This is a genomic window from Stenotrophomonas sp. NPDC078853, from assembly GCF_044901215.1.
GTDB classification, from domain to species: Bacteria; Pseudomonadota; Gammaproteobacteria; order Xanthomonadales; family Xanthomonadaceae; genus Stenotrophomonas; species Stenotrophomonas lacuserhaii.
Map to the genome: position 1 here is coordinate 1 of NZ_JBJDOQ010000003.1, position 56,840 is coordinate 56,840.

The 56,840-nt window shown below is 66.6% G+C and carries 50 protein-coding genes (1 of these 50 running past the window's edge); 28 read left to right on the forward strand and 22 right to left on the reverse strand.

Annotated features, from left to right (window positions below):
- Window positions 1–159: 159 nt before the first annotated feature.
- Together ACI2JH_RS03920 and ACI2JH_RS03925 are read right to left on the reverse strand one after the other, a co-directional pair.
- Window positions 160–1,935, reverse strand: coding sequence for an EAL domain-containing protein (locus tag ACI2JH_RS03920; RefSeq protein WP_101100442.1), 1,776 nt, complete (start codon window positions 1,933–1,935; stop codon window positions 160–162).
- A complete protein-coding gene (locus tag ACI2JH_RS03925) occupies window positions 1,935–4,016 on the reverse strand; it encodes a PAS domain S-box protein (RefSeq protein ID WP_101100443.1) in 2,082 nt (693 codons plus the stop codon). Before ACI2JH_RS03925 ends, ACI2JH_RS03920 begins: the two co-directional genes overlap by 1 nt.
- A 187-nt stretch (window positions 4,017–4,203) precedes the next feature.
- On the opposite strand from ACI2JH_RS03925, the gene ACI2JH_RS03930 reads away from it, so the two are divergent.
- A complete protein-coding gene (locus tag ACI2JH_RS03930) occupies window positions 4,204–6,975 on the forward strand; it encodes an EAL domain-containing protein (RefSeq protein WP_101100444.1) in 2,772 nt (923 codons plus the stop codon).
- A 96-nt stretch (window positions 6,976–7,071) separates the two neighbouring features.
- Here ACI2JH_RS03930 and ACI2JH_RS03935 read toward each other — a convergent pair whose 3' ends face one another.
- The 6 genes from ACI2JH_RS03935 to ACI2JH_RS03960 form a co-directional block, all read right to left on the reverse strand.
- Entirely contained in the window at window positions 7,072–7,374 is a 303-nt protein-coding gene (locus tag ACI2JH_RS03935) for a hypothetical protein (RefSeq protein WP_404735499.1), read from the reverse strand.
- Window positions 7,375–7,383: 9 nt separating this feature from the next.
- Entirely contained in the window at window positions 7,384–8,574 is a 1,191-nt protein-coding gene (locus ACI2JH_RS03940; RefSeq protein WP_101100446.1) for a methyl-accepting chemotaxis protein, read from the reverse strand.
- 311 nt (window positions 8,575–8,885) lie between these two features.
- Window positions 8,886–9,500 carry a high frequency lysogenization protein HflD gene (gene hflD / locus ACI2JH_RS03945; RefSeq protein ID WP_182655972.1) on the reverse strand — a complete coding sequence of 205 codons (615 nt, stop codon included), beginning with the start codon at window positions 9,498–9,500 and terminating at the stop codon, window positions 8,886–8,888.
- On the reverse strand, window positions 9,497–10,636 hold the full coding sequence (gene mnmA, locus ACI2JH_RS03950; RefSeq protein WP_404735500.1) for a tRNA 2-thiouridine(34) synthase MnmA: 1,140 nt from the start codon (window positions 10,634–10,636) through the stop codon (window positions 9,497–9,499). Before mnmA ends, hflD begins: the two co-directional genes overlap by 4 nt.
- A complete protein-coding gene (locus tag ACI2JH_RS03955) occupies window positions 10,633–11,094 on the reverse strand; it encodes an NUDIX hydrolase (RefSeq protein WP_101100449.1) in 462 nt (153 codons plus the stop codon). The genes mnmA and ACI2JH_RS03955 overlap by 4 nt, the downstream gene beginning before the upstream one ends.
- Before the next feature lies 1 nt (window position 11,095).
- Window positions 11,096–11,569: a hypothetical protein gene (locus ACI2JH_RS03960; RefSeq protein WP_404735501.1), complete on the reverse strand. Its 474-nt coding sequence runs from the start codon at window positions 11,567–11,569 to the stop codon at window positions 11,096–11,098.
- 95 nt (window positions 11,570–11,664) lie between these two features.
- Between ACI2JH_RS03960 and clpS the strand changes: the two genes are divergently transcribed.
- Window positions 11,665–11,991 (forward strand): ATP-dependent Clp protease adapter ClpS, encoded by a 327-nt coding sequence (clpS, locus tag ACI2JH_RS03965; protein WP_101100451.1) that lies wholly within the window; start codon window positions 11,665–11,667, stop codon window positions 11,989–11,991.
- Between the two features lie 322 nt (window positions 11,992–12,313).
- On the forward strand, window positions 12,314–14,596 hold the full coding sequence (gene clpA, locus ACI2JH_RS03970) for an ATP-dependent Clp protease ATP-binding subunit ClpA (protein WP_101100452.1): 2,283 nt from the start codon (window positions 12,314–12,316) through the stop codon (window positions 14,594–14,596).
- 143 nt (window positions 14,597–14,739) lie between these two features.
- Here the strand turns inward: clpA and infA are convergent, their stop codons facing one another.
- A complete protein-coding gene (gene infA, locus ACI2JH_RS03975; RefSeq protein ID WP_005409596.1) occupies window positions 14,740–14,958 on the reverse strand; it encodes a translation initiation factor IF-1 in 219 nt (72 codons plus the stop codon).
- A 409-nt stretch (window positions 14,959–15,367) separates the two neighbouring features.
- Here infA and ACI2JH_RS03980 point away from each other — a divergent pair, with 409 nt between their 5' ends.
- Window positions 15,368–16,234, forward strand: coding sequence for an L-tyrosine/L-tryptophan isonitrile synthase family protein (locus tag ACI2JH_RS03980; RefSeq protein ID WP_404735502.1), 867 nt, complete (start codon window positions 15,368–15,370; stop codon window positions 16,232–16,234).
- A gap of 8 nt (window positions 16,235–16,242) precedes the next feature.
- On the opposite strand, the gene aat is transcribed toward ACI2JH_RS03980, so the two are convergent.
- A complete protein-coding gene (aat, locus tag ACI2JH_RS03985) occupies window positions 16,243–16,983 on the reverse strand; it encodes a leucyl/phenylalanyl-tRNA--protein transferase (protein ID WP_404735503.1) in 741 nt (246 codons plus the stop codon).
- Window positions 16,984–17,236: 253 nt separating this feature from the next.
- Here aat and ACI2JH_RS03990 point away from each other — a divergent pair, with 253 nt between their 5' ends.
- Complete coding sequence (locus ACI2JH_RS03990; protein WP_404735504.1) at window positions 17,237–18,073, forward strand: TauD/TfdA dioxygenase family protein; 837 nt, start codon at window positions 17,237–17,239, stop codon at window positions 18,071–18,073.
- 11 nt (window positions 18,074–18,084) lie between these two features.
- A complete protein-coding gene (locus ACI2JH_RS03995; protein ID WP_404735505.1) occupies window positions 18,085–19,524 on the forward strand; it encodes an FAD-binding protein in 1,440 nt (479 codons plus the stop codon).
- On the opposite strand, the gene ACI2JH_RS04000 is transcribed toward ACI2JH_RS03995, so the two are convergent.
- A complete protein-coding gene (locus ACI2JH_RS04000; protein WP_404735506.1) occupies window positions 19,504–20,625 on the reverse strand; it encodes a GNAT family N-acetyltransferase in 1,122 nt (373 codons plus the stop codon). The genes ACI2JH_RS03995 and ACI2JH_RS04000 overlap by 21 nt on opposite strands.
- A gap of 204 nt (window positions 20,626–20,829) precedes the next feature.
- Between ACI2JH_RS04000 and ACI2JH_RS04005 the strand changes: the two genes are divergently transcribed.
- Window positions 20,830–22,365 carry an N-acetylmuramoyl-L-alanine amidase gene (locus ACI2JH_RS04005; protein ID WP_404735507.1) on the forward strand — a complete coding sequence of 512 codons (1,536 nt, stop codon included), beginning with the start codon at window positions 20,830–20,832 and terminating at the stop codon, window positions 22,363–22,365.
- Window positions 22,366–22,419: 54 nt separating this feature from the next.
- Here ACI2JH_RS04005 and trxB read toward each other — a convergent pair whose 3' ends face one another.
- A complete protein-coding gene (gene trxB / locus ACI2JH_RS04010) occupies window positions 22,420–23,391 on the reverse strand; it encodes a thioredoxin-disulfide reductase (protein WP_042614111.1) in 972 nt (323 codons plus the stop codon).
- 255 nt (window positions 23,392–23,646) lie between these two features.
- Here trxB and ACI2JH_RS04015 point away from each other — a divergent pair, with 255 nt between their 5' ends.
- The 10 genes from ACI2JH_RS04015 (at window position 23,647) to fusA (ending at window position 36,983) form a co-directional block, all read left to right on the forward strand.
- Complete coding sequence (locus tag ACI2JH_RS04015; protein WP_042614128.1) at window positions 23,647–26,001, forward strand: DNA translocase FtsK; 2,355 nt, start codon at window positions 23,647–23,649, stop codon at window positions 25,999–26,001.
- A 118-nt stretch (window positions 26,002–26,119) separates the two neighbouring features.
- The gene (locus ACI2JH_RS04020; RefSeq protein ID WP_404735508.1) at window positions 26,120–28,057 is read left to right on the forward strand and encodes a DUF3857 domain-containing protein; all 1,938 of its coding nucleotides are present in this window, start codon (window positions 26,120–26,122) and stop codon (window positions 28,055–28,057) included.
- 87 nt (window positions 28,058–28,144) lie between these two features.
- Window positions 28,145–28,783, forward strand: coding sequence for an outer membrane lipoprotein chaperone LolA (gene lolA / locus ACI2JH_RS04025; RefSeq protein ID WP_101100458.1), 639 nt, complete (start codon window positions 28,145–28,147; stop codon window positions 28,781–28,783).
- 111 nt (window positions 28,784–28,894) lie between these two features.
- Complete coding sequence (locus ACI2JH_RS04030; protein ID WP_404735509.1) at window positions 28,895–30,184, forward strand: replication-associated recombination protein A; 1,290 nt, start codon at window positions 28,895–28,897, stop codon at window positions 30,182–30,184.
- Window positions 30,184–30,576, forward strand: coding sequence for a fluoride efflux transporter CrcB (gene crcB, locus ACI2JH_RS04035; RefSeq protein ID WP_404735510.1), 393 nt, complete (start codon window positions 30,184–30,186; stop codon window positions 30,574–30,576). The genes ACI2JH_RS04030 and crcB overlap by 1 nt, the downstream gene beginning before the upstream one ends.
- Window positions 30,577–30,701: 125 nt before the next feature.
- Window positions 30,702–31,676, forward strand: coding sequence for an alpha/beta hydrolase (locus ACI2JH_RS04040; protein WP_101100461.1), 975 nt, complete (start codon window positions 30,702–30,704; stop codon window positions 31,674–31,676).
- Window positions 31,677–31,698: 22 nt separating this feature from the next.
- Window positions 31,699–32,757: a hemin ABC transporter substrate-binding protein gene (locus tag ACI2JH_RS04045; protein WP_404735511.1), complete on the forward strand. Its 1,059-nt coding sequence runs from the start codon at window positions 31,699–31,701 to the stop codon at window positions 32,755–32,757.
- 53 nt (window positions 32,758–32,810) lie between these two features.
- The gene (locus tag ACI2JH_RS04050) at window positions 32,811–33,815 is read left to right on the forward strand and encodes a FecCD family ABC transporter permease (protein ID WP_404735616.1); all 1,005 of its coding nucleotides are present in this window, start codon (window positions 32,811–32,813) and stop codon (window positions 33,813–33,815) included.
- Window positions 33,812–34,576 carry a heme ABC transporter ATP-binding protein gene (locus tag ACI2JH_RS04055; protein ID WP_404735512.1) on the forward strand — a complete coding sequence of 255 codons (765 nt, stop codon included), beginning with the start codon at window positions 33,812–33,814 and terminating at the stop codon, window positions 34,574–34,576. The genes ACI2JH_RS04050 and ACI2JH_RS04055 overlap by 4 nt, the downstream gene beginning before the upstream one ends.
- A gap of 379 nt (window positions 34,577–34,955) precedes the next feature.
- Window positions 34,956–36,983 (forward strand): elongation factor G, encoded by a 2,028-nt coding sequence (gene fusA, locus ACI2JH_RS04060; RefSeq protein WP_404735513.1) that lies wholly within the window; start codon window positions 34,956–34,958, stop codon window positions 36,981–36,983.
- A 235-nt stretch (window positions 36,984–37,218) separates the two neighbouring features.
- On the opposite strand, the gene ACI2JH_RS04065 is transcribed toward fusA, so the two are convergent.
- The gene (locus ACI2JH_RS04065; protein ID WP_404735514.1) at window positions 37,219–39,420 is read right to left on the reverse strand and encodes a TonB-dependent siderophore receptor; all 2,202 of its coding nucleotides are present in this window, start codon (window positions 39,418–39,420) and stop codon (window positions 37,219–37,221) included.
- A 579-nt stretch (window positions 39,421–39,999) separates the two neighbouring features.
- Between ACI2JH_RS04065 and ACI2JH_RS04070 the strand changes: the two genes are divergently transcribed.
- A complete protein-coding gene (locus tag ACI2JH_RS04070; protein ID WP_182655452.1) occupies window positions 40,000–40,350 on the forward strand; it encodes a DUF3301 domain-containing protein in 351 nt (116 codons plus the stop codon).
- Window positions 40,351–40,392: 42 nt separating this feature from the next.
- Here ACI2JH_RS04070 and ACI2JH_RS04075 read toward each other — a convergent pair whose 3' ends face one another.
- From ACI2JH_RS04075 to ACI2JH_RS04105, 7 genes are all read right to left on the reverse strand, one after another.
- Window positions 40,393–40,863 carry a ClpXP protease specificity-enhancing factor gene (locus ACI2JH_RS04075; protein ID WP_404735515.1) on the reverse strand — a complete coding sequence of 157 codons (471 nt, stop codon included), beginning with the start codon at window positions 40,861–40,863 and terminating at the stop codon, window positions 40,393–40,395.
- 78 nt (window positions 40,864–40,941) lie between these two features.
- On the reverse strand, window positions 40,942–41,577 hold the full coding sequence (locus ACI2JH_RS04080; RefSeq protein ID WP_182655450.1) for a glutathione S-transferase N-terminal domain-containing protein: 636 nt from the start codon (window positions 41,575–41,577) through the stop codon (window positions 40,942–40,944).
- 162 nt (window positions 41,578–41,739) lie between these two features.
- Window positions 41,740–42,489 carry a cytochrome c1 gene (locus ACI2JH_RS04085; protein WP_101100017.1) on the reverse strand — a complete coding sequence of 250 codons (750 nt, stop codon included), beginning with the start codon at window positions 42,487–42,489 and terminating at the stop codon, window positions 41,740–41,742.
- Window positions 42,482–43,741 carry a cytochrome bc complex cytochrome b subunit gene (locus tag ACI2JH_RS04090; RefSeq protein WP_101100016.1) on the reverse strand — a complete coding sequence of 420 codons (1,260 nt, stop codon included), beginning with the start codon at window positions 43,739–43,741 and terminating at the stop codon, window positions 42,482–42,484. The genes ACI2JH_RS04085 and ACI2JH_RS04090 overlap by 8 nt, the downstream gene beginning before the upstream one ends.
- On the reverse strand, window positions 43,741–44,361 hold the full coding sequence (petA, locus tag ACI2JH_RS04095) for a ubiquinol-cytochrome c reductase iron-sulfur subunit (RefSeq protein ID WP_101100015.1): 621 nt from the start codon (window positions 44,359–44,361) through the stop codon (window positions 43,741–43,743). The genes ACI2JH_RS04090 and petA overlap by 1 nt, the downstream gene beginning before the upstream one ends.
- Window positions 44,362–44,511: 150 nt before the next feature.
- Window positions 44,512–45,471 (reverse strand): lytic transglycosylase domain-containing protein, encoded by a 960-nt coding sequence (locus tag ACI2JH_RS04100; RefSeq protein ID WP_182655449.1) that lies wholly within the window; start codon window positions 45,469–45,471, stop codon window positions 44,512–44,514.
- A 47-nt stretch (window positions 45,472–45,518) separates the two neighbouring features.
- Window positions 45,519–46,493 (reverse strand): helix-turn-helix transcriptional regulator, encoded by a 975-nt coding sequence (locus tag ACI2JH_RS04105; protein ID WP_404735516.1) that lies wholly within the window; start codon window positions 46,491–46,493, stop codon window positions 45,519–45,521.
- Window positions 46,494–46,568: 75 nt separating this feature from the next.
- Here ACI2JH_RS04105 and ACI2JH_RS04110 point away from each other — a divergent pair, with 75 nt between their 5' ends.
- From ACI2JH_RS04110 to ACI2JH_RS04150, 9 genes are all read left to right on the forward strand, one after another.
- Window positions 46,569–47,189, forward strand: a complete 621-nt coding sequence (locus ACI2JH_RS04110) for a glutathione S-transferase family protein (protein WP_404735517.1) — start codon at window positions 46,569–46,571, stop codon at window positions 47,187–47,189.
- Between the two features lie 121 nt (window positions 47,190–47,310).
- Entirely contained in the window at window positions 47,311–48,732 is a 1,422-nt protein-coding gene (gene miaB / locus ACI2JH_RS04115) for a tRNA (N6-isopentenyl adenosine(37)-C2)-methylthiotransferase MiaB (protein WP_404735518.1), read from the forward strand.
- 227 nt (window positions 48,733–48,959) lie between these two features.
- Window positions 48,960–49,946, forward strand: a complete 987-nt coding sequence (locus ACI2JH_RS04120) for a PhoH family protein (RefSeq protein ID WP_101100123.1) — start codon at window positions 48,960–48,962, stop codon at window positions 49,944–49,946.
- On the forward strand, window positions 49,943–50,428 hold the full coding sequence (gene ybeY, locus ACI2JH_RS04125; protein WP_404735519.1) for an rRNA maturation RNase YbeY: 486 nt from the start codon (window positions 49,943–49,945) through the stop codon (window positions 50,426–50,428). The genes ACI2JH_RS04120 and ybeY overlap by 4 nt, the downstream gene beginning before the upstream one ends.
- 79 nt (window positions 50,429–50,507) lie before the next feature.
- The gene (locus ACI2JH_RS04130; RefSeq protein ID WP_042614394.1) at window positions 50,508–50,702 is read left to right on the forward strand and encodes a hypothetical protein; all 195 of its coding nucleotides are present in this window, start codon (window positions 50,508–50,510) and stop codon (window positions 50,700–50,702) included.
- A gap of 95 nt (window positions 50,703–50,797) precedes the next feature.
- Window positions 50,798–51,352, forward strand: coding sequence for a hypothetical protein (locus ACI2JH_RS04135; protein WP_182655445.1), 555 nt, complete (start codon window positions 50,798–50,800; stop codon window positions 51,350–51,352).
- A 110-nt stretch (window positions 51,353–51,462) separates the two neighbouring features.
- Window positions 51,463–52,344, forward strand: coding sequence for an HlyC/CorC family transporter (locus ACI2JH_RS04140; RefSeq protein ID WP_042614392.1), 882 nt, complete (start codon window positions 51,463–51,465; stop codon window positions 52,342–52,344).
- A complete protein-coding gene (locus ACI2JH_RS04145; RefSeq protein WP_404735520.1) occupies window positions 52,341–53,600 on the forward strand; it encodes a DUF4105 domain-containing protein in 1,260 nt (419 codons plus the stop codon). The genes ACI2JH_RS04140 and ACI2JH_RS04145 overlap by 4 nt, the downstream gene beginning before the upstream one ends.
- Window positions 53,601–53,615: 15 nt before the next feature.
- Window positions 53,616–54,632 (forward strand): magnesium and cobalt transport protein CorA, encoded by a 1,017-nt coding sequence (locus tag ACI2JH_RS04150; protein ID WP_101100009.1) that lies wholly within the window; start codon window positions 53,616–53,618, stop codon window positions 54,630–54,632.
- A 10-nt stretch (window positions 54,633–54,642) separates the two neighbouring features.
- Here the strand turns inward: ACI2JH_RS04150 and ACI2JH_RS04155 are convergent, their stop codons facing one another.
- The gene (locus tag ACI2JH_RS04155) at window positions 54,643–56,007 is read right to left on the reverse strand and encodes an NAD-dependent succinate-semialdehyde dehydrogenase (protein WP_404735521.1); all 1,365 of its coding nucleotides are present in this window, start codon (window positions 56,005–56,007) and stop codon (window positions 54,643–54,645) included.
- Between the two features lie 283 nt (window positions 56,008–56,290).
- Between ACI2JH_RS04155 and ACI2JH_RS04160 the strand changes: the two genes are divergently transcribed.
- Window positions 56,291–56,680: a MoaF-related domain-containing protein gene (locus ACI2JH_RS04160; protein ID WP_404735522.1), complete on the forward strand. Its 390-nt coding sequence runs from the start codon at window positions 56,291–56,293 to the stop codon at window positions 56,678–56,680.
- Between the two features lie 47 nt (window positions 56,681–56,727).
- Here the strand turns inward: ACI2JH_RS04160 and ACI2JH_RS04165 are convergent, their stop codons facing one another.
- On the reverse strand, window positions 56,728–56,840 hold the 3' end of the coding sequence (locus ACI2JH_RS04165) for an ABC transporter permease subunit (protein ID WP_042614388.1). It continues 733 nt past the right edge of the window; only the last 113 of its 846 coding nucleotides appear in the window; the start codon falls outside the window, past its right edge; it ends in the stop codon at window positions 56,728–56,730.

Below are 56,840 nucleotides of genomic sequence, written 5' to 3' on the forward strand. Positions count from 1 at the left end.
CGGTGGGGCTGGGCGGGGGCGTTGAGCGCCATGGATGGCGCGAAACGAGGCCCGCAGGATGCGGCTTTTGCCGTCCCCCGCCCAGCCCCACCGCCCGGCCCAAACCAAGGCTGTTGCTTAAAGCCACCCGCGAGGGGGTCCAACCCGTTCGACCATCCCTCAGCGCGACACCGACCGATCATCCAACGACTCGACCGGCTCCGCCGCAACAGACCCGCCATTGCTGCGCCGCTGCTCTTCGTATGTGCGGAACGCCTGGTGGATGTGCTTGCGCAGTTCGTCGTCATTCCACGGCTTGGTCAGGAAGCGGTAGATCGCCCCGCGGTTGATCGCATCGGTGACCGTGTTGAGGTCGGTATAGCCGGACAGCACCAGCCGGATCGTGTCCGGGTAGAGCATCTTCACCCGGCCCAGGAACTCGGTTCCGCTCATGTCGCTCATGCGCTGGTCGGACAGGATCACCTGCACATCGTTGATCGCCAGCAGGTCGAACGCATCGCGCACGTTGCCCGCCGCAAGGATCCGGTAGCCGTCGCGTCGGAAAAGGCGCACCAGCGAGCGCAGCACGTTCTCTTCGTCATCCAGCAGCAGCAGGGTGCGGTCCGGGCGCGTTTCAGCGAACGCCTCCGGACGCAGGTAGCGGCGCCGCAGGGTCATGCCGGCCGCATCGGCGGACATCGGTTCGCCGAACAGGTAACCCTGGAACACGTCGCAGTCATTGCGGCGCAGGAAGCCAAGCTGGGCCTGCGATTCCACGCCGTTGGCGATCACGGTCATGCCCAGCTGGTGGCCCATGGCGATGATGGCGCGGGCGATGGCCGCCTCACGATTGCCGGCCGGGGCGCTCTTGATGAAGCTGCGGTCGATCTTCAGCTTGTCCACGGGGTAGCGCACCAGCGCACTCAGGCTGGAGTCGCCGGTACCGAAATTGTCCAGGCTCAGGCTGATGCCTTCGTTGCGCAGGTTGACCAGGGTTTCGTGGACGAAATTGACATTGTTGGTCAATGCGCTTTCGTTGATTTCCAGGGTCAGCATCGGCGCCGGAACGCCGGCGGCCTGGATCAGGCCCATCACCTCGGTGAAGAAGTTCGGGCGCAGCAGCTGCAGGGTGGAGACGTTGACCGCGATGGTGAAGTCATCGAAGCCCTGGTCACGCCACAGCCGCGCCTGTTTCAAGGCGCCTTCCAGCACCCACGTGCCGATCTGCACGATGATGCCCAGCCGTTCTGCCGTGCGCATGAAGCGTTCAGGCACCAGCATGCCCAGGGTCGGCGACTGCCAGCGCAGCAGCGCCTCCATGCCCACCACGTGGCCATCGCGCGAACTCACCAGCGGCTGGTAGCGCAGCTTGAGCTCGCCATTGGGAATGGCGTCGATGATCTGCCGGGCGATGATGCTCTCGCTGTGCGCACTGGGCACGGTATCCACCGCGTGGATGCGCACCGCGTTGCCGCCTTCGCGCGCTGCCTGGTAGAGCGCGTCCTCGGCGTGGTCGAGCAGGCGCGAGGCGGTGCTGGCGTGTTCCGGGCACAGGCTGACACCCAGCTTGCCGGTCATGAAAAGGGTGTAGGGCAGTACCGAAAGCGGCAGCTCCAGCTGCTGCCGCAGCTCTTCGGCGAAGTCCTCCGGCAGGGCGACCTCGCCGGTACGCGGCACGGCCACCAGGAACTCATCGCTGCCATGGCGCCACAGGGTGCCGCGGCCCCGCAGCCAGGACTTCAGGCGCTGGGCCACCAGCACCAATGCCTGGTCGCCCACTTCGGCGCTCATGTTCTCGTTGACCGATGCGAAGTGGTCGATGTCCACGTGCATCACCATCATCGGGGTACCGCCCGCGGCCGCTTCGGCGACCATCGCCTGCAGCTCGGGATTGCCGGCGCCCAGTCGGTCCGGGGCGTCCTCGATACTGACCGGAGGCAGGGAGGTATTCCACATCAAAGGCGTGATTCCAGCGGTTCGTCCGGCATCATGCCGACACGGTAGGGGAGATGCAGTTCGATCAGGGTACCTTCACCCGGAGCCGATTCGATGCGCAGCTGTCCGCCCACGCTCTGCGCACGTTCGCGCATCACGATCAGGCCCAGGCCGCGCGGTCCATGCGGATCGAAGCCTTCGCCATCGTCGCGCACCTGCAGGTGCAGGCGGTCCTGGTCGATGTCGCGCAGGTGCAGCAGCACCTGGCTGGCCTTGGCGTGGCGCAGGGCATTGGTCAGGCTTTCCTGTGCGATCCGGAAGCAGGCCTGTTCGATGGCGTTGTCCGGGCGCTGGGGCAGGGTGTCGATGCGTGACAGCAGTTCGGCCTGCGAAGAGCGGAACAGTACGCCGGCCTGCCAGCGCAGCGCGGCCTCCAGGCCCAGTGCATCCAGCTGTGGCGGACGCAGCAGCGTGGACAGGTCGCGCAGCTTGGCCACGGTGCCATCGGCCAGGCTGACGATCTGCTGCAGGTCCTCGCGGCGGCGGGCGCTGTCTTCTTCATCCAGCGCTGCCCAGGCCGAAAGCTTGATCGCAGTGATCGCCTGGCCGATGTCATCGTGCAGGTCGCGCGAAATGGCGCGGCGTTCGTCTTCCTGCAGGGAGAACAGCCGGCCAGCCATCGCCTGCAGTTCGCGATTGCTGTTCTCCAGTGCCGCGCGCGTGCGCTCGGCATCACTGAGGTCGCGCACGATCAGCAGGCGGCAGTCGCGCCCGCCGTAGCGCACTTCGCCCACCGCCAGCCCGGCCTGGAAACGGCTGCCATCGGCGCGCTGCATGCCGATGATCGCGATCTGGCCGGCGCTGGCTTCCGGCACCAGGTTGCGCAGCAGGGCGCGCACCGCCGGCAGGCCTGCTTCACCCACCAGCGCCCGCAGTGGCTCGCCCAGCAGGGTGTGGCCTTCATAGCCGAACAGCCGCACGGCGAACGCATTGGCGTACAGCACGTGTTCTTCGGACAGGATCACCACGCCATCGGGCAGCACCCGCACCAGTTCGCGGAACTGTTCCTCGCGCTCGCGCAGCAACCGGCGCGACTGTTCGCGTTCGGTAACGTCCTGCAGCGTGCCCATCACCCGGGGACGGCCCAGCTCGTCCACGCCACTTTCGGCACGCAGATGGGTCATCAACGGTCGTCCATCCATGCCCAGCAGGGGCAGCAGCACGTCCACGTGGACCGGCTCGCCGCTGCTCATCCCGGCCAGCAGCTGTTCGGTCATCGCCGTGGTCGCCGCATCGGCCGGCACCAGCAGTTCATCGAAGCGGTGCCAGGTGCGTGCCTGCGGCGGACGCCGGCCCAGCAACTGGTAAACCTGCCGCGAGAAGCTGGCCAGGCCAGTGGCGGGGTCGAGCTGCCAGGCGCCGATGCGGGCCAGTTCATGGGCCTCTTCCAGCCGTTCCAGCGCTTGATCGCGGCGCGCCAGTGCCTCGTCTTCGGCCGTGCGGTCAATCACGATAAGCAGCCGTGCGGGGCGTCCGTCGACGTCGATCGCATTGCTGCGCAGCTCCATCTGGCGCAGGCGTCCATCGCGCAGCTGCAGCGGCGCGCGCAGCAGGCAGGTCTGCTCCGGGTGCTCGCGCAGCTGTTCCAGCGTGGCCTCCAACGCGCCCTGTTTGCCCGCTGGCCAGAGCAGGCTGACCGACTCCTGCAGCAGTTCTTCCCGGCTCCAGCCGAACAGCGCGCAGGCGGCGGGGTTGGCATCGAGGATCCGCACCGATTGCAGGTCGTAGATGAGGATGGGGCCGGGGTTGCCTACGAAGGCCTGGCGATGGCGCAGCTCGGAAGCAGCCAGGCGGGCATTGGCCTGCAGCACGTGGGCGCCGAGCGGGCGCAGCAGCAGGTACAGCATCGCGGCACTGGCGAAGACGAAGAAGACGCCCTTGACGGTCTGCAGCCAGGCCGCCGACCGCGCATCGCCGATCATCGCGCCCACGGCTACGTCGCTGCTGACGATCCAGGCAACGGCCAGCAGCAGGTAGACCAGCACCACCCGCCGCCGTTCCCGCCGCAGGGTGTTGGCCAGCTGGGTCGGGCAGACCGTCATCGGGTTTTGCCAACAGGGTGCAGGGGCATGGCGGGACGGGGCCGGGTCGCGGAAGGAGGGCAGCAACGAATCGCATCTTAACTCGCCGCGATGACGCCCATGCAGCCAGCCGGTACTCAATTATCCCGCCCGCTGGCCGCTAACGATTTCGTTCCCGGCTGTCGGGGGCGTCATTGGAGCAAGTTGCGTGGACCAAGGGATCATTGCCAGCCTGTTGCAGCACCCGCTCGCCTCCGCGCTGGTGATCCTTGACCGCAATGGTGCGCCGCTGGCCGCCAATCCCGCCGCGCGCGAGCACGGCCTGCCTGCGGCAGCTGCTGCCTACCAGTCCATGTTGGAAGACATCCGGCTGCTGGCCGCCGACGGGGGCATCGTGCCGTGCAGCCTGCCCGGCGGCCCGCGCGGTCGCCACGACGGTTGGATGCGCGCCGTGCATGACCAGGGCGGTCACCTGCTGGCCTTCACCCTGAGCATTCCAGACCCCGAGCGCAGCCCGGCCGGCGAGCGCTGGGAGCTTGCGCTGGAAAGTGCCGGGCATCGATTGTGGGACTGGGACCTGGCCAGCGACCGGGTGCTGCGATCGCCGCCGGTCGAGGGCAGGATCGAGGTCCAAGAACGCGCGGGCGCACTGCTGGAGAAGATCCACCCCGACGATCGCGCCGGCGTGCATGCGCAGGTCCAGCGCCACCTGCGTGGCGAGGTCGACCAGTACAGTGCCCAATTCCGCTACCGCCAGCCGGACCAGAGCTGGCGCTGGGTACTGGATCGCGGACGGGTAGTGGCGCGGACCGCCGACGGCCAGCCGTTGCGCATGGTCGGCACCCATACCGATATCGAGCACCAGAAGCAGCTGGAAGCCCACCTGCACGACCAGCAGCTTCACCTGCGCCAGGCGCAGCAGATCGCCAGCATGGGCAGCTGGTCCCTGGAGCCCGGCTGCCGTCGTTTCTGGTGGTCGGCGGAGCTGCATGCGCTGCTGGGCACGGAAGACGATCCTTCCTTCAGCCCGCGCGCGTGGCTACGGCGGCTGCATCCGCGTTCGCGCGGTGCGCTGCGCATGGCATGGCGCCGGCTGTGGCGTGACGGGCGGCCGGAAAACCTGGACCTGGAGCTGCGCAGGCCGGGGCAGCAACCGGCTTTGCAGCTGCGCTTGTGGATGCAGCCCCTGCAGGCCGCCGATGGGCAGATCCAGCGCCTGCTCGGCCAGGTACAGAACATCAGCGAACAGCACCAGACCGATGCATTGATTCGCTGGCGCACCGAGTTGTTGAACCGTGTTTCCGCATTGGGACGCATCGGCGGCTGCGAGATCGAAGTGGACACCCGGCTGATGCAGTGGACCGAGGAGTGCTATCGCATCCATGGCCTGCGCAAGGAATCGATCAGCCTGGACCAGGCGCTGGCGCTGTACACCGATGACTCGCGCACCGCCTTCGAATCCGCGCTTGAGCGCATCGCCGCCGGCGGCCTGCCCGAACAACTGGACCTGTGCTTTTACCGGCAATCCGGCATGCGCGTATGGGTGCAGGTGTTGATCGAACTGGACCGCCGTGACGGCCTGCCGCCGCGGTTCGTGGTGCTGTTCCGTGACATCACCCGCGAACGCGAGGCCAATGAACGCATCGAACTGCTGGCCCACTACGACCTGCTGACCGGGCTGCCCAACCGCATGCTGCTGCGCGAGCAGACCACCGATGCGATCAAAGAGGCGCGTGATCGCGGTACACCGCTGGCGATGCTGTTCATCGACCTGGACGGCTTTAAGACCATCAACGACAGCTTCGGGCATGCCACCGGCGATACCCTGCTCAAGGCAGCGGCAAGCCGACTGCACCAGAACCTGCGCAACAGCGACCTGTTCGGGCGTTTCAACGGGGATGAGTTCATCGTCGTGCTGCGTGACCTGGCCGAGGCCGAAGATGCCGGCCACGTGGCGCGCAAGCTGATCGCCTCGTTGGCCGAGCCGCTGCATCGCGGGCAGGACCTGCTGAAGGTCGGCGCCAGCGTCGGCATCGCGATGCTGGAAGACGGCCGCGAAGATTTCGATTCCCTGCTGCGTGCCGCCGATGCGGCGATGCACGCAGCAAAAGAGGCAGGCCGCAATACCTACCAGTACTACAGCCAGGATGCGCTCAGCCGGATCCAGCGCAGGCTGGATATCGAACACGCCCTGCACGGGGCCATCGAGCGTGAAGAATTCAGCCTGGTCTACCAGCCGCTGATGCATGCCGAACCCGGGCAACCGCCCGCTATCGAGGCGCTGCTGCGCTGGCACCGGCCCGGCCTGGGCTACTGCAGCCCGGCCGAGTTCATCCCGATAGCGGAGAAGTGCGGCGAGATCGTGCGCATCGGCGACTGGGTACTCAACGAAGCGTGTCGGCAGGCCTCGGCCTGGGACCGTGCGGGCCTGCTGTTCGACCGGATCGCGGTGAACGTCTCGGCGGTGCAGCTGCGCGAGCGCGGATTCGCCGAGCGGGTGATCGCGGTCTGCCACGCGCATGGCCTGTCGCCGACCCGGATGGAGCTGGAGCTCACCGAGTCGGCTCTGATCCGTGACACCGAAGTGCTGCGGCACTGTTTCGACGTATTCGAGCGGCACAACGTGCCGCTGGCGGTGGACGACTTCGGCACCGGATTCTCCAACCTGCACTACCTCAACCGGTTCCCGGTCGGTCGGCTGAAGATCGACCGCAGCTTCGTACAGGGCATGCTGGAAGATGCCGGTACCGCCGAAGTCACCCAGGCGATCGTCCACCTGGGCCACGCGCTGGGTATGAAGGTCGTGGCCGAAGGGGTGGAAACGGAGCAGGAAGAAGACCTGCTGCGCCGCCAGGGCTGTGACGAGATCCAGGGCTACCTGTATTCGCGGCCGCTGGTGCCGCGCGAGCTGGCGCACTGGCTGCGCGATGCAGCCACCGGGGCGTCGATGCGGGACACCGCTGCGGTGCTGGCGGGCTGAACACCGCGGGCGTCGCGCTTGCGGCGCCCGGTACCCGGGCTGACGATCGTCACCCGCATGATCCTCCTGATCCCGCGTGACGGCTTGCAGAGCGCGTCAGCGCACCGTTGCCGCCGATGCGTGGCCTGCGCTGGCAGGCGCCAGGTCCCTTGCATCCAGCCCCAGGTCCCAGAACAGGCTGGCCTGCTCAAGGCTGTGTCGCATCACCCCCTGCCTTCCAGCCATCAGCTCCAGCTGCGCCAGCTCTGCCTGCGCCAGGGCCTCAAGCCGCTGCAGTTGCTGGCGCGGGGTCTGCGCTTGCTGCGCAGTGCCCTCGGCCCGTGCGCGCTCGGTCGGCGCCGGGCACGACAAAGCCCCGGCAGTGCCGGGGCTCTGGGGTTCACCTGGGGCGTCAAGCACCACGCGGGATCAGAACAGTTCCACCGTTCCGGCACCCATGCTCTGCTGGGTGACCGGCTTGTGCGGCGGCCGTTCCCATTCGCTGCGCAGGTCACGCAGGCGGTTGCCGGTGCGGGCCAGGGCAGTGACCATTTCTTCGTCGGCCGCGCCGCCATGGCGATGCAGCAGTTCCTGCAGTGCCAAGGCTTCGCGGTTGATCGAGGTCAGGCGGTCCAGGTGGACATGTACGCCGCCCAGCGCCTGGGTGGCGATGTCCTCGAACTGCAGGGCACGCACTGCTTCGGCCACGCTGCCGTCGATGGCGCGGGCGCACTCGGACACTTCGCGCATGCCATCGCCCAGCGAGGCATTGATCTGCGCCACGTTGTCGACCATCGAAGCGGCTTCCATGCGGGCTTCGCGGGAACGGTCCATGTCACGCGAGGCCATGTGGGTGACCGTTTCGCGGACCTTGGCGATGGCATCCTTGGAGCTGTGGGCCAGCTTGCGGATCTGCTCGTTGAACGTGGTTGAGCGCTCGGACAGGTTGCGCACCTCGTCGGCCACCACGGCGAAGCCGCGTCCGGCTTCGCCGGCACGTGCCGCTTCGATGGCCGCGTTCAGTGCCAGCAGGTTGGTCTGGTCGGCGATTGACTTGACGTCTTCCAGCAGCGCGAAGATGCCATCCAGGTGCTGCGCCATCTGGTCGATGTGCTGCACGGTGTTGCTGCTCTGGCCGCTGACCTGCTCCAGCGCTTCCACCAGCTGTTCCATCTGGTGGCTGGCGTGCTGGGCGAAGCGCGCCACGTCCAGTCCGGCCGAACCGTCTTCACCGGTACGGTCGACGATGCGGGCCAATGCCTGGCTCTGCTGGCGGGACTTGCGGTTCATCGCTTCGAAGCTGCCGCCCAGGCCGGATACGGCCTGGCGGATCAGGTCGCGGGCGCGCTCGACTTCGCTGCGCGAGCCGTCGATTTCATTGCCGACGAAGTTGCGCAGTTCGGTCAGCAGCTGGTCCTGCTCGCGCAGGATGCGGGCCTGTTCCGGCGAACGCCCGACCGGAGCACGGGTGCTCCACCAGGCGTGGCCGAGCCAGCTCAGCGTCATCGTGGTAAGGATCGCCCAGCGCAGGGCCGCAGGCCACTCCAGAGCAAAGGCGAGGGGCAGAAGCAGGGTCAGCACCAACGGTGCGGCCAGACGGATGATGGTGCGAGAGTACATGGACGTTCCCGGGAGAGTCACAAATGCAGTATCGGCCGTACCCGGTTTCTCTTTAACGCCGATGTTGCATCTACCGCGACCGCCCCGGTAGTGACGGCCGCTGGCCGTCAGTATTGGGCCGCTGGTGGGTGACGACCGTTGGTCGTCAGTGGGTGACGACCGTTGGTCGTCACGCTGTTGCCTTCGCCGCTGCGCTCGCCGAGCATGGCTCGGCGCTACCGTGCTGCCGCTGGTGGGTGACGACCGTTGGTCGTCACGCTGTTGCCTTCGCCGCTGCGCTCGCCGAGCATGGCTCGGCGCTACCGTTCGGCTCAGCGCAGCGCGCGGTCCACCGCTTCCACCATCGCCTTGCGAGCCAGCAGGAAATCCCAGTAGCTGCCACCCAGCTGGCGCCACAGCACCGCCGAGCGCACCGCCGCCAGCAGCAGCGCGCGGATTTCGGCCACCACCCCGGCCTGGCCCAGGTAATGCGGGTTGCCCTGCACCATGACCCGCGGCTTGAGGTGGCTGATGGTGTCGGCATAGACGCCGCCCAGCGTGGCCAGCACGTCCGGGTGCCCGCTGTCGCCCAGCTCACGGCCCTGGCGGCTGGCGCGCTCGATGCCGGCGGTGACCTTGGCGATGGTGTCCGGCTCGCGCACGAAGCGGCGCTCCAGCTGCAGCACCGCCAGTGCCAGCTTGGGCAGGATCGGGTCCTGGCCCTGGTTGCGGAAGTAGTTGTGCAGCAGGCGCAGGCCCGGCTTCAGCGATTCGCGGTCGCCATACACCTCCTGCGGTGATGCGGCGTCGATGCGGAACACGCTGTCCATGGCGGTGCGCACCGCACCCGCTTCGGAGTGGCCGGTATCGGCGATGCGGCGGACCTGTTGCAGGGCCTGGGCTATGCCGGCCAGGGCCAGTACGCGGTCGTCGACAGTGAAACTCATGCAGCAGGTACCTCGAAAGGAGAAGGAGTAGGGCGCAGCCGCTGTTCAAGCGGTGCGTCGGTGGCGGCGATCACCGCACCACCGAGGCAGACATCGCCCTGGTACAGCACCAGCGACTGGCCGGGGGTGACCGCCCGCTGGGGAGTGGGGAAGCGGACATGCAGGCTGCCATCATCGCGCACCTGGACCGTACAGGCCTCATCGGGCTGGCGGTAGCGGGTCTGCGCGGTGCACTCGAAGCGGCTGGCGGGCGGCGCGCCGGCGATCCAGTGCGCGCTTTCACTGACCAGCTCGGTGGACATCAACCAGCGGCTTTCGCGGTCCTGGTCCACGTACAGCGTGTTGGAGGCCACGTCCTTGCCCACCACGTACCACGGCGCCGCCGGGCGGCCGCGGACGCCGCCGATGTTCAGTCCTTCGCGCTGGCCCAGGGTGAAATAGAACACCCCGGGGTGCTCGGCGATCTCCGCCCCGTCCGGATCCACGATGCGGCCCTGGCGTGCGGGCAGGTACTGGCCGAGGAACTCGCGGAAATCACGTTCGCCGATGAAGCAGATGCCGGTGGAGTCCTTCTTGGCATGCGTCGGCAGGTTGGCGTCGCGCGCCATCCGGCGCAGGTCGCTCTTGTTCAGGTCGCCGATCGGGAACAAGGTAGCCGACAGCTGTGCCTGGCCCAGCTGGTGCAGGAAATAGCTCTGGTCCTTGCTGCGGTCGGCGCCGCGCAGCAGCAGCCACTGGTTGCCGTCGCGGGCGATCCGCGCGTAATGGCCGGTGGCGATGCGCTCGGCGCCCAGCTCGCGGGCGGCATCCAGGAAGTGCTTGAACTTCACTTCGCGGTTGCACAGCACGTCCGGGTTGGGGGTGCGCCCGGCCGCATACTCGGCCAGGAAGTGTTCGAACACGCCTTTCCAGTACTCGCTGGAAAAGTCGCGGAAGTGGAACGGGATGCCGAGCAGTCCGCACACCGCCACCGCATCGCGGCGATCATCCTCGGCGCGGCATTCGCCGCTGCCGTCATCGGCCCAGTTCTGCATGAACAGCCCGGCCACCGGCTCGCCCTGCTGCACCAGCCGCCAGGCGGCAACCGAAGAGTCCACTCCGCCAGACACGCCGACCATGATCCGTGGCGCGCTCATGGAGCAACCTGCTTGACCAGGGAGAGGGGATGGCGCTGGCCGGCGAGGAAGTCGGCCACCACCTGCCAGACCAGCGGGCTGCGCAGCCGCTGGCGCGCGGCCAGCAGCTCGCCGGGCTGCAGCCACAGTGCGCGTTCGATGCCGGTATCCAGCGGGCGCAGCGGATCGTGCCGGAGCGGGCGCGCGGCATAGCTGAAGCGCAGGAACGGCGTGCCATCCGGGGCGGTCCACTGGTAAGTGCCGATGAATGCGGTCAACTCGACCTCCCAGCCGGTTTCTTCGCGCGTCTCGCGCAGCGCGGCCTCGGCCAGCGACTCACCCGGCTCCAGGTGGCCGGCGGGCTGGTTGAGCACCAGCTCGCCATCGATGCGTTCTTCGACCAGCAGCAGCCTGCCCTCGTCGACCACCACGGTGGCAACGGTGACGCGGGGTGCCCAGCGCGGCGCAGCGGCATTCACTTCAGTATTCGTCCTGCTTGGTCAGTTCCAGTTCCATCGCATCGGCGGTCCGGCTGGCGGCCTCGATGGCGTCGTCCAACGCTTCCGAAGAGGCATCGGCATCCACTTTCACCACGAACATGGCGACCTTGTCCTGCTTCACCCAGCCGCCCATTTTCGCATCCTGCGCATCTTCAAGCAGGCGGTTGGCCACCGCCACCGGGAACTGGTCGGCGCTGGCCTGGTAGCCGGGCGACCAGATCTCGCGCACATGCTGGCTGCCGAATTCTTCCACCACCGAGCGCACATAGACCAGCTGGGTGCGCTCGCCTTCCATGTCGAACACCATGCGATAGTCGCCGTCCTCGTCGATCTCGTAGGGATAGCCCAGTTTGTCGAGATGGCGTCCGATGGCCTTGTCCGGCTCGGCGGCGAAGGAGGGGGCCACCGTTGCGGCGACAGCCAGCAGCAGGGCGAAGCGAAGCGTCCTTTCCATGAGAATCCTGTGAAGGTAGTACGGGGAGTCGCGCAGATTGTGAAGGCGCGTTGGCTTGCCGTCCATCCGGCCGAGCCAGCCACTATAATAAGCGGATGCCTCGCGACACTTCCCACGAATCCCATTCCGACCACGGCGTGCTGCTTGAGCCGGCACGCCCGGAGGTCGCCCCCCCGCCGTTCTACCAGGTCATGCTGTTGAACGATGACTACACCCCGATGGATTTCGTGGTCGATGTACTGCAGCAGTTCTTCAGCCTGGACCTGGACCGGGCGACGCAGGTGATGCTCCATGTGCACACCCGCGGCCGCGGCGTCTGCGGTGTGTTCACCCGCGAGGTTGCCGAAACCAAAGTGGCGCAGGTCAATGAATATGCCCGGATGAACCAGCATCCGTTGCTCTGCACGATGGAAAAGGCCTGATCAGACGGGCATGACCCCAGCGTGGTAGTCCGGTGCGTTCCATCTACGGCACGATCGGGCTTCCCGCCGACGACGCAGCTGGCGGCAGGAATGCGCCTCTCCCCCTTGGTTTGCGGCGCGGCTGGCCGTGGATCGCCTCATCGTGGGTGGTTCAGGGCGGGCAGGCCCGCGCCCGGCGCAGAAGCGGTTTAGGTTATGGTGGAATCACCTTCGCCAGGCGTGCGACGGCATGCTAACGCCGTATGAACGGGCAGTTCCGCTAGGGTGATGGAAAACGTGTGGTCAGGCCGCATATTGTCTTCAACTGCCGCCGGAGTAGAGCATGTTCAGCAAAGACCTCGAACACACCATTGGCCAGTGCTACAAGCGGGCACGGGAAGCGCGGCATGAGTTCATGACCGTCGAACACCTGTTGCTGGCGCTGCTGGACAATCCCTCGGCCCAGGCCGTCCTGAAGGCCTGCGGGGCCGAGCCCGAGCGCCTGCGCCAGGAGCTGGAGCAGGCCATCGAGGCGTCCGTCTCGCGGCTTGCCGAAGATGATGGGCGCGATACCCAGCCAACCCTTGGCTTCCAGCGCGTGCTGCAGCGCGCGGTCTACCACGTGCAGTCCTCGGGCAAGAAGGAGGTCACCGGCGCCAACGTGCTGGTGGCGATCTTCGGCGAGAAGGATTCCCACGCCGTGTACTACCTCAACCAGCAGGATGTCACCCGGCTGGATGTGGTCAATTACCTCTCCCATGGCATCGCCAAGCTTGGTGAGGAAGGCGAGCCGTCTTCGCCAGCCGATCCCGAAGGCCGTGCCGAAGGCGGGGAAGGCGAGGGCAAGGGCGATGCGCTGGCCGAGTTCGCCAGCAACCTCAACGAACAGGCCCGCAACGGCCGGATCGATCCGCTGGTGGGCCGTGCCGACGAAATCGAGCGCACCATCCAGGTGCTGTGCCGCCGCCGCAAGAACAATCCGCTGTATGTCGGCGAAGCCGGCGTCGGCAAGACCGCCATTGCCGAGGGCCTGGCCCGCCGTATCGTCGAAGGATCCGTGCCGGAGGTGCTCGCCGATGCGGTCATCTACTCACTGGACCTGGGCGCGCTGGTGGCCGGCACCAAGTATCGCGGCGATTTCGAAAAACGCCTCAAGGGCGTGCTGACCTCGCTGAAGAAGGTGCCCAACGCGGTGCTGTTCATCGATGAGATCCACACCATCATCGGTGCAGGATCGGCGTCCGGTGGCACCATGGATGCCTCCAACCTGATCAAGCCGGCGCTGGCCTCCGGTGACCTGCGCTGCATCGGCTCGACCACTTTCCAGGAATACCGCGGCATCTTCGAAAAGGACCGCGCGCTGGCGCGGCGCTTCCAGAAGATCGACATCGTCGAGCCGACCGTGGGCGAAACCTACGAGATCCTGCAGGGGCTCAAGCCGAAGTACGAAGCGCACCACGGCGTGACCTATGCCGACGATGCGCTGCAGGCGGCGGTGGACCTGTCGGTCAAGCACATCGGTGACCGTCTGTTACCCGACAAGGCGATCGATGTCATCGACGAGGCCGGTGCGCGCCAGCGCCTGATGCCGGAAGGACAGCGCAAGGAGCTGATCGACATCGAGGAGATCGAGGCGATCGTGGCCAAGATGGCACGCATCCCGGCCAAGCAGGTCAGCGCCACCGACAAGGACGTGCTCAAGCACCTGGAGCGCAACCTGAAGATGGTGATCTTCGGCCAGGATCCGGCCATCGAAACGCTGTCTTCGGCGATCAAGCTGGCCCGCTCCGGCCTGGCCAACCCGGAAAAGCCGATCGGCAACTTCCTGTTCGCCGGCCCCACCGGTGTCGGCAAGACCGAAGTCACCAAGCAACTGGCCCTGCAGCTGGGGATCGAGCTGGTCCGCTTCGACATGTCCGAGTACATGGAAGGGCATTCGATCAGTCGCCTGATCGGTGCGCCTCCGGGCTACGTGGGCTTCGACCAGGGTGGCCTGCTGACCGAAAAGATCGTCAAGACGCCGCACTGCGTGTTGCTGCTGGATGAAATCGAAAAAGCGCATCCGGATATCTTCAACATCCTGCTGCAGGTCATGGACCGTGGCGTGCTGACCGATACCAACGGCCGTGAAGCGAACTTCAAGAACGTGGTGCTGGTGATGACCACCAATGCCGGTGCGGCGCAGGCGTCACGGCGTTCGATCGGCTTCACCAAGCAGGATCACGCCACCGACGCGATGGAGACCATCCGTCGCAGCTTCACCCCGGAGTTCCGCAACCGGCTGGATGCGGTGGTGCAGTTCCAGGCGCTGGGCTTCGAGCACATCCTGCGCGTGGTGGACAAGTTCCTGATCGAACTGGAAATGCTGCTGCAGGAAAAGCACGTCAGCCTCTCGGCCACGCCGACCGCGCGCGACTGGCTGGCCCAGCACGGCTTCGATCCGCTGATGGGCGCACGCCCGATGGCCCGTGTCATCCAGGACAAGGTCAAGCGCCCGTTGGCCGACGAACTGCTGTTCGGCAAGCTGGTCAATGGCGGCAGGGCCAGCATCGACGTGCGCGACAACGAGCTGTTCGTGGAAACCTTCGCTGAACCGGAGCGTCTGTTGCCGGCTACGGTGGAATAAGCCACTCCGTGCTGCAGCGCCGGGCCTTGCCCGGCGCTGCAGCGGCTGGCCGTCGAGCATGGCTCGGCGCTGCCGCATCCAGCCACGCCAAAAGGCCAGCTCGATGGCTGGCCTCTCTCGTCGACGCGGATGCGTCGGACCGCTTACTTCATGCGGTAGGTGATACGGCCCTTGGTCAGGTCGTACGGGGTCATTTCAACCTTGACCCGGTCACCGGTCAGAATGCGGATGTAGTTCTTGCGCATGCGGCCGGAGATATGGGCAATGATTTCATGACCATTTTCCAGGCGGACGCGGAACGTCGTGTTCGGCAGCGTCTCGCTGACGGTGCCTTCGAACTCGATGGAGTCGTCTTTCGACATGTAATCCTGTGCGGTTCAGAGAGCGGCCACGGGGGCCTAAGCCGCTGCATTTTACGCACATGCACCCCATTTTGCAAAGATTGCGTTAACCGTCATCCCGTTGCGGGATACGCCCCTCCCGGCACGGGCCCACCATTCTCCCGTGGGAGGGTCAGAATTTGCCGGGTTGAGCTATTTCGAGCCCTATATCCCGTTGCTATCGTGCCTCTCATTACAGGATACATCCGCCAATTCGCCCGGGTCGTCGACGTCGCAGCGGCCCGGCGCAACGCATCTGTAGGGAGAGCGAGCAATGAGCCATCCTCAGCGCGCAGCCGAGGCCGTTGTCCACGCCATTGCCCGGACGCTTGCCTTTCACCAGCGATGCGACCAGGCAGGCCCCCTCGCCAACGCGTTGTCGGATCCGGTGATGGCGCGGGTGCGCGGCTTCGTCCGGGCGGGAGAGCCGGTGCACATGGTCCTCCCCGCGTTTCCCGCCAAATCGCCCTCCCTTCGCAAGGTCCTGGGCCCGCTGCCAGACCTGGCCGAAGCGCTGTCGCTGGATGCACTGGAACGGCTGTGCGCCCGTATTGCCGCGATCCACCCTGCCGGCGCCCGGCTGACGATCTGCTCGGATGGCCATGTATTCGGACCCACCATCGGCGTTTCCGACCCGGTCATCGACCACTACCAGGCGGCCATCCGCGCGATGATCGCCCGTCGCAGCCTGGCCCACCTGGACACATTCTGCCTGTGTGACTGCACCTCGCTGCTTCTCGGCAGCGCAGGCCACGAAGATCGCCGTGCCGCATTGCTGGCACAGCATGGCCAGTCGCTGGATGACATCCGGACCGGACTGTTGCGGTCCGAAGACGGAGTGCGGCAGCTGCGTGGCATCATCCGCTTCATGGCCGAAGATGATTGGCGCGCCGATGATGCGCGAAGCGCCACGCAGGTCCAGCGCGAGGCCAAAGCCCGGGCCTACCAGGTCGTGCAGCGCAGTCTGGCGTGGGGCAGTCTTCTGCAGGGGGTCTTTCCGCGGTCGGTCCGCTTGTCCATCCATCCACAGGCGCGCAGCAGCGACAAACTGGGCATCCACATGCTGCCCACCGCCGATGCCTGGCTGACGCCCTGGCATGCGGTGGCGGTCGATCTCGGGGATCGTGCCGTGTTGATGAAACGGCACCAGGCGGAGCGCCAAGGGGCCGGGCTGATCCATGTGGATGGACGCCCCAGCCACTACAGCGCGTGGACGGACGGCCGGCCAAGCGCGCACCAAGAGCGCGCCGCAGCCTGAGTCCGTGTTCAGTGGGGGAGGTAATGCCGCAGCGGGAGCCGGGCCCCTGCGGCCGACCAGTTGCCAGGCGCCATGGGCTGCTGGATGGCCTGCCGCACGTGCGCCAGGAAACGCTCGCGCGGCCATTGTGTCGCCCCCATCCGCGCCAGGTGAGGATTATGCACCTGCGCATCCAGTACCGGCACGCCCCCCGCGTGGAGCAGCGAGGCCAGCGCAGCCAAGGCCACTTTCGAACCCCCGCTGCGTGCGCTGAACATGCTTTCGCCGAAGAACATGGTGCCCAACGCCACGCCATAGATGCCGCCGACAAGCTCCGGCCCTTCCCACACTTCGACCGAGTGTGCGTGCCCCAGTCGATGCAGCTCGGTATAGGCGTGGATCATGTCGGTACCGATCCAGGTGCCGTCCTGACCCGGTCGCGGCACCGTGGCGCAGGCGCGGACGACGTGTTGGAAGGCGGTGTCGGCGGTGATCTCCCACTCCAGGGTCCGCAGTTGCCTGCGGAATCGGCGTGACAGATGCACGCCATCGGTGGCGAATACGGTGCGCGGATCGGGTGACCACCACAGGATCGGCTCACCCTGGCTGAACCACGGGAAGGCACCCTGCGCATAAGCGTTCAGCAATCGCTGCGGGCGCAGATCGCCACCGATGGCCAACAGGCCGTCCGGGTGGCGCAGCGCCGTTTCAGCGGGTGGAAAAGGCGCATCTTCGGCCTCGCCCAAGCGCCACGGAAACTGACGACTCATTCGCCGCGTGCTGCGCGGTGGCAGCGGATCACGCTGCGGCTGCGGGCTGTGACATGACGCAGAGGGCGCGTGTGGCCGTCTTTCAAGGGCGAAGCGATGGCGTGCATGCGCGCAGGATACTGCAGCTTGCGCATCGGCGTGGCGCAGGTGGCAGTTCTTGCGGTGGGCGTCGGAAAACCACTCGCTTTCAACAGATCCTGTGCCTAGCGTGATCCAGGCCGGGCACGGGCCCGGGAACAGCAGGGCCGATGCCATGACCATTCCCATCATCCAACTTCAGCCGTTCGGCGTCATGCTGCAGGCTGCATTCCCGAATGACGCTGCCACCGACCTGTCCGTCGATGCACTGCGCGTCCTCGCCCGACACCATCACCTGGTGCTGCTGCGCGGATTCCGTGGCCCCAAAGACGCTGCAGACCTCGCCGCGTACGGGGAGCGCTGGGGCAGCATCGCCGAATGGCCGTTCGGAAAAGTATTGGAGCTTCTCGAACGGGAAGCGCCGCAGGATCATATCTTCGACAATTCGGCCGTGCCGCTGCACTGGGATGGCATGTACCGCCGGCAGGTGCCCGAGTTCCAGATCTTCCAGTGCCTGCGTGCACCCGGACCCGGCTGCGGGGGGCGGACGCTGTTTTCCCACACCGCGCGCGCATTGGATGAAGCACCGGCACCGGTCCGCCTGCTGTGGGAGCGCGCCACGGGACGATACGAAAGAAAAATGGAGTACTACCACAGCGTGGCCGAGGCGCCCGTCGTGACCCGGCACCCGGACCATGACACGGCGGTCATCCGCTACAGCGCACCACAGGACCAGCAGGGCGAGGCCTTCATCAACCCTGCATCGGCCTCGTTCACGGGGATGGGGGAGGCGGATGCCGCGCTGTTGCATCGCAGCCTCGCCGAGGCGCTGCACGCGCCCAGCTGCCTGTATGCCCACGCTTGGGAGGCCGGCGATCTGGTCATCGCCGACAACCACACCCTGCTGCACGGGCGTGAGGCGTTCACCAGCGGTGCGCCGCGCCACCTTCGTCGGCTGCACATCCTGGGTGAGCCGCCACTGGACAATCCGCACCTGCTGGCCAGCGCATGAAGGCCGCGTGCGTGGACACCGACGTTGATGTGGTCGTCGCCGGCGCTGGACCTGCGGGGCTGATGTGCGCCCATCTCGGCAGGCAGCTCGGGCTGCGGGTGCTGATCGCCGACCGCAGCGCCGGCCCGCTGCAGGCCGGGCGCGCGGACGCGCTCAATGCGCGCACATTGCAGCTGTTGCAGATCATGGACCTGTTCGATGATCTCTATCCGCACGGCAAGCCGTGCAACACCAGCTCAGTATGGGCCGAGGGCACATTCGTCTCCCGGCAGTCTGACTGGTGGGATGCCTTGCAGGGGTGCTTCCACAGGCATTTCCTGATGATCGGCCAGTCTTTCGTGGAGCAGCTGCTGGATCAGCGCCTGCGTGCGTCGGGCATCCCCGTGCAGCGCGGTACCTCGGTGAGCGGCGTGCAACAGCAGGCAGGGGGATGCGTAACCCGCCTCTCGGACGGGCGGTCCATCACCTCACGCTTCGTCATAGGTGCCGATGGCGCACATTCGTTTGTCCGTGAACACCTACAGATCCCATTTGAAGTGACCCGCCCGCGCATGACCTGGGCGGTCGTGGACGGAGTGATCGACACCGATTTCCCAAAGGTTCCGGAGATCATCGTCTTCCAGGCCGAATCCTCCGACGTGGCCTGGATCCCGCGTGAGGGCGAGCTGGATCGGTTCTACGTCCGCATGGATACCCGTGAGTTCACGTTCGAACAGGTCATGGCGCGGATCAACCGTGCGACGCGGCCCTACAGCGTGCGCTTCAGTGACGTACGTTGGTTCTCCCAGTTTTCGGTCAAAGAGGCCGTGGCCGCCCGCTTTGCCGTGGACAACCAGGTCTTCCTGGTGGGCGATGCATGCCACATCCATTCCGTCCACGGCGGCCAGGGCCTCAACACGGCGCTGGCCGATGCCTTCAACCTGATGTGGAAGATCGGCATGGCGGTCAACCAGCCCGTGCCGGCTGGTCTTCTGGGCAGCTACGAATCCGAACGTAAACCGGTGGCGTTGGGCGTGGTGGAAACATCGCGCCTGCTGGGTCTTGCCACCCGCGACCCGTCCAGCCGGCAGCATGCGACGGACTACGTGGGCATCGTGGCGCAACGGTCCGGATACGTAACGGGGATGGGGGTGCGCTACGCGGGCGAAGGGCTGGCCGGCGAGCGCGTGCATGATGTCCTGATGGGGCAGCATGCAGGCCGTCCTTCACGGCTTTATCCATTGCTGGACTATCGTTGTTTCACGCTGCTGGTGTGCGGTACCGGGGGTGCCTTGCCCACGATGCCGGCTTTCGTGCAGGTCCTTCGGATCGAGGATCCGTCCTGCCCGTATGCGGGCCTGCTGGTGCTGGTTCGTCCCGACAGTCATATCGCCACGAGTGCTGCGCTGGATGATCCCGCGCCGGTGCTGGACTACCTTGCCGCGTTCGGATCAGTCACTGCGGAAGGGTGAGTGCAGTAGCAGTTCGTCACGATAGCGGGTGATGTCCGCACGCTCGTGCGCGCACCATTCGCGCAGGGCCTCGCTGAAATCAGCGTCAGCCATCCAGTGCCGGCTGCGCACCACCGTTGGCAGGAAGCCGCGCGCCAGCTTGTGCTCGCCCTGCGCGCCAGGCTCGAACCGTGAAAGGCCTTCGCTCAGGCAATACTCGATGCCCTGGTAATAGCAGGCTTCGAAGTGCAGGCCGGGCAGGGTGGCGCCACCCCAATAGCGCCCATACAGGGTCTGGCCACCGCGCAGGCACAGCGCGCCGGCGATCGGCTCGCCTTCCTGCTCGGCCAGGAACAGCACCAACCCCTTGCCGAGCGAACTGGCGAGATGACGCAGGAACGGCTCGGTAAGGGCCGGGGCGTTGCCATACTCCAGGAAGGTCTGCAGGTAGAACCGGTACATCGCCTGCAGGTCCGCACGGCTGGCCTGGTCGCCATGCACCACGCGGAAGCTGATCCCCTGCCGGGCGACCTTGTTGCGTTCCTGGCGGATGTTCTTGCGGTGCTTGTGGTTCATCGCACCGAGGAAGTCATCGAAGGTTCGCCACTGCCCCGGGTTCCGCCACTGGAACTGGATGTCTTCGCGCAGCAGCCAGGCATCGCTGAAGTCGCCGTCCTCGCCCTCGCGATGGAAGTTGATGTGCGCGGAGGAAACGCCGAGGCCGGGCAGCGCTTCTACCAGCGCGGCCAGCAGCGCTGCACGCGTGTCAGCGTCGCCGGCCAGCAGGCGCGGTCCGGTCACGGGCGAGTAGGGCACCGCACCCAGCCATTTAGGGTAATAGTCGCGACCGTGGCGGGCATAGGCATTGGCCCAGGCGTGGTCGAACACGAACTCGCCGTGGGAGTTTTCCTTCAGGTAGCCCGGTATCGCGCCGATCAGCGTGTCGTCCTCCCACAGAGTGAGGTGCCGCGGACGCCAACCCCAGTCCTCGCGCAGGCAGCCGTACTGTTCCATGCCGGACAGGAAAGCGTGGCTGACGAACGGGTTGCTGCCGTCGTGGAGGGCGTCCCATTGGGACGCAGTGAGCGTCTGGAGGTCTTCGAGGAAGCGGATCTGCGGCATGGGGACAGGATAGAGCACCTGGCCTGAAAGATTTGCCGTCAGATGATGCGAAAAATGCTCTCGATGTTGATTGCCTTATTTTGATCTCTTTTCCCAATACCGTGGGCTGACGCACGTTGGTGGCGGGTGAGTGCATGCAGTTTGTTGGCAGGCGTCGGCCACCTCGGCTGGCGGGAAGGAGGGGAAGGGATGTACACGGAGAGAATGAAGCGCGCGCTGGGCGCCCTGCTTGGGGTGGCCGCGGCGGTATCCAGTTTCAGCACCTGGGCAGTCGACCCGCCAGCGCGCGATGCGGAGTTGGATGCAATGCTTCAGAAAGCGGCTCAGAACTACATCAACAACTTCCATCGGCAGCGCGGTTTTTCGGCTGGCTTCAAGATCAAGGTATGGGCGGATCTCCCGGCGGATCTTGTGTATGTCGATTTCGGACCTGGCGTGATGCCTGAGGAGGCGGACAGCTTGTCCGAGCAGATGGAGCAGGAAGTCGGCACCACCGTCCTGCGCCGTGCGCGGGACGCCGGGATGCCGGAAGTCACTCAAGTGCGCATGTTGTACGGGGGTCGGCCATTCAACCATTACGTTCCGCGGCCGCCTGAAAAACAGGGCCCCGACAACTCGTACGAGCCCCGTCAGGCTGGCGGGCTGGCAGTGGTGTCCGCCAGTCATGGGATCTACCTCCTCCATCCTGGCAGGACATGGACCTACCAGAGACCGCTGGTGAACAACGTACGCGAGGACCTGCTCACACCTGGCTATGGGGATGCACTGGAAGGATATCTGGAATCAAGAAGTTCCATGACGGTGAGGCGGGCGCGGCGGTCGGATCCGGCTGATCATGTCGACTCGCATCTGCCGTGGAGGGTGATGTCATCGCGCTACCATTTGAAGGCACTGTATCCGCAGGAAACCGATATATGGAACAGCTTTCCGGGAAGTGCGCAGAATGATCGCGAACTGAGGCAGGACATCCGTGCCAGACCGAGATATGCAAACTTCATCGGAGCTGATGCGTTGCTGAGCTTGCATACAAATGGGCATGATGACCCGGCTACGCGCGGCGTGGAGGTCTATTACCATGAGGACAAACCTCAGGATCGACCCCTCGCTGACAGCGTCCTGTGCTACATGGGCGAGCTGATCCATGCGCAGGAAGGGTATGAGGAATTCCCTTTTCGTGGGCCGGCCAGATTTGGTCGCCATGGGGAGAACGGTATCGCGACAATGCCTTCTATCATTGTGGAGGTTGCCTACCACTCGAGCCCCGAGGACGCACTCGCCCTGCAGGACCCCGTCTTCCGGGAAGCGTCGATGAAAGGTGTCGAGAAGGGCTACCGCCTCTGGCGCGAGGGCAAGGGCTGCAACCCGTTGAAGGTCGATCCCATTGCCACCATCCGCGTGGCGGCTGGCCAATCCCGGGTGGTGGATCTTGCCTTCGCCGGCTTTCCCCAGTACCCCGTTGTGATCGAGACAAAGAACGTTGCGTGCCCTCCCGGCTGGAAGTGCACCGATGGAGCGGTGACGCTGGCTGACGCAGACACCAAGCCAGCCCAGATCACCCTGCGTTGCGAGAACGCCGGAAGCGCGCCGATCTTCTGGAACACCCGGATGGTTGACGACGACGGAGTGAAGTCACCGCCGATCCGGCACATCGTGCAGTGCGTGCGGGGCTCGGGAATGGACGTGTCACAGGCGGTGTACCAGGACGATGAGGGAGCAGCCACGGCCCGCAGGCTTCCCTGAACAGAAAAGGCCGGCGCAAAGGCCGGCCTTTCCAGTGTCACCCGGCGGCGTGCTTTAGCTCGCCTTGCCCTGTGCGTCCAGGTAGCGCTCGGCGTCCAGCGCGGCCATGCAGCCGAAGCCGGCCGAGGTGATCGCCTGGCGGTAGTGCTGGTCGGCCACGTCGCCAGCGGCGAACACGCCTTCCACCGAGGTCTGGGTGGCATTGCCGCCGAGGCCGGAACGGATTTCCAGGTAGCCGTGGTTCATCGCCAGCTGGCCGTCGAACAAGGTGGTGTTCGGGTGATGGCCGATCGCCACGAAGAAGCCATGGGCCTGGATGTCGCGCGTGCTGCCGTCCTGCACCGACTTCACCCGCACGCCGGTCACACCGGCGTCGTTGCCCAGCACTTCGTCCACCTGGTGGTGCCAGACGGTTTCGATCTTGCCGGCGGCGACCTTGGCGAACAGCTTGTCCTGCATGATCTTTTCCGCCTTCAGCGTGTCACGGCGGTGGACCAGGTAGACCTTGCGGGCGATGTTGGACAGGTACAGCGCTTCTTCCACGGCAGTGTTGCCGCCGCCGACCACCACCACGTCCTGGTCACGGTAGAAGAAGCCGTCGCAGGTCGCGCAGGCGGACACGCCGCGGCCCTTGAACGTCTCTTCGGACGGAATGCCCAGGTACTTGGCGGTCGCGCCGGTGGAGATGATCAGCGCATCACAGGTGTACTCGGCACTGTCGCCGATCAGCTTGAACGGGCGCTGGGACAGGTCGGCGGTGTGGATGTGGTCGAAGATCACCTCGGTTTCGAAGCGTTCGGCGTGGGCCTGCATGCGCGCCATCAGGTCCGGGCCCATCAGGCCATGGGCATCGCCCGGCCAGTTGTCGACCTCGGTGGTGGTCATCAGCTGGCCGCCCTGCTGCAGCCCGGTGATCACCACCGGCTTGAGGTTGGCGCGGGCAGCGTAGACGGCGGCAGTCCAACCGGCCGGGCCGGAACCGAGGATGACAAGCTTCTGATGGCGGGAGGGCAGCGTGGTGCTCATGTAGACTCGCGAAAGGTAAGGGGATCAAGGCGCGGCGACGGTTTGCGCGCGCTGGGGGCAGACCATAGAGTGATGGCAGGGGCAGGGGGTTTCAACCCGCACGCCTGGAACGCGGCGATGCGTCCGACGGGTCAGGCCGTCTTCGACGGGGCCTGCCGGGTCATGGCGGATCGCGCTCAGCCAGTAGTGACGGAAAACCGACGCGCTTCGTTTATTATCAACCACTAACAGCGTATTCCAAAGGTAGTGTCCAAGGTGGCGAAGCAGGTCCCCGAACGCAGCCGATCGAGCGAAGGCAAAGCCCGTCGCCGCGATCCGTCTCCGTCTGAAAACCCCACGCGGCAGCGCTTGTGGCGCGATCTGGGTCTGATCGCCGTGGCCCCGGCGCTGCTGTACCTGGTGGCCAGCCTGTTCACCTATTCGGCGACCGACCCGGGCTGGTCGCACACCGGCAGCATCGTGGCGCCGGTCAACAACATGGGCGGGCGTGCCGGGGCGTGGATCGCCGACGTGCTGCTGCAGCTGTTCGGCTACATGGCCTTCGTGCTGCCGGTGATCCTCGGCGCGCTGGCCTGGTTTGCGATGTTCGGGCTGAAGCGCGAAGCCAAGGGCGAGAATGACCTCGACCCGGCGCTGCGGCTGGTCGGCCTGGTCGGCTTCCTGATCGCCGGCACCGGTTTCCTGCACCTGCGCCTGTTCAGTGCCGACGTGGCCTCTGCCGGCGGCATCCTCGGCAAGCTGGTGGGCTCTTCGCTGAGCGTCGGTTTCGGGGCGCTGGGTGCGAATCTGTTCGTGCTGGTGCTGCTGCTGGCCTCGATCACCTTGGCCACCGGCCTGTCGTGGCTGATGGTCATGGAACGCATCGGCAAGGGCGTGATGGCGCTGGCGCCGCTGCTGGAAAAGAAGAAAGAGCAGGCCACCGAGTGGAAGCAGACGCGCGTCATGCGCGAAGAGCGTCAGGAAGTGCGCAAGGTCGATGCCGAGGTGCGCGCCAAGCGCGAGCCGGTGAAGATCGAGCCGCGTCCGGAACCGGTGATCGAGAAGAGCGACCGGGCCAAGCGCGACAACCAGATCCCGATGTTCCAGGGCGTCAACGGCGATGGCTCGGACCTGCCCCCGCTGGCGCTGCTGGATGATCCCAAGCCGCAGCCCAAGGGCTACGACGAGGAGACGCTGGAAACCCTGTCGCGGCAGATCGAGTTCAAGCTCAAGGATTTCCGCATTGATGCGGTGGTGGTCGGCGCCTATCCGGGTCCGGTGATCACCCGCTTCGAAATCGAGCCCGCGCCGGGCATCAAGGTCAGCCAGATCAGCACGCTGGACAAGGACATCGCCCGCGGGCTGTCGGTCAAGTCGGTGCGCGTGGTCGATGTGATTCCGGGCAAGTCGGTGATCGGCCTGGAGATTCCGAACGTCACCCGCGAGATGATCTATCTCTCCGAGCTGCTGCGTTCGAAGGAATATGACAAGGCGACCAGCCCGCTGACCCTGGCCCTGGGCAAGGATATCGCCGGCCGCCCGACCGTGGCCGATCTGGCCCGCATGCCGCACCTGCTGGTGGCCGGTACCACCGGCTCGGGCAAGTCGGTGGCGGTCAATGCGATGGTGCTGAGCCTGCTGTACAAGGCCAGCCCGAAAGACCTGCGCATGCTGATGATCGACCCCAAGATGCTCGAACTGAGCGTCTACCAGGGCATCCCGCACCTGCTGGCGCCGGTGGTCACCGACATGAAGGAGGCCGCCAACGGCCTGCGCTGGTGCGTGGCCGAGATGGAGCGCCGCTACAAGCTGATGAGCGCGGTGGGCGTGCGCAACCTGGCCGGCTTCAACAAGAAGGTCAAGGACGCCCAGGACGCCGGGCAGCCGTTGATGGACCCGCTGTTCAAGCCGAACCCGGAGCTGGGCGAGGCCCCTCGCCCGCTGGAAACGCTGCCGTTCGTGGTCATCTTCATCGACGAATTCGCCGACATGATGATGATCGTCGGCAAGAAGGTCGAAGAGCTGATCGCCCGCCTGGCACAGAAGGCGCGTGCGGCCGGCATCCACCTGATCCTGGCCACCCAGCGCCCGTCGGTGGACGTAATCACCGGCCTGATCAAGGCCAACATTCCGACCCGCATCGCCTTCCAGGTCAGCTCGAAGATCGATTCGCGCACCATCCTGGACCAGTCCGGCGCCGAAACCCTGCTCGGCCATGGCGACATGCTGTACCTGCCGCCGGGCACGGCGATGCCGGACCGCGTACACGGCGCGTTCGTGTCCGACGAAGAAGTCCATCGCGTGGTGGAACACCTCAAGGCGATGGGGCCGGCCGACTACATCGAAGGCGTGCTGGACGAAGTGCAGACCATGGGCGACGGCGTGGTGGTCGGTGCCGGCGGCCTGCCGGAAACCGCATCGTCCGGCGATGAATCCGATCCGCTGTATGACGAAGCGCTGCGGGTGGTGACTGAAACCCGCCGCGCCTCCATTTCCGGCGTGCAGCGGCGACTGAAGATCGGCTACAACCGCGCCGCGCGCCTGATCGAGGCGATGGAAGCGGCCGGCGTGGTCAGCTCGCCCGAGCATAACGGCGACCGCACCGTGCTTGCCCCGCCGCCGCCCAAATAAACCGCCGCCCGTGCCTGCCTGGCGGGTGACGACCCCTTGAACTGGTGGGTGACGACCGTTGGTCGTCACGCTTTTGACCCCGCCCCACCGCCCCTGACCTGACCAACCGGAACCCCTCATGGCACCCCTCCGCAACGGATTGCTGGCCGCCCTGCTGCTGCCTTTCGGGTCCGCCTTGGCGGTGGAGGCACCCGCCATCCCCGCCGCCGCCCCGATGCAGGGCGCGGCGCCGGCCGAGGCCAGCAACAACTTCAGCTTCGCCCGCTACCGCGCCGATTACGTGGTCGACGCCGATGCCGGCAACACCCAGGCCGAACACTACGACATCCTGCTCAAGACCCGCAGCGCGGTGGACCAGTTCAGCCAGGTGCGGCTGAGTTACAGCGAGAAAATGGAGACGCTGGAGGTGCTGGAGGCTTACACGCTGACCGCCGATGGCCAGCGCCGCGACGTTCCGGCTGATCGCATCTATACCCAGGAAAGCTACTCCAGCGCCTCGGCGGCGATGTACGCCGACCGCAAGGTGCGGGTGATCGTGTTCCCCAACCTGGCGCCGGGCACGCGCGTGGTCTATGCCACCCGCCGTACCCAGCGGCAGCCGTACTTCCCGGGCTATTTCGGTCTGTGGGAAACCTTCAGCGTGTTCAACCAGTACGACGATGCGCAGGTCACCCTGAGTGCGCCAGCCAGCCTGCCGATGAAGGTGCTGAGCAGGGGCGTGCAGGGCAGCGACGCACCCACGGTCCGCGCTGGCCGTGCGCAGTGGAGCTGGACCTATCGCCGCGGCACGCCGCTGCCGGCGCAGAACTGGACCGCCGCGCCGTGGGAGTTCAGCCCGACCATCATGGCCAGCACCTACGCGGACTGGCCGCAGATGGCGCGTGCGTACCAGCTCAAGGCAGGGCAGGCGGCGAAGGTCACCCCACAGTTGCAGGCGCTGGCCGAGGAAGTCACCCACGGCATCGCCGACCGCCGTGGACAGGTGGATGCGCTGTACCGCTGGGTGGCCCGCAACATCCGCTACGTAGCCGTGTATCTCGGCAACGGCGGGCTGGAGCCGAACCCCGCGCAGAGCGTGCTGGACAACCACTACGGCGATTGCAAAGACCACGTGGTGATCCTGGAAGCACTGCTGGCAGCCAAGGGCATCGACAGCACGGCGGTGCTGATCGGCGCAGGCGGCGGACCGACGCTGCCGGCGGTGCCGACGCTGGGGCGCTTCAACCACGCCATTACCTACGTGCCGGAATTCGACCTGTACCTGGATTCCACCAGCGCCTGGGCACGTCCCGGCCAGCTGCCCGACGGCGACCTCGGCGCACCGGTGCTGCTGACCGGGCCGGCCAAGCTGGCGCGCACTCCGGCCAACGATGCGCTGCGCAATGGCATGGGCTTCGAGGCGGATTTCGTGTTCGACGGCGCCGGCAATCTGAAAGGCAGCACCCGGTTGCAGCCCGGTGACAGCGCGGAGATCGGCATGCGCGCGTCCTTCGCACGCTTGAACGCACAGAACCGTGCCCGTGCCGAAGCTTCGATGGTGGCGGCCTCCGGCTTCGACGGGCAGGGCCGCCTGGAACTGCAGGGCGACCCGCAGGACCTGCAGCAGCCATTCAACTACACCTTCGATTTCAGCGCTTCCGATTACGTGGACTTCAACCTGGTCGGCGGCATGCAGCTGCCCGATCCGCCGGGCGCGGAATCGTTCCGTGACGCCTATGCGTCCACCTCGGCGCCGGACAACGCCACCCCGTTCCAGTGCGACGCCAGCCTGCGCCAGGAAACCTACCGGGTGACCCTGCCGCAGGGCGTGCCGCTGATCGCGGTGCCGCGCGACCAGCAGTTCAGCAACGCGGCGGGCCAGTATTCGGTGCGCTGGGAGCGCGACGGCCAGCAGATCATCGCCCGCCATCGGCTGCGCCAGAATGCAGTGCGCGGCAACGATGCGCTGTGCCAGCCCGCTGACTACGCCGCCTTCCGCGAGCTGTTCCAGCAGGTGCGGCGCGGCTTCCGCGGGCAGATCGTGTACGGTCGGGTGCCCGCAGCAGGCGGCCCCTGAGCCCTGCGCCCACTGCAGTGGATCACCCATTCAGGATGCTTTGGGCACACTTCATTCCATCCTTCCACGCTCTTTCTGGATACCCTCATGCACGCCAGCTTCCGCCGCACCCTCGCTACTTCCGTGCTCGCCGCCGCGTGCCTGGTTTCGACCAGTGCCTGGGCCGGCGCGCGTGATGAGCTGAAGACCTTCACCGCCGGCCTGAAGGGCCTGGACGGGCAGTTCAGCCAGCAGGTGTTCGATACCCGTGGCAAGGTCAAGGAAACCACCAGTGGCCGTGTCGCGCTGTCGGCGCCGCGCCTGTTCCGCTGGGAATACCAGCGCCCGCACGTGCAGCAGATCGTGGCCGATGGCACCAAGGTGTGGATGTACGAACCGGACCTGGAACAGGCCACCGTGCGTGCGCAGGGCAAGGAAGAGCAGAACAGCCCGCTGACCGCACTGATCAATCCGGCACTGCTGGAGCAGCAGTACGACCTGAGCGAAGAAGCCGCGCCGCGTGATGGCCTGCAGTGGCTTTCGCTGACCCCCAAGCGCGAGACCGAGGCCAGCTTCCAGTACGCCGCGTTGGGCTTCAATGCCAGCGGGCTGGCGAAGATGGAGATCACCGATGCGGTGGGCCAGCGCACGGTGATCGCCTTCACCGGATGGAAGCGCAACCCGTCCTTCGCCGCCGGCACGTTCCGCTTCACCCCGCCGGCCGGCACCGACGTCATCGGCGAATGAGGCTGCGGCCGCGCGGTACAATGACGCGTGGCCAGACAACGTACTTCTTCATTCCCCGGCCCTGATCTGCTGAGCGTGGATCGGGATCACCTGCGACCGCTTGCCGAGCGCATGCGGCCGCGTAACCTCGACGAAATGGTCGGGCAGAAACGCCTGCTCGCCGCGGACAGCGCCTTGCGCCGTGCGGTCGAATCCGGACGCGTGCATTCGATGATCCTGTGGGGCCCGCCGGGCTGTGGCAAGACCACCCTGGCGCTGCTGCTGGCCGAATATGCCGACGCCGAATTCCGCGCGATTTCCGCTGTGCTGTCCGGCCTGCCGGAGGTACGCCAGGTACTGGCCGAAGCGGCGCAGCGTTTTGCCGAAGGCCGGCGCACGGTGCTGTTCGTCGACGAGGTGCACCGCTTCAACAAGACTCAGCAGGATGCCTTCCTGCCGCATATCGAACGCGGCACCATCGTGTTCGTCGGTGCCACCACCGAAAACCCGTCCTTCGAACTGAACTCCGCCTTGTTGTCGCGCTGCCGCGTGCACGTGCTGGAGGGCGTATCGCCGCAGGAGATCGTCGCAGCACTGCAGCGGGCGCTGGCCGACAGCGAGCGCGGGCTGGGCGGGGAGGGCGTGCAGGTGGAAGACGCGCTGCTGCTGCAGATCGCCACCGCCGCCGATGGCGATGTCCGTCGCGCGCTCACCCTGCTGGAAATCGCCGCCGAACTGGCCGTCGACGAAGGCGGACGGATCACCCCGCAGACGCTCACCCAGGTGCTGGCCGACCGCACCCGCCGCTTCGACAAGGGGGGCGAGCAGTTCTACGACCAGATCTCCGCGCTGCATAAATCCGTGCGCAGCTCCAACCCCGATGCGGCCCTGTACTGGCTGACGCGGATGCTCGATGGCGGCTGCGATCCGTCCTACCTGGCGCGCCGGCTGACCCGCATGGCGATCGAGGACATCGGCCTGGCCGATCCGCGCGCGCAGTCGATGGCGCTGGAAGCCTGGGACATCTACGAGCGGCTGGGCAGCCCGGAAGGCGAGCTGGCCTTCGCCCAGCTGGTGCTGTACCTGGCGAGCACGGCCAAGTCCAATGCCGGCTACGCTGCCTACAACAAGGCCAAGGCCGAAGTGCGCGCCTCCGGTACGCTGGAGGTGCCGCTGCACCTGCGCAATGCGCCGACCAAGCTGATGAAGAACCTTGGTTACGGCGCGGACTACCAGTACGACCATGACATGGAAGGCGGCATCGCGCTGGACCAGACCGGCTTCCCGGATGCGATGGGCGAACAGGTCTATTACCAGCCGGTGGCGCGCGGCCTGGAGATCAAGCTGAAGGAGAAACTGGATCGTCTGCGTACGCAACGCGAGCAGGCGCGCGCGGCCAAGCAGAGCGGGGCGGGCGGCTGATGGGCGCGAATTGGTGGCAGCAGCTCGGGCTGGTCATGGCCGGCGGCGCACTGGGTTCGGCGCTGCGCTTCGTGATCGGTGATGCGGTGGTGCAGCGCTTCGGCCAAGGGTTTCCCTGGGGCACGCTCAGCGCCAACTTCCTCGGCGCTTTTGCGGCCGGTTACCTGTTGGTGTGGCTGCAGCAGCGCGGCGGCAACGTGACCCTGCTACGTGCGTTCCTGGTGATTGGGCTGCTGGGTGGGCTGACCACGTTTTCCTCGCTGATGCTGGAGACCCTGGTGTTCGCGCGTAGCGACCGCGGCGGCATGGTGCCGCTGTACCTGGGCGTCAGCCTGGCAGGTGGCATGCTGCTGGTATGGCTGGGTGCGCGGCTGGCCGAGGCGGCGCGCTGACACTTCGCGCGCTTGGCCCGGGATAGGGCGACCCATGTCATTGCTCGCATCATCGTGCGAAGCGAAAGCGAGAACCATTCGCGTTTGATAGACTGCGCGGCGACCCCGCTGTGAGCCGTGCCCCCATGCTTCACCGTTTCTTTGGCCTTGCCGCGCTGTTCGCGCTGGCCGGTGCCTCGTTCTGCAGCCATGCGCAGCAGCGCAATCCGGACCAGATGATGGGCCAGACGGTGCTGGACCAGCCCGCTGGCAGCTACCGTGTCGAACGTTTCGTGGTCGCCAGCGCGGACGGCCAGCGCCGTTGGCGGGTCAATCTGCTGGTTCCCGGCAAGACTTCCAGCGCGCCTTCGCCGGTGCTGTACGCGTTGGATGGCAACGCCGTGGCGATGGTGCTGGACAGGTCGATGTTGGACCAGCTGGCCGCCAGCAAGGCGCCGCCGGTGCTGGTGCTGATCGGCTATGACAACGAGCGTCGCATCGATTCGGCCCAGCGCACCCGCGACTACACCGCCTGGATCGACCGCGCCGATGATGAGGGCGGCACCCAGCAGGTCGTGGGGGGCGGCGCCTTTGCGTTCCTGGATCTCATCGAGCGCCAGATCAAACCGCACGTCGCGCGTCGCGCCAACGTGGACACCCAGCGCCAGGCGCTATGGGGACATTCGCTGGGCGGACTGTTCGTGCTCAGCAGCCTGTACACCCGCCCGGCCGCCTTCCAGCAGTACGTGGCGGCCAGTCCGTCGCTGTGGTGGAGCCAGGGCGCACCGCTGGGCGACCTGGAGAAACAGTTCATCGAAAATCGCGCCGGCCAGCCGGCCCAGTTGTGGGTGATGCTGGGTGGCGATGAGCGCAGCGGCAACCGCGGCGTACGTGACATGGCCAACCCGCGCGTGGTCGCGCACCTTCGCCGCATCGGCGGCGCCGCGCCGGATGCCGCGCATGCACTGAGCGAGCGCCTGAGTGGGTTGCCCGGCCTGCAGGTGCAGTACCGCGAGTTCCCCGGACTTGGCCACGGGCCGATGTTGCCGGCATCGTTCAAAGCGACCTTGTCGGCGCTGTACGGCATCGCCGACCGTAGTGGCGAGGCCGCCACGCCGTGAATTCCGCAGGAGTAACTGCCCCATGAATCCGAACCTGATCCAGGCTGCCAGGACGCTGCCACCGTCTTTAGCGCTGGCGCTGGCGCTTGCCGCGTGTTCCGGCAGGGGCGAGCCTGCCGCGCCGGCACAGGCCGCGGCGACGCCGCCCGCTTCGGGTGCTGCGGCGGAGCACGGCACGCTACCGGCAGGCTGGCGCCGCGTCGGCGGCGAGACCGTGCCGTCGGTAGCGGCGGGCGCGGCCACGTCGCCGGCCACCGTGCATTCCGATGATGGCGTGGACGTGCAGGTCGACGATGCCAGCCGGATCATCGCCGGTGGCGATGACATCATCGCGGTGATCGAAGCACTGGGGCAGGGCAGCCAGGTGTTCGCCGCACCGACCAATGCCACCACCGACGCAGGACGCGCCGCGCCACACCGGTTCCTGTTCAACCGCACCACCGGCGTGGAAGGCGTGCTCAGCCTGGGCGGCTCGCTGTTCCTGGGCAACAGCCTGCGTCGCCACAGTGACCTGGCCGAAAAACTGCGCGCGGTAGGCCAGGATGCGGTGATCATCGATGATCTGCAGCCGGCACCGGACAAGGTGCGCAAGGTCGCCGCGGCGATCGGGCGTGCCGCCGCAGGCGTGGCGCTGGCCGATGCGGTGCAGACGCAGCTGGACGAGGCGGCCGGCATCGCGACGACGACGATGCGCAAACCGCGGGTGATCCATGTGTCGGCCACCGGCGCAGGCGGCAACCCGACCGTGGCCGGCGCCGACAGCGCCTCGGGCAAGCTGATCGCGCTGGCGGGCGGCCTCAACATCGGTACCGAAGCGGGCGTGGCCAATTTCTCCGCGCTCAGCAACGAAGGCGTGGTGGCAGCGGCCCCCGAAGTGATCCTGGTCACCGAGCATGACCTGCAGTTGTTCGGCGGTGCAGACGGGTTGTGGATGGCCTATCCGACGCTGAAGCAGACCCCCGCCGGCCAGTCCGGTCGGGTCTGGGTAATGCCAGACCTGCAACTGAAGTACACCAGCGTGGGGTCCGGTACCGGTGCGTTGGCGTTGGCGCGCGCGTTGGCGGCGCTGCCGCCGGCATGACGCCAGCGCGGTGCACGATGGCCGGTGACCGGCGCCGACGTCGCGGCCAGCTGATGCTGCTGCTGGTACTGGGCGCGTTGCTGCTGGCGGTGCTGGGGTCGTTCGCGGTGGGGCCGCTACGGCTGCCGCCGTTGGCCGTGCTGCAGGCCATCGGGGTCAAGCTGGGTCTGCTGGATGCCGCGCAGGCCAGCGCGCGCGACGTCGCGGTGGTGTGGCAGCTGCGCATCCCGCGCGTGGTGCTGGGTGCCATCGTGGGGGCGTCCTTGGCGATGGCCGGCGCCAGCCTGCAGGGATTGTTCGGCAATCCGCTGGCCGACCCCGGCATCGTCGGGGTCAGCCAGGGCGCCGCGCTGGGTGCGGTGGCGGCGATCGTGCTGGGTGCGGCGACGCTGGGCGGTTGGGTGATCCCGCTGGCGGCCTTTGCCGGCGGTGCGGCTGCGATCAGCCTCACCTACCTGCTGGCACGACCCGGGCGCGGCGATGGCAATGCCACCCTGTTGCTGGTCGGCATCGCGATGGCCGCCTTCTGTTCGGCGCTGATCGGCTTCTTCACCTATATCGCTACCGAAGCGCAACTGCAGTCGCTCGTGTTCTGGCAGCTGGGTTCGCTGGCCAGCGCCGATTGGCGCGACGTCGCGGCGGTCATGCCGCTGTTCGCCGTAGGCTCGTTCTGCCTGCTGCGTCTGGCAACGCCGCTGGACATGCTGGCGCTGGGTGAGCGCCAGGCGCAGCACCTCGGGCTGGATGTCGCGCGTACGCGGCGGCGGCTGGTGGCGTTCAGCGCGTTGCTGGTAGGCGCGGCGGTGGCGTTCGCCGGGTCGATCGGGTTCGTCGGGTTGGTGGTGCCGCACGTGGCGCGGCTGCTGGTCGGCCCGGGCCATCGCTGGCTGTTGCCGCTGTCCGGGCTGCTCGGTGCGCTGTTGATCGTGGTGGCGGACACCGCCGCGCGCACCCTGGATCCGCCGGCGGAAATTCCACTCGGGCTGTTTTCTGCGGCGCTTGGCGCGCCGTTCTTCCTGTGGCTGGTGATGCAGCGCCGGGGCAGGGCGGGCGCATGAGCAGTGCACTGCTTTCATTGCGGCAGGTCGGCGTGGTGCGGGCGCAGCGGCCGATCCTGGCCGATGTCGAGCTGGTGTTCGAGCCCGGTACGTTGACCGCGCTGGTCGGCCCCAACGGGGCGGGTAAATCGACGCTGCTGGGCGTGGCCTGCGGCGACCTCCGGCCGGACAGCGGTGAGGTGCTGCTGGCCGGCAGACCGCTTTCGGCGCTGCGTGCCGGGGCACTGGCGCGTCAGCGCGCGGTGATGCCGCAGGAACATGCAGTGCGCTTTGCCTTCAGCGTGGACGAAGTGGTGGCGATGGGACGCCTGCCGCATCCGCCAGCGCCTGCCGAGGATGCGCGCCACGTCGAAGCGGCGCTGGACGCGGCCGAACTGCAGGCACTGCGCCAGCGCGAAGTGCAGCAGCTGTCCGGCGGCGAATCGGCACGCACCACCTTCGCACGCGTGCTCGCGCAGGACACGCCGTTGTTGTTCCTGGACGAGCCCACCGCCGCGCTGGACCTTCGCCATCAGGAACGCACGCTGCGCAGCGTGCGTGCGCTGGCGGACCGGGGTGCCTGCGTGATCGTGGTGCTGCATGACCTCAACCTGGCCGCCGGCCATGCCGACCGCATCGTGCTGCTGGAACGCGGCCGGGTGGCCGCCGACGGCACCCCGCGCGAGGTGCTGACCGAAGACACGCTGCGCCGCGTGTACCAGCAGGACGTGCTGGTGCTGCAGCATCCGCGGCGGCCCGTACCGCTGGTGGTGGTGACCTAGGAAGGCCCCTCCCAGCGTTCTATTTTTGCTGCCAATAGACCCTTGCTTCCCCCGTAAACAAGCGCACACTAGCGCTTCCCATCCGTGGTGAGTCCGATGAACGCTTTTCCGCTGCTGACGTTTCAGATCCTGCTCCGCGCCTGCGCGGAACGGGTGCGTCTGCCCGGCGGAAGACAAGGCGGCTGACCGCATTGCGGTTGCCTTGGACCCCCAGCAGAGCGCCCAACCGGGCGCTTTTTTTATTTCCGATCCACCGATCCACCTGAGAAGCGAAGGAGAACGTGCCATGCACCCGCTCGACGACACCCAGACCTGACCGCGCGCCCTGCCGCCAACCGGGACGCGCGGTCCTCCGTGGTTGGCATTGCAGGAGCAACTCATGAACACCCAGACTCTTTCGCTGCGTCGCAATCTTGGCATCATTGCCCATATCGACGCGGGCAAGACCACGTTGACCGAACGGCTGCTGTGGAAGACCGGCCAGATCCATCGTGTCGGCGAAGTCCACGACGGCGCGGCGACCACCGATTTTTCGGCGATCGAGCGCGAACGCGGCATTACCATCGGCGCGGCCGCCGTGCAGGCGCAGTGGGCGCCGCGCGACCTCCCCGCGCACCGGCTGACCCTGATCGACACCCCCGGCCACATCGATTTCGCGATTGAAGTGGAGCGCTCGCTGCGCGTGCTGGATGGCGCGGTGGCGGTGTTCTCGGCCGTGGACGGTGTGCAGCCGCAGTCGGAAACCGTCTGGCACCAGGCGCGCCGGCATGGCGTGCCGCTGCTCGCCTTCGTCAACAAGATGGACCGCATCGGTGCGTCCTTCGACCGCGTGGTGGCGCAGCTTGCTGATCGCCTGCAGGCGCGCCCGCTCGTACTGGGCCTGGCGCTGGGCAGCGAAGCCGCGTTCGATGGCTGGGTCGATCTGGTGGACCGGAAGGTGCTGCACTGGGATGCCGCCGGTTCGCTTCAGCGACAGCCGTGGACCGATGCGCAAACGCAGCAGTGGCAGCCCCAGCGTGATGCGCTGGTGCAGGCCGCGGCCGAGCTGGACGATGTGCTTGCCGACGCCTGGCTGGACGGCTCGACGGTGGACGCCGATGCGCTGCGTGCGGCGGTGCGACGCATCACCGTCAGCGGTGCCGGCGTGCCGGTGCTGGCCGGTGCGGCGTTCAAGGGCAAGGGCGTGGAATCGCTGCTGGATGCCATCGTCGATTACCTGCCCTCGCCGCTGGACAGGCCCTCGGTGAGCGCCATTGCTGGCGAGGAAACGGTGCAGTTGCTGCCCGACCCGCAGGGTCCGCTGGCCGCGCTGCTGTTCAAGGTCACCCACATGCAGCAGGGCGCGCTTGCGTTCGTCCGGGTGTATTCGGGCACGCTGCGGGTGGGCGATCGCATCGCCAGTTCGCGGCACGAGGCGCGTCGGGTGGGACGGCTGGTGCGGGTGCAGGCTGACCAGGTGCATGACATCGAACAGGCCAAGGCTGGCGACATCGTGGCGGTGATGGGCTGGAAGGATGCGATCAGCGGTGAAACGCTGTCCTCGCTGCAGCAGCCGTTGCGGCTGGAAGCCATCCACTCGCAGCCGGCGGTGTTGGCGTGGCGGCTGCAGGCTGGCCGCGCCAGTGACCTGATCCGGATCAGCCAGGGCCTGGCAAGCCTGGTCCAGGAGGACCCGTCGTTCCGCGTCGAGGCCGATGCGGAAACCGGTGAGACGCTGGTGTGGGGCATGGGTGAGCTGCACCTGGAAGTGATGGTCGAGCGCCTGCGCAGCGAGTGGAAGGTCGAGGTACAGGTCGGCCAGCCGCGCGTAGCCTACCTGGAGAAACCACGAAGCACGGCGCTTGGCGTGGTGGGCCGGGTGGTCAAGCAGAGTGGTGGCCAGGGCCAGTTCGCGCATGTGGTCCTGGAGGTGCGCCCGCGCGAGGATGATGCGGTGGAATTCAGCGACCGCATCGTCGGTGGCGTGGTGCCGCGCAACTTCATCCGCGCGGTGGAGCAGGGCGTGCGTGCTGCGCTGCAGGACGGTCCGCAGGGCCATCCGGTGGTGGGCCTGGACGTGGTGCTGGTGGATGGCCAGACGCATGCGAAGGATTCGTCCGAGCAGGCGTTCCATCGCGCCGGGATGGAGGCGGTGAAGGCGGCGCTGGCCGAGGTGGGTACGCAGCTGCTGGAGCCGGTGATGTCGTTGCAGGTGCTGTCGCCCGCAGCCAATGTCGGTGATGTGGTGGGTGACCTGCAGCGGCGCCATGGACGGGTGCAGGCGATCAACGAGCGGGATGGCCGCTCGCAGGTGAGCGGGTTTGCACCACTGGCGCAGCTGCAGGGCTACAGCACGGCACTGCGTTCGATGAGCCAGGGCCGGGCAAGCAGCACGATGCAGTTGCACGGCTATGCGCCGGCGCAATGATCCAACGGGCAAGGGGCGGCTTCGGCCGCCCCTTTTTTTTGCGCGCTGCCCGAACAAACGCCGCCGAGCATGGCTCGGCGCTACCAGAGCACGCAGGCCGGTAGCGCCGACCCATGGCCGGCGAGCGCAGCGGGTAGCGCCGACCCATGGTCGGCGAGCGCAGCGGTACGCAGGCTCGTGACGACCAACGGTCGTCACCCACCGGGTAGCAGAGGCAGGCGGCCGGCGGCCGTCACTACCACCCCAGTCGCGCGGTGGCCATCACCGTGCGGCCGCTGCCGTAATAACACGACGACACCGTCGTACAGGTCGACACATAGCGCCGGTCCGCCAGGTTGCTCAGGTTCACTGCAAGCTGCAGGTCGCTGTTGCCAACCCGCCCGACGTCATAGCGGATCGCCGCATCAAACAACGTGTACCCCGGGATCCGGTACAGGTTCGCGCTGTCGCCGTAGCTGCGGCCGTTGTAGCGGGCACCTGCCGCCAGGCTCAGGCCCTCCAGGGCGCCGCCCGCGAAGGTGTAATCGGCCCAGAACGATGCGGTGTAGTCAGGCACCATGATCAGCTGCTTGCCCTGGTACTGATCGGAACGGGTCATCTCCGAATCCATCCAGGTTGCTGCGCCGATCAGGCTGAAACCCTCGAACGGGGTCACCCGTCCTTCCAGTTCCACGCCGCGCACGCGGCCTTCGCCATCCTGGATGGAACAGCGCGCATTGGCAGTGGCCCCGCAGGTGTTGTGGGTCGGGTCGGGATCCTGGGTGAGCAGGTTCTGCTGGCGCAGCTCGAACGCCGACAGGGTCACCAGGCCGTCGATGCGAGCCGGTTGGTACTTGAGGCCCGCCTCCCACTGGGTGCCGGTGACCGGATCGAACGCAGTGCCATCGAAGTTGTTCAGCGGGCTGGTGGAGGAGGGCTGGAACGATTCGGCATAACTGATGTACGGGGTAAGCCCGTTGTCGAACACGTACAGCACGCCGGCGCGGCCGGTGAAAGCTTCGTCCTTGATCACGCTGCGCGGCTGGGTCACCGTCGCGCCGGTGACCGGGTTGCGGGTCGCACTCGAAGCATCATCCTTGGTCCAGTCGTAGCGGCCGCCCACGGTCAGGCGCCACTTCCCCAGCGCCAGTTGGTCCTGCAGGTAGATGCCGCTCTGCCGGTTGCTGCCTTCGGTCGGGCTCAGGCTGGTCACCTGCGGCACGTAGCCGGTGTAGACCGGGTTGAAGATGTCGATCGGGCGCGGACTGCTCATCGCGCCGCGCACGCCTTCCCAGTCGGCGCGTTGCCAGTCCCAGCCGAGCAGGGCGACATGGTCCACGCCGCCGGTGCGGAAGCGTGCCTGCAGGCGCGTATCGAAGGTATCGCCATCGGAATCGCCGGTGCCGTAGGTGGCGCGGCGTGCCTGCGTGCGGCCATCGGCGTTGAGTGCGCCATTGGTGACCACGCCGCGGTACAGAGAATCCACATGCGTGCGGCGCGCACTCTGGCTGAAGGTCAGGTGGTCATTGAACGCGTGCTCGAACATCCAGCCTGCGGTCCACAGCGTACGGTTGAACGTGTTCCAGGACGGCTCGCCGATGAAGGTGGTGTTCTTCATGTGGCCATGCGGCGTGGCGCGCAGCGTGCCGTCCATCGGCAGGAACTGGTAGGTCGACCCGCCGTCGTCCTTCTGGTACATCCCCAGCAGCGTGATGCGGGTGCGTTCGGCCATCTGCCAGGTGTAGCTGGGGGCGAGGAACCAGTGCTCCTGTCCGGTGTGCTTGATCTGGGTGTCGCCATCGCGGTACAGGCCGACAAGGCGCGCAAGGTGCGCGTGGTCGTCGCTGCCTGTGCCCACGTCGAACGCGGCGCTGTACTGGCCGTGCGCGTCCAGCCCGAGTCGCAGCTGCCGCAACTGGCCCGGCTGCGGGGTCTTGCTGACCTGGTTGACCATGCCGCCCGGTGCGACCTGGCCGTACATCACCGCCGAGGGGCCCTTGAGCACCTCCACGCGCTCCAGGTTCCAGCTGTCGAACATGCTGCGGTTCCACTGGCTGCCCTGCGGCGCGCGCATGCCGTCCAGGGTCACGTTGTTGGCCCAGCTGCCGGCATCGAAACCACGGATGCGGAAGTCATCCACGCGGTTGTCGATGCCTGAACTTTCCAGGCTTACGCCGGCCACGTAACGCATTGCATCGTTGAGTGACTGCACGCCGCGCGCATCCAGTTCGGCGCGTTCGATCACCGACACCGACTGCGGCGTTTCGGCGACCGAGGTGCTGGTCTTGGTCGCGCTGCTGACACTGTTGGCCGCGCGGTAGGCGTTGACGCGCACCGCGTCCAGGTCGGTGGCGGCCTGCTGCGCGTGTACTGCAGGAGCGCATGCGAGGAGCGCGCAGGCAACGGCCAGCGGGCGCAGACGGAAGGGGGAGGGCGGTGCGGTGATGGGTTGGTTCATGGGCGTGCGCGGGCGTGCCTGCGTGCGCCGGATCGATGATCCGGAGGTCGCGAGCGATGCAGTCGGAGAGGTGGGCCACAGTCTACTGTCGCGCCATTCGCAACGCAATTGCGACACATTCGCAACACGGGTGGCGCTCAGCCCGTGGCGACCGGCGCGCTGGAGCGAGAGCTGGGTTGGGCCGGGCGGTGGAGCTGGGCGGGGGACGGCAAGAGCCGCATCCATGCGGGCCTCGTTTCGCGCCGTCCAGGGCGCTCAACGCCCTCGCCCAGCCCCACCGCCCGACCCTCTGACAGGTTCCGGTGGCCGCCACCCGCGTTAGAAAGAAGAAGAAAAGCGGTAGCGCCGACCCATGGTCGGCGGAAACCCACAGACACCATTCCCCACCCTCCGCCGACCATGGGTCGGCGCTACCGGGGCCACCATGGACCTGTCGAAGGTGGGGCGGGAGCACACAGCCTTGCAGCTGTTGACGTTGACGTTGCTGCTGACGTTCGCTTAAAAGCCCGCGCGCAGCGCTTGAACTACGCCACCCGCTGCACCATCTTGTGGGTTCCTACTTCAATCAGTACGCCGACCATGCCTACCCTGATCCTGCTGATGATCGTCGGCGCCTGCGGCTACGCCTTCTGGAATTCGTCGCGCGCGGCGGCCGAGCGTGCCGGCGTGCTCGGGCGCAACGCCTGCAAGGCCGCCGACGTGCAGTGGCTGGACCAGAGCGTGCATGCCATCGGCCTGAAAGTGGCGCGCGGCGACGACGGGCGCCTCTGCTTCGAGCGCACCTTCAAGTTCGAATATTCGTATGACGGCATTGATCGCCATGTAGGCAGGATGGTCCTGCGTGGCGATGAGCTGGTGTCCTTCAGCGGACCCGGCGCGGCGCGGATCAGTGCGATCCGCCCCGACGTGGATGACGCCGAAGACGTCTGAGGGCGCGCGAAGGGAGCGACCATCGCCGCTCCTCCGTCAGGATTACTTCACCACGCGCAGCTGCGGACGGCCGCTCGGGCGCGGTGGCGGATTGCCGTCCGGCGGCGTGTCATCCGGCGTACCGTCGGCATCGGCCGACACGTCTTCCAGCGTCACTTCATCCTCGGCCGTTTCCGCACCGATGATGTCGTCAGGCAGCGCCATGCCCTGCCCGGTTTCGCGCGCGTATACGGCCAACACGGCGCTGATCGGCACCTGCACCGCAAAGCTCACGCCGGAAAAACGGGCCGAGAAACCGACCGACTCGTTGTCGATCGCCAGTCCCACCACCGCCCGTTCGGCGATGTTCAGCACCACGCGGCCGTCCTTGATGCTGGACGGCGGCACCTGCACGCCAGCCACGCCGGCATCCACCAGGATGTGCGGGGTCAGCTGGTTGTCATTGATCCATTCCACCAGGGCGCGCAACAGGTACGGGCGGTGGCTGGTCATCCGGAAGAATTCGTCAGTCATGCGTGAAGTGTACGCGCACGCCCCCCTGCGTGGCAGGGGAGCGGACCAAGTGTTGGGCAAACAGTCGGGAAGTGCGGGTCAGCCCGGCAGGTCGCGCAGCTTCTTTTCCTGGTCGGTCAGGCTGCGGATGAAGCCGGGATGGCGGAAGATCCGGTTGCCGTAATCCTCGATCGCCTTGCCGTCCTTCGGCAGCGGCACATCCAGCGCCTGCAGGCGCCAGATGATCGGCGCGACCGCACAGTCGGCCAGGGTCATTTCAGGATTCAGGAAGAACTTGCTGGCCTTGAACAACGGCACCGCGCTGGTCAACAGTTCCTTCAGTCGTTTGCGGCCGGCTTCGGCCTGGGTCTTGTTGCCCAGCTGGATGGCCTGCACCTGCGGCACCCAGTCATGCTCGATGCGCAGCATCGCAAGGCGGATGCGCGCACGCGACAGCGGATCGACAGGCATCAACGGCGGATGCGGATAGCGCTCATCAAGATATTCGCTGACCACCGACGCCGCATACAGCACCAGCTCGCGCTCCACCAGGGTGGGCACGGAGTGATAGGGGTTGAGGTCGATCAGGTCTTCAGGCGGATGTTGCGGATCCACCGGCACAAAGTCATAGGTGACGCCCTTGGCCGCAAGGACCAGACGTACCCGGTGACAGAGCACATCGTCGTTCGAGGAAAACAGCGTCAGGGTATTACGCATGCGTACGCTCGCCGCCATCAAAGGCTCTCCAACGACAGGAGTCCGCCTGCCGCATCGGCGCTGCCGGACCATTTCCGACAGTCGACTCTTTCCCGAGTGTGCAACCGACGCTCACAAAAGCCAATAGGCCAAGGGTATTGGGCCATGCATCAACGCAAACGACCGCGCATGCCGCAGCCGTCAATGGACATCCTTCCAGTAATCCTTCTTCAGCAGGTACAGCAGGAAGGTCAGGAAGGCCAGGAACAGCACTACCCAGACACCCAGCTGCTGGCGCTTGAGCGCGGCGGGTTCGCCGGCGTAGGCCAGGAAGTTGGTGATGTCACGCACGGCCTGGTCGTATTGCCCTGGATCCACATTGCCCGGCGCGCGCAGCTCCAATGCCAGCACCGGCGGGTCCAGCCCCGGCGCTTCCGGCTTGCCATGCACGGCATGCTGCAGGCCCTGCATCTGCCACAGCGGATTGGGCATGGAGGCATTGGGGAACACGGTGTTGTTCCAGCCCAACGGACGGCTGCTGTCCAGGTAGAACGACTTCAGATACGTGTAGACCCAGTCCGGCCCGCGCACCCGCGAGATCAGGCTGAGATCGGGAGGCATCTTGCCGAACCATTTCTCCGCTTCGGCCTTCGGCATCGATACCGGCACCGGATCGCCAATCGCCGAGCCGGTGAAGTTGAGGTTGTTCATCACCTCTTCTTCGGTCAGGCCCAGGTCGGCGGCCATGCGCGAGTAACGCAGGTATTTCAGCGCATGGCAGCTGGAGCAGTAGTTCATGTACAGCTGCGCGCCGCGCTGCAGGGACGCGCGATCACCGAGGTCGTTGCCGGCCTGCAGCATCTTCGCCGTGCCTTCGGCGGCAGCGGCCAGGCCGCTTGCCAGCAGCATCGTGGCCACCAGGGCCATCCGCACCATCCAGCGCTCAGTCATGCGTGGTCACCCTTTCCGGTACCGGCTTGGTCTTGTCCAGTCGCGTCCATATCGGCATGGTGAGGAAGAAGGCGAAATACAGGAAGGTCAGCACCCGTCCCACCCAGGTTTCCCACACCGCCGTACCCGGGCCCGAACCGATCACGCCCAGCCAGATGAAGCACACCACCAGCACGCCCAGCATCACCTTGGATATCCAGCCGCGGTAACGCACCGACTTGACCTTGCACTTGTCCAGCCAGGGCACCAGGAACAGGATCGCGATCGCCGAGAACATCACGATCACCCCGCCCAGCTTGTTCGGGATCACCCGCAACATCGCGTAATAAGGGGTGTAATACCAGACCGGCTTGATGTGTTCGGGGGTCACCAGGCGGTTGGCCTCGGTGAAGTTGTCGTGCTCCAGGAACTGCCCGCCGAAGGCCGGGGCGAAGAAGATGATGAAGGCGGCGATGACCAGCAGGAACCCGGCCCCTACCGCATCCTTCATCGTGTAATACGGGTGGAACGGGATGCCATCGGTGGGCGCGGTCGGCGACCAGCGGTTGCCCTTCGGCCCCTTCTTGATCTCCACGCCATCAGGATTGTTCGACCCGACCTCGTGCAGTGCGCCCAGGTGCAGCACCACCAGCAGCAGCAGCACCAAAGGCAGGGCGATGACGTGCAGGGCGAAGAACCGGTTGAGCGTGGCGTCGCTGGGCAGGTAGTCGCCCATGATCCATTCGGTCAGCCCGTTGCCGATCACCGGAATGGCGCCGAACAACGAAATGATCACCTTCGCGCCCCAGAACGACATCTGGCCCCACGGCAGCACGTAGCCCATGAAGGCTTCGGCCATCAGCACCAGGTAGATCAGCATGCCGAGGATCCACACCAGTTCGCGCGGCTTCTGGTAACTGCCGTAGAGCAGCCCGCGGAACATGTGCAGGTAGACCACGATGAAGAACAGCGAGGCACCGGTGGAGTGCATGTAACGGATCAGCCAGCCCCACTCCACGTCGCGCATGATGTATTCGACCGAAGCGAACGCTTCGGCCGCGCTGGTCTTGTAGTGCATCGTCAGGAAGATGCCGGTGACGATCTGGTTGACCAGGATCAGCATGGCCAGCGAACCGAAGTAGTACCAGATGTTGAAATTCTTCGGTGCGTAGTACTCGCTGACGTGCTTGCGATACACCGGCATCAGCCCCGGCGCGCGCGCGTTGACCCACTCGGCGACACCGCTGGCGGTGCGGGCAAGGATGTTGGCCATCAGGCAGTTCCCTCCGGATCCACGCCGATGATCAGGGTGTTGTCATCCTGGTAGTGATGCGGCGGCACCAACAGGTTGGTCGGGGCCGGGACATCATTGAAGACCCGCCCGGACATGTCGAAGCGCGACTTGTGGCAGGGGCAGAAATAACCGCCCTTCCACTGCGCGTCATACGGTTCGGGACGGATCTCGGCGACCATTTCCGGCGAACACCCCAGGTGCGTGCACAGCCCGACCAGCACCGATACCGCCGGCTTGATCGAGCGCAGCTCCGGGTTTTCCTTCAGCACATACTCCGGCTGCTGGTCCTTGACGCTGGATTCGGGATCCTTCAGCCGGCCGTCCAGGCCCGGCAGCGCCTCGAGCACCGCCTTGGACCGTTTGACGATCCAGATAGGCTGCCCACGCCACTCCAGGATCAGCCGTTGGCCTTCCTGCAGGGCACTGATGTCAGCGGTGATCGGTGCCCCGGCCAATTTGGCACGCGCACTGGGATTCCAGGACTTGATGAAAGGAACTGCGACGAAACCGACGCCGACTGCACCGACCACCGCCGTGGTGGCAGAAAGGAAACGGCGACGTCCATGGTTCACTGGATCGTATACCCCATCGTTGGCCATCCGGCACTCCGATATTGATTAGGTAGCTTTAAGGCTGCCGGCAACCTGGTGGGGGCCAGGCCGCTTTGAATCTGAAACGAGTGTAGCGAAACGTTTGTCGCGGTCAATGTGCCAGTGCAGCAGCGCCACGCCGCTGGACCGGCCGTGCAGCTACTGGTTGCTTGCCAGCGCTCCCCGGTAGCGTTCGGCAAGCTGCCCGACCCGCTGCACGTAGTAGCGCGTTTCACTGTAAGGCGGCACGCCGCCATGCCGGTCCACCGCGCCTTCACCAGCGTTGTAGCCGGCAGCGGCAAGCGTCAGGTCGCCATTGAAGCGCTTCAACAACCACGACAGGTACTGCACGCCGCCGCGGATGTTCTGCGCCGCATCGTAGGAGTCGGTGACGCCGAAGCGTGCGGCGGTCGGCGGCATCAGCTGCATCAGGCCCTGCGCGCCGGCGCGGCTGAGCGCGGTCGGGTTGTAGGCCGATTCGGCATGGATGATCGCGCGCACGATGGCTTCTTCCACGCCGTACTGGCGGGCCGCCGCGGCGATCTCCGCCTGGAAGGCGGTGGTGTTCAGACGTACCGAGCCGAAATTGACACCCGGCTGGGTGCCGCAGGCGAAACACCGCTCGATGAAGCTGTAACGGATGGTGCGCACCTGTTCCAGGCTGGCGACCTGCCGCGAAGGACGTGCGCTGGTGTAATGACGCACCCCGTCCTGCATGTAGGAATAGACCTGGCCGCTGACCACGCGCCCCGCCTTGTTCTGCGGCTTTGGCGCTGCGACCGGAGTCAAGGCAGGGGTGACGGAAGGTGAGGCGATCACCGCGGCGGTGGTGCTGGCGACCGCCGTGGCCGCGCCCATCATCCCGACCGGGACCGCGCCGGCGGCCGGTGCTTCACGCCGAGCGGCCACCGCAACCGGCGCTGCAGGGGCCACCGCCGGTCGTGGCGCACGGCTGTCGCGGGTGTAGCTGATGACGCTGCACTGCGCGCCGGCCACCCGCTTGCTGACATAGCTCGGCACGCCGTCGGCACCGACGCACTTGTATAGATTGCCGGCACTGGCCGGCACGGCAACCAGTGCAGCAACGATGAGTGCCGCGATCCCCAAGATCCCCTTCATGGGCGCGAGTGTCCCAGCTTGTGCGGCCCTTGCCAAGCACGTCACGCTCAAACCGGGCGTGAAGATCCCGCATCGGCCATCACCGCGGCCAGCCCGTCCAGGCAGGCGACCATCTCGGCACGCAGCGCCGCAGACGTCGTCTCGATGCGCAGGGGCCGGATGCCCAGGCTGAGGATCTGGCTGGCCAGCATCGCCGGCGTGTCGGCCCCGACGTGCAGGATGCAGTGCTCCGGACCACCTTCCTGCAGCACCCCGCACCAGGGTGGCACCTGCGGGGCCAACTGTTGGAGCGACCCGGGCAGGTGCACTTCGGCCTTGAGCATGAAGGGCGCCTGGCTGACCGCCTGGTGCACCGCCACTTCCGGCGGCACCGACAGCGCGCGACGCATGCCCTGCCCCGGCAACGACTGCAGGCCACTGATACGGTCCACGCGCAGGGTGCGCCAGTCGGCCCGGCCGTGGTCCCAGGCCAGCAGGTACCAGCAGCGGCCGTAGTTCACCAGATGCTGGGCATCGACCCGGCGATGCGTGGCTGCGCCGCCATGGCTCAGGTAATCGAACGCCAGCGGCGCGGCCTGCCTGCAGGCCACCGCCAGCTTGCCCAGCAGCTGGCCGTCCACGCTTGGCTTCTGCGACAGGGTGGCGGTGGCAGCATGGATCTCGCCGGCCTGCTGGCGCCGACGGCTGGGCACCAGCGGGTCCAGCTTGGTCAGCACCGAGCGCGCGGTGTCCTCCATGCCGGCCATGCTGGAGGCCGCCGCGCGCAGCGCCAGGGCGATGGCGGTGGCCTCTTCTTCTTCCAGCAGCAGCGGCAGCAACGGTCCGCCGGCGCCCATCCGGTAGCCTCCGCCTACCCCGGAAGATGCCCGCACCGGATAGCCCAGCTCCCGCAGCCGCTGGATGTCACGGCGGATGCTGCGCCGGTCCACCTGCATCCGCTCGGCCAGTTCGCCCCCGGACCAGTGCTGGCGGGCCTGCAGCAGGGCGATCAGGCGCAACAGGCGGTGGGCGGTATGCGACATTTGCACGGCTATCGAGGTCAGGAGTTGTCCGCGATACTGCGCCACCATGGCGGCTCATTCCACTGGAGCGCAACCATGACCACCCGCCATGTCACCCTTTACCACGCCTCCCCGTCGCGTTCGAGCGGGGTGCTGGTCCTGCTCGAAGCCCTCGGCGCGGATTACGCGCTGGAACTGCTCAGCCTGAAGCAAGGCGACAACCTGGCGCCGGCCTACCTTGCCCTCAATCCCATGGGCAAGGTGCCCGCGATCGTGCATGACGGCGTTCTGGTGACCGAACAGGTCGCGGTTTACCAGTACCTGGCCGAGCTGTACCCGGAGGCCGGGCTGGCCCCACCGGCAAGTGATCGGCTGCGCGGTCCGTTCCTGCGCTGGCTGGCGTTCTATGGTTCGTGTTTCGAGCCGGCGATGGTCGACAAGGCGATGAAGCGCGATCCGGCGCCTCGCGGCATGTCGCCTTATGTGGATGCGGAAACCGTGCTGGCCGTGGTGGAAGAGCAGCTGCTGCAGGGGGACTACCTGCTGGGTGAGCGCCTGTCCGCGGCGGATTTCCTGTGGGGCAGCGCGCTGGGCTGGATGAGCGGTTTCGGCCTGCTGCAGCCCGGCCCGGCGACGGCGGCGTACATCGCCCGGATGGGCGCACATCCGGCTGTTCTGCGCGGGAAAGCGCTGGACGCGGGGCTGGAAGCGGCCTGAGGCCGATGCGGACGGCCCGCTGGCCACAGCCCGCTGCGCTTGCCGACCATGGGTCGGCGCCACCGGGGGCTGGCTCCGGTAAACTACGGGGCCATCACCCCACCCGCCTGGATTGATCGCCATGACCGGGACGCCAGACGTCTTCCTGCCCGCCAGCCCGGGCGACACCCCCCTGTTGCCCCTGCCCGCCGGTCCGCGCAAGCCCGGCACGGTGCGCGGCAAGCTGTACATCAAGACCCACGGGTGCCAGATGAACGAGTACGACTCGGCCAAGATGGCCGACGTGCTCGCCGCCAGCGACGGGCTGGAGCTGACCGATCGGCCCGAAGAGGCCGACGTGATCCTGGTCAACACCTGTTCCATCCGCGAAAAAGCCCAGGAGAAAGTCTTCAGCCAGCTCGGCAACTGGAAGGCGTTCAAGAACAACGGCCGCGAGGTGATCATCGGCGTGGGCGGCTGCGTGGCCTCGCAGGAAGGTGAAGCGATCATCAAGCGCGCGCCCTACGTGGACCTGGTGTTCGGACCACAGACCCTGCACCGCCTGCCGGAACTGATCCGCGCACGTCGCGAGCAGAACCGTCCGCAGGTCGACATCAGCTTCCCGGAGATCGAGAAGTTCGACAACCTGCCCGCCCCGCGCGCCGAAGGAGCGTCGGCGTTCGTGTCGATCATGGAAGGCTGCTCCAAGTACTGCTCGTTCTGCGTGGTGCCCTACACCCGCGGCACGGAAGTCAGCCGGCCGTTCGAGGACGTGGTGGTGGAAGTGGCCGAACTTGCCGCGCAGGGCGTGCGCGAGATCAACCTGCTCGGGCAGAACGTCAATGCCTACCGTGGCCCATACGGCGAAGGCGAGTTCGCCGACCTCGGGCTGCTGATCCGCACCATCGCCGAGATCGACGGCGTCGGGCGCATCCGCTTCACCACCTCGCATCCGTTGGAGTTCAGCGATTCGCTGGTGGACGCCTTCCGCGACGTACCGCAGCTGGCCAACTTCCTGCACCTGCCAGTGCAGGCGGGCAGCGACCGCGTACTGTCGGCGATGAAGCGCGGCTACACCGCGCTGGAATTCAAGTCGAAGATCCGCAAGCTGCGCGCGGTGCGCCCGGATATCTCGATCAGCTCGGATTTCATCGTCGGTTTCCCTGGCGAGACCGACGCGGACTTCGAGAAGACCATGAAACTGATCGAAGACATCGGCTTCGACCAGAGCTTCTCCTTCATCTATTCGCGTCGCCCCGGCACGCCGGCGGCAGACCTGGAAGACACCATCAGCGACGCGGAAAAGCACGCCCGGCTGACGCGCCTGCAGGCGCGCATCAACCAGCATGCCAGCGGGATCTCCGAGCGCATGGTCGGCACGGTGCAGTCGGTACTGGTGGAAGGTCCTTCGCGCAAGGATCCCAACGAACTGAGCGGCAAGACCGAGAACATGCGCACGGTCAACTTCGCCGCACCGCCGCGGCTGGTCGGGCAGTTCGTCGATGTGCTGATCACCGAGGCGTACGCCAATTCGCTGCGCGGACGGGTGATGGAGCGCACCTGAGCGCTCCGGCAGGCGGTGCGCTGGCGAGGAAATGACCAGCACCTGGCCAGCGTTGCCCTCACTGGCTTTGCGCGGCTTATCCACACCTTCTTCGCATGCCCGCCCACAGTGCCTGTGGAAAGCAGGCCGGAGCCGCGATGCGGTGGCGGTCCGTGCATGACAGCGCTACTCTGTTGTCCCATTCCAAGCCCTGCGGCACGGTCGTCCCGGCGGTGCCGCCTGATGCAATGACCGCACTTGCCCACCGCGATTTCACCCTGTCCCCGGAAGACACCGAACGGCTTGCCAACCTGAGCGGCCCCTTCGATGGCCACCTGCGCCAGATCGAACTGAAACTCGGCGTGGAGATCGCCAACCGCGCCCACGTGTTCCGCATCACCGGACCGGCCGAAGCCGCCGCCGAAGCCCAGAAGCTGGTCGAGGCCCTGTACGAAGAGGCCGCCGAAGTCACCTTCGACAGCCAGGCCATCCACCTGCGGCTGAACCAGGCCAACGTGGAGCACATCGCCGAACGCGCCTACGAGGCGCAGGACGTGGCGATCAAGGTCAAGCGCGGCACGGTACGCGGACGCGGTGCCAACCAGGCCCGCTACCTGCACCAGATCGCCGCGCATGACATCAATTTCGGCATCGGCCCGGCCGGTACCGGCAAGACCTTCCTGGCCGTGGCCAGCGCGGTGGAAGCACTGAACGAATCGCGCGTGCAGCGGCTGATCCTGGTGCGCCCGGCAGTGGAAGCCGGCGAGAAGCTCGGCTTCCTGCCCGGCGACCTGTCCCAGAAAGTCGATCCGTACCTGCGCCCGCTGTACGACGCGCTGTATGAAATGCTGGGCGTGGAAAAGGTCGTCAAACTGCTGGAAAAGAACGTGATCGAGATCGCGCCGCTGGCCTATATGCGCGGCCGCACGCTCAACGACGCGTTCGTGATCCTGGACGAAGCACAGAACACCACCATCGAACAGATGAAGATGTTCCTGACCCGGCTGGGCTATGGTTCCACCGCCGTGGTCACCGGCGACCTGACCCAGACCGACCTGCCCAAGCATGTGAAGTCCGGCCTGCGCGATGCCATCGACGTGCTGCGTGATGTCGAAGGGGTGAGCTTCACCTTCCTGGAGGCCCGCGATGTCGTGCGCCATCCGCTGGTGGCCCGGATCGTCACCGCCTATGACCGTCGCGACCTGCACGAAATCCAGCCCGGAGCCACCCCATGACCAAGGGCCCCGTCCGCCTTGATGTTGCGGTCAGCTATGCCCTGCCCCGCACCGGGCTGCCCTCGGCGGTGAGTTTCCGGAAGTGGGTGGCGGCGGCGCTGAAAGGCCGCATCCGCGAGGCGGATCTTGCCATCCGGCTGGTCGATGCCAAGGAAGGTCAATCCCTCAACCGCCACTACCGCGGCAAGGATTACGCCACCAACGTGCTCAGCTTTCCGGCCGAACTGCCCGAAGGCCTGCCGAAGGGGGTGAAGTTCCCGCTGCTGGGTGACCTGGTGATCTGCGCGCCGGTGGTGGCACGCGAAGCCGGCGAACAGGCCAAGGCGCTCAACGCCCACTATGCGCACCTCACCGTGCACGGGGTGCTGCACCTGCTCGGATGGGACCACGAGGACGACAAGGAAGCCGACGCGATGGAACAGCTGGAGCGCGAGATCCTGGCCGAGCTCGGCATTTCCGATCCCTATGCCGGCGAGCGCTGAAGCTGTCGCTGACGGCTCTTCCGTAGGCCATGGGGTTCGTGCTTCAATCCCGCGTCGATTTCATGCCAGGAAGGCTGTGATGCTGGAACAACGTCCGACCGCCGTCGCTCCCCTGCTGCTCGTTCTCGGCGCGGCCTGCGCGCTGGGTGCAGGCTGGCTGCCGCTCTCCCCGAACAGCGGCATGGCGGTGACCGCACTGGGTACCGTCGGCGCGGTGCTGGCAGCCGGTCCGGCCTGGCGCTGGTGGACCCGCAGCGAGCAGCGCCTGCGCTGACCGGCACAGCACGCTTGGCAGGACACCGTTGGTCGTCACCGGCGTGGTGCCGCTATCATCGGGCATCCTGCCCAGCGCACGCCCGTTGATTTCCGATGACACTGCCCGCCCGCATCGCCCTGCTGATCCTGTTGCCTGCACTGCCGGCCGCCGCCGCCGGCGTGGACATTCCGGCGCTGGTCGAGTGCCGCCAGGGAATCGCCGAGCATGCCGCCCTTGGCGCTGCCACCGCCGATCCGCTGAAGGCGGTCGCACTCGGCCTGCAGCCGATGCCACAGCAGAATCAGTTCATGACCGAATTCCGCCTGGCCAACCCCGCCACGGTGTTCGGCCGGCAGACCGACCATATCGCGCTGGCCGGCGCCAGCGTCATGGCCGTGCTCGACCTGGATGATCCGCGGCCGTTGGCCGGCGAATTGAAGCTGGAGACCGCCTACGACGCAGACGGCAAGTTCATGGCCGGGCGTGAAGTAGTCAGCCGGGACACCACTGATCCGAAGACCGGTGAGCCCATGATCGAGTCGATCATCCTCAGCGTGTCCACCGTCCGCAGCCACCCCGGCCAGACCCTGGCGGGCTGCACTTACAGCCTGGACCTGCCGGCGGAAGAAGCGACTGCCCCGGCCCCGACGGCGTCCGCAGAGGGCTGAACACGGCCTTCGGGGCCGGCCCTTGGCGTCGGCGGCAGACGCGTTGCACGTCCCGCCATCCTGCTAGACTGCGTCCATCGCCCGGCCTGCCGGGTGCCTTTTTTCCCGAGATGTCTGAAGACGACAGTACAAGCTCCGCACAGGAGCACAGTGAGAAGAAACGCAGCTGGCTTGAACGCCTGGGTGCTGCGTTTTCCGGTGAACCGCATACGCGCGACCAGCTGGTTGCGGTGCTGCACACAGCACACGAAGACGGCCTGATCGCGGCCGACACCCTGCGCATGATGGAAGGTGCCATTTCGGTTGCCGACCTGACCGTGGGCGATGTCATGATTTCGCGTTCGCAGATGGTGTCGCTGCCGGTGGAGGCCCCGTTCCTGGAGCTGATGCAGCAGGTGGTCGAATCCGGCCATTCGCGCTTCCCGGTGCACGGCGACAACAAGGACGACATCCTCGGCGTGCTGCTGGCCAAGGACCTGCTGCGCGGCGTGGTGGCCGACAACGGTCCGGGCAACATCCGCGAGCTGCTGCGGCCGGCAGTGCTGATCCCCGAAGCCAAGCGCCTGAACGTGCTGCTGAAGGAATTCCGCCTGTCGCGCAACCACATGGCCATCGTGGTCGACGAGTACGGCGGCGTCGCCGGGCTGGTCACCATCGAGGACGTGCTGGAACAGATCGTCGGAGAGATCGACGACGAGCACGACGAAGCCGAGGATCCGACCGCCGGCATCGCCATCCAGGCCGACGGCCAGTACGTGGTGGATGCGCTGACCGCCATCGGCGACTTCAACGAGCGCTTCGGCGCTACCTTCCCCGATGATGACTACGACACCATCGGCGGACTGGTCACCGAAGCCATCGGCCACCTGCCGGAGATCGGCGACGAGCTGGCCCTGGACCGCTTCATGTTCCGTGTTGCCCGTGCCGACGCCCGTCGCGTGCAGGCTTTCCACGTGACCGTGTTGCCGGCGGACGAGCAGGAAAACGCTTGAACCTTCGCACTGGAACGCTGCTGAGCTGCTGGCTGGCGGTACTGCTGTTGGCCGGCCTGCTGGGCCTGCCCATGCGGGCACTGGCGCAGCAGCCGGCGGCCGAGTCGGTTGCCCGCGCAGCAACCGACCCGGCGGTACCGCGCATCGGCGTGGTCACCATGCAGCCGGGCACGATCTTCTTCGAGCGCTTCGGCCACGATGCGATCGTGGTGGTCGACCCGGCCAGCGGCGCCGCCACCTCGTACAACTTCGGCTACTTCGACCCGGGTGAGCCTGATTTCATCAGCCGCTTCGTGCGTGGCGAAATGATGTATTACCTGGTCGCGTTGCCGCTGGAGCAGGACCTGGGCTACTACGACCAGGCCGGCCGCGGCGCCAGCGTGCAGTGGCTCGACCTGGACCCGGCGCAGGCGCGTGCACTGGCCGCCGACCTGGCCGAACGTGCCAAGCCGGAGAACGCACGCTACCGCTACGACTACTACACCGCCAACTGCGCCACGATGGTGCGCGACACGCTGGACAAGGCACTGGACGGCGGCCTGCACGCGCAGCTGTCCGGCCGTTCGCGCGGCAACACCTACCGCAGCGAATCGGTGCGCCTGGCATCGCCCGCACCGTGGATGTGGCTCGGCTTCGACCTGGGCCTGGGCCCGTTCGCCGACCAGCCGCTGTCGCGTTGGCAGGAGGCCTTCGTGCCGATGCGGCTGGCCGATGCGCTGCGCCAGGCGCGCAACAGCGAAGGACGTCCGCTGGTGCAGTCCGAACAACAGCTGCTGGCCCACCGCATCGATGCCGAACCGGCTGAACGCGCGCGTGCCTGGTGGCCGTGGCTGGTACTCGGGCTCGGGCTGGGCGCCGGGGTGATCGCGCTGCGTCGGCGGCCGCGCCTGCTGGCCGCACTGGCGCTGCCGTTCTGGACCTTCAGCACGATCGCCGGCGGCCTGCTGGTGTTCCTGTGGGGCTTCAGCGACCACCACGCCGCATGGGCCAACCGCAACCTGCTGCAGCTTTCACCGCTGTGCCTGCTGCTGCTGCCCGGCGCGGTCGCGCTGCTGCGCCGTCGCGCCCCCGGCCGCCTGTTCCGCATCACCCTGTGGAGCGTGGCGATGCTGTCAGTGGCGGGATTGGTGCTGCATTGGCTCAGCCTGCAGGCGCAGTACAACATCCAGTGGATCGTGCTGCTGCTGCCCGTGCACGCCGCGCTGGCCTGGGTGCTGGGCCGACGCCTGCCGCGATTGGCGCTTCACGCACACTGACGCAGGATACGTGGCATGACCCTGCCTGATACCACCGGCCCCGCCCCGCACAACCCCGCGTGCGTCATCAACTGTGTCCATTATGACGATGATGGCAAACGCCATGACATCAGCCTGGATGCGATCAGCGACGTGATCGCCAGCGGTAACGGCTTCGTATGGGTCGGCCTGTACGATCCGGCCGATTCGGTCCTGTTGAAACTGCAGGAGGAATTCGGCCTGCACGACCTGGCCATCGAAGACGCGCGCAACGCACACCAGCGGCCGAAGGTGGAAACCTACGGCAACTCGATGTTCGTGGTGGTCACCACCGCGCAGATGGTCGACGAGCGCATCCAGTACGGCGAAACCCATGCTTTCGTGGGGCCTCGCTTCCTGGTCACCGTGCGGCATGGCGCATCGCTGTCCTATGCACCGGTGCGCGCACGCGTGGAGCGCGAGCCGCATCTGCTGAAGATGGGCCCCTCTTATTGCCTGTACGCGGTGCTGGACTTCGTGGTCGACAACTACCTGCCGATCACCAACCGCTTCCGCGATACGCTGGAGCTGCTGGAAAAAGATATCTTCGCCGAGAACTACAAGCGCAGCACCGTGGTGCGCCTGTACGAACTCAAGCGCGAGCTCAACAAGATGCGCATGGCAGTGGCTCCGCTGCAGGACGTACTCTCGGCGCTGAGACGCTATCCCGCTGAAGCCGGGCTGGTGCCCGATGAGGTCAAGCTGTACATCCGCGATGTGCATGACCATGCGGTGCGGATCAGCGATGTGATCGATACGCTGCGCGAGATGCTGGGCACCGCGCTCAGCGTCAACCTGTCACTGGTCACGCTGGCGCAGGGCGAAACGGTCAAGCGCCTCGGCGCCTGGGCCGCCCTGCTGGCGGCACCGACGCTGATCACCAGCTGGTATGGCATGAACTTCACCCACATGCCCGAGCTGGATCAGCCGTGGGCCTACCCGGCGATGATCATCGGCGTCGGCGCGGTCTGCGTGGGGCTGTTCCGGCTGTTCAAGCGCGTGCGCTGGCTGTAACCGGTAGCGCTCAGGCCACGTAGATCGTCTTGATGTTCATGAACTCATGGATGCCGTGCTCGGCCAGTTCGCGGCCGAAACCGGACTCCTTGCTGCCGCCGAACGGCAGCCGCACGTCGCTCTTGACGATGGAATTGACGAATGCCGCGCCGCACTCCATCTGTTGCGCGAACGCTTCGCCACGCGCCGCATCGGTGGTCCACACGCTGCCCCCCAGCCCGAAGCGGGTATCGTTGGCCACCCTCAGGGCGTCCGCTTCGTCCTTCACCCGGATCACCGCGGCAACCGGGCCGAACAGCTCTTCATCATAGGCCGGCATGCCCGGCCCGACCTGGTCCAGCACGGTTGCCGGATACCCTGCGTGGCTGCCGGCCACCGGCTCGCCGCCGGCCAGTATCCGCGCGCCCTTGGCAACGCTGGCCTGGACCTGCTTGTGCAGTTCATCGCGCAGGTCGGCCCGCGCCATCGGCGCCAGCGTGGTCCGCGCGTCGGCAGGATCGCCATATCGACGCTCGCCGGCTGCGGCGACGAAGCGTTCGGTGAAAGCATCAGCCACCGCCTCGAGCACGATGAACCGCTTGGCCGCGATGCAGGTCTGTCCGCTGTTGTCGAAGCGGGACTTCACCGCCGCCTCGACCGTCTTGTCCAGGTCCGCGTCATCGAGCACGACAAAGGCATCGCTGCCGCCCAGTTCCATCACGCACTTCTTCAGGACGTCACCGGCGGTGGCGGCGATCGAGCGCCCTGCCCGCTCGCTGCCGGTCAGGGTGACTGCTTTCACCCGGCGGTCGCGCAGCACCTCGGCGGCCTGGTCGTTGTCGATATGCAGCACATCGAACACGCCATCGGGCAGGCCACCGGCGCGCACCACCTCGTTGATGAGGTCCGCGCATTGCGGCACGTTGCTGGCGTGCTTGAGCAGGGCCACGTTGCCGGCCATGAACGCCGGCGCGAGGAAGCGGAATACCTGCCAGATCGGGAAATTCCACGGCATCACCGCGAACACGCAACCGATCGGCTCGTAGCGCACGTAGCTGCGCTGCGCCTCGGTATCGATCAACTGCGGCTTCAGGTAGTCGGCAGCATGGTCGGCGTAGTACTCGCAGGCGGCCGCGCATTTTTCCACTTCCGCCAGCGCCTCGGCCTTCAGTTTGCCCATCTCGCGGGTCATCGCGTCCTGGATGTCGTCCTTGCGGGCGCGCAGCTGGGCACCAATGCCGCGCAGCACCTTCGCGCGCTCCTGCAGGGACGTGGCGGACCACGCCGGAAAGGCGCTGGCCGCAGCCTGCAGGCGCTGTTCGATCCCGGCCTTGTCCAGCAGCTCATGGCGATAGTCCACGTGGCCGGTGGTGGGATTGACGATCTCGACGGTCATGGAGGGCTCCTGTAAGTCAGGCATCCATTCTGCGCCGCCCAACGTGAGCCGGATGTTGCCGGGTCGGCTGTCTCGGCACCCGAGGGTGCGACCGGATGTCGCTCTCATCTACCGGCCCGGGGTAAGACGGACACATCGCACCAGCCGTCAATCCCCGACCGGCTTCCCTCTTACGCCGCTGGGGCCCAGGCGGTGAAACTTCCTCTGCGCCAGCCCTCACGCCAGCGCCATCCACGGCCTTCAAACAGGCCCACAAGGAAACGTCGTGTACAGGAAGATCATCATGAGCACACTGCTGGGGTTGACCGCCGCCGCCGCCCTGGCCAGTCCCACGCCGCAGACGCATCCGGACCATCCGTACCCCGGCATCGGCAGGGTCGTGGAGGTGGATTTCGGCGAGAATGCCTACGAACTGCGGTTCGAAGAAGATGGCCGCACAATGACCTACGTCGGCATCCGCGGTCCCGAGCAGGGCGAAACCGAAACCGTTGAATACACCGCCATCGCCACAGCGCCGGACCATTATCTTCTCTACTGGATCGAGCCGGTCCATCGGGCGACGGTCGCGCAGGTCCAGGACTGGTTCGCAGACCGCGTCTACACCAACATCACCAGCGAAGAACTGGAGTTCACCAATCTGAGCGGAACGCTGCGCGACAAGGGGCCTCTCTGACCGGCTGAGCCGGCCCGGCGTCGGGTGCCTGCAGGCACCCGACACCCTCACCCGTTGTCCTGGCGCGCCAGCAACAGGTCGCGCTGGCGGCGTTTTTCGCCGCGCGCGGTGACATACCAGCCGATCACCGCGGCCACCGCCACCGCCGATACCATCAGCG

Bases quoted from the DNA above. Each gene is read 5' to 3' on its own strand.
- ACI2JH_RS03920 (WP_101100442.1), bottom strand. From the start codon at position 1,935: ATGTGGAATACCTCCCTGCCTCCGGTCAGTATCGAGGACGCCCCGGAC.
- ACI2JH_RS03925 (WP_101100443.1), bottom strand. From the start codon at position 4,016: ATGACGGTCTGCCCGACCCAGCTGGCCAACACCCTGCGGCGGGAACGG.
- ACI2JH_RS03940 (WP_101100446.1), bottom strand. From the start codon at position 8,574: ATGTACTCTCGCACCATCATCCGTCTGGCCGCACCGTTGGTGCTGACC.
- hflD (WP_182655972.1), bottom strand. From the start codon at position 9,500: ATGAGTTTCACTGTCGACGACCGCGTACTGGCCCTGGCCGGCATAGCC.
- mnmA (WP_404735500.1), bottom strand. From the start codon at position 10,636: ATGAGCGCGCCACGGATCATGGTCGGCGTGTCTGGCGGAGTGGACTCT.
- ACI2JH_RS03960 (WP_404735501.1), bottom strand. From the start codon at position 11,569: ATGGAAAGGACGCTTCGCTTCGCCCTGCTGCTGGCTGTCGCCGCAACG.
- clpS (WP_101100451.1), top strand. From the start codon at position 11,665: ATGCCTCGCGACACTTCCCACGAATCCCATTCCGACCACGGCGTGCTG.
- clpA (WP_101100452.1), top strand. From the start codon at position 12,314: ATGTTCAGCAAAGACCTCGAACACACCATTGGCCAGTGCTACAAGCGG.
- infA (WP_005409596.1), bottom strand. From the start codon at position 14,958: ATGTCGAAAGACGACTCCATCGAGTTCGAAGGCACCGTCAGCGAGACG.
- ACI2JH_RS03980 (WP_404735502.1), top strand. From the start codon at position 15,368: ATGGCGCGGGTGCGCGGCTTCGTCCGGGCGGGAGAGCCGGTGCACATG.
- aat (WP_404735503.1), bottom strand. From the start codon at position 16,983: ATGAGTCGTCAGTTTCCGTGGCGCTTGGGCGAGGCCGAAGATGCGCCT.
- ACI2JH_RS03990 (WP_404735504.1), top strand. From the start codon at position 17,237: ATGACCATTCCCATCATCCAACTTCAGCCGTTCGGCGTCATGCTGCAG.
- ACI2JH_RS04000 (WP_404735506.1), bottom strand. From the start codon at position 20,625: ATGCCGCAGATCCGCTTCCTCGAAGACCTCCAGACGCTCACTGCGTCC.
- ACI2JH_RS04005 (WP_404735507.1), top strand. From the start codon at position 20,830: ATGAAGCGCGCGCTGGGCGCCCTGCTTGGGGTGGCCGCGGCGGTATCC.
- trxB (WP_042614111.1), bottom strand. From the start codon at position 23,391: ATGAGCACCACGCTGCCCTCCCGCCATCAGAAGCTTGTCATCCTCGGT.
- ACI2JH_RS04020 (WP_404735508.1), top strand. From the start codon at position 26,120: ATGGCACCCCTCCGCAACGGATTGCTGGCCGCCCTGCTGCTGCCTTTC.
- lolA (WP_101100458.1), top strand. From the start codon at position 28,145: ATGCACGCCAGCTTCCGCCGCACCCTCGCTACTTCCGTGCTCGCCGCC.
- ACI2JH_RS04030 (WP_404735509.1), top strand. From the start codon at position 28,895: ATGCGGCCGCGTAACCTCGACGAAATGGTCGGGCAGAAACGCCTGCTC.
- crcB (WP_404735510.1), top strand. From the start codon at position 30,184: ATGGGCGCGAATTGGTGGCAGCAGCTCGGGCTGGTCATGGCCGGCGGC.
- ACI2JH_RS04040 (WP_101100461.1), top strand. From the start codon at position 30,702: ATGCTTCACCGTTTCTTTGGCCTTGCCGCGCTGTTCGCGCTGGCCGGT.
- ACI2JH_RS04045 (WP_404735511.1), top strand. From the start codon at position 31,699: ATGAATCCGAACCTGATCCAGGCTGCCAGGACGCTGCCACCGTCTTTA.
- ACI2JH_RS04050 (WP_404735616.1), top strand. From the start codon at position 32,811: ATGCTGCTGCTGGTACTGGGCGCGTTGCTGCTGGCGGTGCTGGGGTCG.
- ACI2JH_RS04055 (WP_404735512.1), top strand. From the start codon at position 33,812: ATGAGCAGTGCACTGCTTTCATTGCGGCAGGTCGGCGTGGTGCGGGCG.
- fusA (WP_404735513.1), top strand. From the start codon at position 34,956: ATGAACACCCAGACTCTTTCGCTGCGTCGCAATCTTGGCATCATTGCC.
- ACI2JH_RS04065 (WP_404735514.1), bottom strand. From the start codon at position 39,420: ATGAACCAACCCATCACCGCACCGCCCTCCCCCTTCCGTCTGCGCCCG.
- ACI2JH_RS04070 (WP_182655452.1), top strand. From the start codon at position 40,000: ATGCCTACCCTGATCCTGCTGATGATCGTCGGCGCCTGCGGCTACGCC.
- ACI2JH_RS04075 (WP_404735515.1), bottom strand. From the start codon at position 40,863: ATGACTGACGAATTCTTCCGGATGACCAGCCACCGCCCGTACCTGTTG.
- ACI2JH_RS04080 (WP_182655450.1), bottom strand. From the start codon at position 41,577: ATGGCGGCGAGCGTACGCATGCGTAATACCCTGACGCTGTTTTCCTCG.
- ACI2JH_RS04085 (WP_101100017.1), bottom strand. From the start codon at position 42,489: ATGACTGAGCGCTGGATGGTGCGGATGGCCCTGGTGGCCACGATGCTG.
- ACI2JH_RS04090 (WP_101100016.1), bottom strand. From the start codon at position 43,741: ATGGCCAACATCCTTGCCCGCACCGCCAGCGGTGTCGCCGAGTGGGTC.
- petA (WP_101100015.1), bottom strand. From the start codon at position 44,361: ATGGCCAACGATGGGGTATACGATCCAGTGAACCATGGACGTCGCCGT.
- ACI2JH_RS04100 (WP_182655449.1), bottom strand. From the start codon at position 45,471: ATGAAGGGGATCTTGGGGATCGCGGCACTCATCGTTGCTGCACTGGTT.
- ACI2JH_RS04105 (WP_404735516.1), bottom strand. From the start codon at position 46,493: ATGTCGCATACCGCCCACCGCCTGTTGCGCCTGATCGCCCTGCTGCAG.
- ACI2JH_RS04110 (WP_404735517.1), top strand. From the start codon at position 46,569: ATGACCACCCGCCATGTCACCCTTTACCACGCCTCCCCGTCGCGTTCG.
- miaB (WP_404735518.1), top strand. From the start codon at position 47,311: ATGACCGGGACGCCAGACGTCTTCCTGCCCGCCAGCCCGGGCGACACC.
- ACI2JH_RS04120 (WP_101100123.1), top strand. From the start codon at position 48,960: ATGACCGCACTTGCCCACCGCGATTTCACCCTGTCCCCGGAAGACACC.
- ybeY (WP_404735519.1), top strand. From the start codon at position 49,943: ATGACCAAGGGCCCCGTCCGCCTTGATGTTGCGGTCAGCTATGCCCTG.
- ACI2JH_RS04130 (WP_042614394.1), top strand. From the start codon at position 50,508: ATGCTGGAACAACGTCCGACCGCCGTCGCTCCCCTGCTGCTCGTTCTC.
- ACI2JH_RS04135 (WP_182655445.1), top strand. From the start codon at position 50,798: ATGACACTGCCCGCCCGCATCGCCCTGCTGATCCTGTTGCCTGCACTG.
- ACI2JH_RS04140 (WP_042614392.1), top strand. From the start codon at position 51,463: ATGTCTGAAGACGACAGTACAAGCTCCGCACAGGAGCACAGTGAGAAG.
- ACI2JH_RS04150 (WP_101100009.1), top strand. From the start codon at position 53,616: ATGACCCTGCCTGATACCACCGGCCCCGCCCCGCACAACCCCGCGTGC.
- ACI2JH_RS04155 (WP_404735521.1), bottom strand. From the start codon at position 56,007: ATGACCGTCGAGATCGTCAATCCCACCACCGGCCACGTGGACTATCGC.
- ACI2JH_RS04160 (WP_404735522.1), top strand. From the start codon at position 56,291: ATGAGCACACTGCTGGGGTTGACCGCCGCCGCCGCCCTGGCCAGTCCC.